The 57671-nt window shown below is 71.9% G+C and carries 29 protein-coding genes (1 of these 29 cut by a window edge); 26 read left to right on the top strand and 3 right to left on the bottom strand.

Annotated features, from left to right (window positions below; all coding sequences use genetic code 11):
• The 16 genes from ABTY61_RS07315 to ABTY61_RS07240 form a co-directional block, all read left to right on the top strand.
• Nucleotides 1-316: the end of a sensor histidine kinase gene (locus tag ABTY61_RS07315; protein ID WP_350503946.1), read on the top strand. The gene continues 797 nt to the left of window position 1, outside the view; 316 of the gene's 1113 nt are visible here — the last part of the coding sequence; its start codon lies beyond the left edge, outside the window; its stop codon occupies nt 314-316.
• A gap of 394 nt (nt 317-710) precedes the next feature.
• Nucleotides 711-2525 carry an ABC transporter ATP-binding protein gene (locus ABTY61_RS07310; protein WP_350503945.1) on the top strand — a complete coding sequence of 605 codons (1815 nt, stop codon included), beginning with the start codon at nt 711-713 and terminating at the stop codon, nt 2523-2525.
• Nucleotides 2522-8761 (top strand): non-ribosomal peptide synthetase, encoded by a 6240-nt coding sequence (locus ABTY61_RS07305; protein ID WP_350503944.1) that lies wholly within the window; start codon nt 2522-2524, stop codon nt 8759-8761. Before ABTY61_RS07310 ends, ABTY61_RS07305 begins: the two co-directional genes overlap by 4 nt.
• Nucleotides 8758-13236: a non-ribosomal peptide synthetase gene (locus ABTY61_RS07300; protein ID WP_350503943.1), complete on the top strand. Its 4479-nt coding sequence runs from the start codon at nt 8758-8760 to the stop codon at nt 13234-13236. The genes ABTY61_RS07305 and ABTY61_RS07300 overlap by 4 nt, the downstream gene beginning before the upstream one ends.
• Nucleotides 13237-13264: 28 nt before the next feature.
• Nucleotides 13265-25483, top strand: a complete 12219-nt coding sequence (locus ABTY61_RS07295; RefSeq protein ID WP_350503942.1) for a non-ribosomal peptide synthetase — start codon at nt 13265-13267, stop codon at nt 25481-25483.
• Nucleotides 25484-25502: 19 nt separating this feature from the next.
• Nucleotides 25503-31067 carry a non-ribosomal peptide synthetase gene (locus ABTY61_RS07290; protein WP_350503941.1) on the top strand — a complete coding sequence of 1855 codons (5565 nt, stop codon included), beginning with the start codon at nt 25503-25505 and terminating at the stop codon, nt 31065-31067.
• Nucleotides 31068-31099: 32 nt separating this feature from the next.
• Entirely contained in the window at nt 31100-31309 is a 210-nt protein-coding gene (locus ABTY61_RS07285; RefSeq protein ID WP_350503940.1) for an MbtH family protein, read from the top strand.
• A gap of 111 nt (nt 31310-31420) precedes the next feature.
• Complete coding sequence (locus ABTY61_RS07280; RefSeq protein WP_350503939.1) at nt 31421-32596, top strand: cytochrome P450; 1176 nt, start codon at nt 31421-31423, stop codon at nt 32594-32596.
• A gap of 28 nt (nt 32597-32624) precedes the next feature.
• Entirely contained in the window at nt 32625-33779 is a 1155-nt protein-coding gene (locus ABTY61_RS07275) for a cytochrome P450 (protein ID WP_350503938.1), read from the top strand.
• Nucleotides 33769-34965, top strand: coding sequence for a cytochrome P450 (locus ABTY61_RS07270; protein ID WP_350503937.1), 1197 nt, complete (start codon nt 33769-33771; stop codon nt 34963-34965). Before ABTY61_RS07275 ends, ABTY61_RS07270 begins: the two co-directional genes overlap by 11 nt.
• 73 nt (nt 34966-35038) lie before the next feature.
• The gene (locus tag ABTY61_RS07265; RefSeq protein ID WP_350503936.1) at nt 35039-36505 is read left to right on the top strand and encodes a tryptophan halogenase family protein; all 1467 of its coding nucleotides are present in this window, start codon (nt 35039-35041) and stop codon (nt 36503-36505) included.
• Nucleotides 36498-37718 (top strand): cytochrome P450, encoded by a 1221-nt coding sequence (locus ABTY61_RS07260; RefSeq protein ID WP_350503935.1) that lies wholly within the window; start codon nt 36498-36500, stop codon nt 37716-37718. The genes ABTY61_RS07265 and ABTY61_RS07260 overlap by 8 nt, the downstream gene beginning before the upstream one ends.
• A 44-nt stretch (nt 37719-37762) precedes the next feature.
• Nucleotides 37763-39040, top strand: coding sequence for an FAD-dependent oxidoreductase (locus ABTY61_RS07255; protein WP_350503934.1), 1278 nt, complete (start codon nt 37763-37765; stop codon nt 39038-39040).
• A 9-nt stretch (nt 39041-39049) separates the two neighbouring features.
• Nucleotides 39050-40636 carry an MBL fold metallo-hydrolase gene (locus tag ABTY61_RS07250; RefSeq protein ID WP_350503933.1) on the top strand — a complete coding sequence of 529 codons (1587 nt, stop codon included), beginning with the start codon at nt 39050-39052 and terminating at the stop codon, nt 40634-40636.
• Between the two features lie 199 nt (nt 40637-40835).
• Nucleotides 40836-41867, top strand: coding sequence for an endonuclease/exonuclease/phosphatase family protein (locus ABTY61_RS07245; protein WP_350503932.1), 1032 nt, complete (start codon nt 40836-40838; stop codon nt 41865-41867).
• 89 nt (nt 41868-41956) lie between these two features.
• Nucleotides 41957-43138 (top strand): lipid II:glycine glycyltransferase FemX, encoded by a 1182-nt coding sequence (locus ABTY61_RS07240; protein ID WP_350503931.1) that lies wholly within the window; start codon nt 41957-41959, stop codon nt 43136-43138.
• A gap of 13 nt (nt 43139-43151) precedes the next feature.
• On the opposite strand, the gene ABTY61_RS07235 is transcribed toward ABTY61_RS07240, so the two are convergent.
• Complete coding sequence (locus ABTY61_RS07235) at nt 43152-44495, bottom strand: UDP-N-acetylmuramoyl-tripeptide--D-alanyl-D-alanine ligase (RefSeq protein WP_350503930.1); 1344 nt, start codon at nt 44493-44495, stop codon at nt 43152-43154.
• Between the two features lie 127 nt (nt 44496-44622).
• Between ABTY61_RS07235 and ABTY61_RS07230 the strand changes: the two genes are divergently transcribed.
• The 4 genes from ABTY61_RS07230 (at nt 44623) to ABTY61_RS07215 (ending at nt 48721) form a co-directional block, all read left to right on the top strand.
• A complete protein-coding gene (locus ABTY61_RS07230; RefSeq protein WP_350503929.1) occupies nt 44623-45612 on the top strand; it encodes a D-isomer specific 2-hydroxyacid dehydrogenase family protein in 990 nt (329 codons plus the stop codon).
• Complete coding sequence (gene vanA-Sc / locus ABTY61_RS07225) at nt 45605-46645, top strand: D-alanine--(R)-lactate ligase VanA-Sc (protein ID WP_350503928.1); 1041 nt, start codon at nt 45605-45607, stop codon at nt 46643-46645. Before ABTY61_RS07230 ends, vanA-Sc begins: the two co-directional genes overlap by 8 nt.
• A 5-nt stretch (nt 46646-46650) precedes the next feature.
• Complete coding sequence (vanX, locus tag ABTY61_RS07220; RefSeq protein ID WP_350503993.1) at nt 46651-47259, top strand: D-Ala-D-Ala dipeptidase VanX; 609 nt, start codon at nt 46651-46653, stop codon at nt 47257-47259.
• Nucleotides 47260-47722: 463 nt separating this feature from the next.
• Nucleotides 47723-48721, top strand: a complete 999-nt coding sequence (locus ABTY61_RS07215; protein ID WP_350503927.1) for a streptomycin biosynthesis protein — start codon at nt 47723-47725, stop codon at nt 48719-48721.
• A gap of 117 nt (nt 48722-48838) precedes the next feature.
• Here the strand turns inward: ABTY61_RS07215 and ABTY61_RS07210 are convergent, their stop codons facing one another.
• Nucleotides 48839-49939 carry an alpha-hydroxy acid oxidase gene (locus tag ABTY61_RS07210; RefSeq protein ID WP_350503926.1) on the bottom strand — a complete coding sequence of 367 codons (1101 nt, stop codon included), beginning with the start codon at nt 49937-49939 and terminating at the stop codon, nt 48839-48841.
• Nucleotides 49923-51023, bottom strand: coding sequence for a 4-hydroxyphenylpyruvate dioxygenase (hppD, locus tag ABTY61_RS07205; protein WP_350503925.1), 1101 nt, complete (start codon nt 51021-51023; stop codon nt 49923-49925). The genes ABTY61_RS07210 and hppD overlap by 17 nt, the downstream gene beginning before the upstream one ends.
• Before the next feature lie 265 nt (nt 51024-51288).
• On the opposite strand from hppD, the gene ABTY61_RS07200 reads away from it, so the two are divergent.
• The 6 genes from ABTY61_RS07200 to ABTY61_RS07175 all read left to right on the top strand — a co-directional run.
• Entirely contained in the window at nt 51289-52575 is a 1287-nt protein-coding gene (locus tag ABTY61_RS07200; RefSeq protein ID WP_350503924.1) for a cation:proton antiporter, read from the top strand.
• Between the two features lie 61 nt (nt 52576-52636).
• Complete coding sequence (locus tag ABTY61_RS07195) at nt 52637-53935, top strand: aminotransferase-like domain-containing protein (protein WP_350503923.1); 1299 nt, start codon at nt 52637-52639, stop codon at nt 53933-53935.
• 86 nt (nt 53936-54021) lie between these two features.
• A complete protein-coding gene (dpgA, locus tag ABTY61_RS07190) occupies nt 54022-55191 on the top strand; it encodes a 3,5-dihydroxyphenylacetyl-CoA synthase DpgA (protein WP_350503922.1) in 1170 nt (389 codons plus the stop codon).
• An 11-nt stretch (nt 55192-55202) separates the two neighbouring features.
• A complete protein-coding gene (gene dpgB / locus ABTY61_RS07185) occupies nt 55203-55931 on the top strand; it encodes an enoyl-CoA-hydratase DpgB (RefSeq protein WP_350503921.1) in 729 nt (242 codons plus the stop codon).
• Between the two features lie 26 nt (nt 55932-55957).
• A complete protein-coding gene (gene dpgC / locus ABTY61_RS07180; protein WP_502895235.1) occupies nt 55958-57280 on the top strand; it encodes a (3,5-dihydroxyphenyl)acetyl-CoA 1,2-dioxygenase DpgC in 1323 nt (440 codons plus the stop codon).
• A 53-nt stretch (nt 57281-57333) separates the two neighbouring features.
• Nucleotides 57334-57671 (top strand): enoyl-CoA hydratase-related protein (locus tag ABTY61_RS07175; RefSeq protein ID WP_350503919.1); only part of this gene is annotated, 338 nt, incomplete at its 3' end.

The raw sequence follows: 57671 nt of genomic DNA, 5'->3' as shown, positions 1-57671 counted from the left end.
CAACCTGCCCGGTCGGGGCACCGTGTGGGTGACGACCGGCAACCATCCCGGAAGCGTGACGCTCACCGTCGAGAACACCGGTGCGGTCCTCTCGTCACAGCTGGTCTCGACTCTCACCGAGCCCTTCCAGCGCGGCACCGAACGCATCCGCCACGACCACGCGGGCGTCGGCCTGGGCCTGGCCATCGTCAAGAGCATCGTCGAAGCGCATGACGGAACCCTCACCATCGCCCCGCGCCCCGGAGGCGGCCTCCACCTCACGGTGCGGCTGCCGCCCGCTCCTTCGCCGGCCCGGCCCGCGAAACCGGTCACGTAGCACCGACTCAAGGGCTCAAGGACTAAAGGACTCACCGGCATTCGGCCGGTGAGTCCTTCCGTTTTCCGCTCCCCGCATTTCCCCGCCGGTTCATTTCGCGATACCGGGCGATTTCCGGGATCGGAATCAGGTGCCGCATCCAAAGCGTCCAAGTGTCGGAACGGCCGCTTGGACACCGGGCCGTGGACGGCGACTCGTGGACAGCGAGTCCGATCAGCACCATTGGACCCGCGGACTACGGTGTCGTCGGAGAGGGGATGTCCGGATGGTCATGATGCCGTCCAGCAGGGGGGCGCAAAGGGCCGGCGGAGGCGACGATCCCGAGCCGGCCAAGCTCCGCCCTGAAACGCCACGCAGGGTGCTGGCCTATTTTCGCCCGTACACCGGCAAAATCGTGCTCTTCGGAATCGGCGCCGTCCTGGAGGCGCTCATCGTGGTGGCGACTCCACTGCTGCTGAAGCAGATCGTCGACGACGGGATCCTCAAGGGCGACTCCGGAACCGTCACCATGCTGGCCTGCCTCACCGCGGGGCTCGCCGTCCTCGACGCGCTGCTGCAGCTGGTGCTCGCCTACCTCGCCGGGTCGATCGGGCAGGGGGTCAGCTACGACGTCCGGATCCAGTCGATCGAGCACGTCCAGCGGCTGCCGGTCGCGTTCTTCACCCGCACCCAGACCGGTGTGCTGGTCGGACGGCTCCACACGGACCTGATCATGACGCAGCAGGCGTTCAGCCAGCTGCTGATGGCGCTCCCCAGCGTGATCGGGGTCGTCCTGGTGACGGCCGAGTTGTTCTACCTGTCGTGGCTCGTCGCCGTCATCACGCTGGTGATGATCCCGCTGTTCGTCGTTCCCTGGGTGTACGTGGGGCGGCTGACGCAGCGGTACACCCGGCAGTCGATGGAGGTGAACGCCGGCCTGGCCGGCCTCCTCCAGGAGCGGTTCAACGCCCAGGGGGCGATGCTCTCCAAGCTCTTCGGCCGTCCGGACGAGGAGATGGCCGAGTACGAGGACCGGTCGGCGAGGCTGCGCGCGATCGGTGTGAGCGTCGTGGTCTACGGCCGGATGGCCTTCGTCGTCATGTTGCTGATCGCCGCGCTCGCCACGGCGCTCACCTACGGGGTCGGCGGCGGCCTCGTGCTCGACGGGACCTTCCAGCTCGGCACGCTGATCGCTCTCGCCGCCCTGCTCGGGCGGCTGTTCGGGCCGATCACCCAGTTGTCCGGGATGCAGGCGAACGCGCTGGTCGTCCTGGTGTGCTTCGACCGGATCTTCGAGCTCTTCGACCTGAAGCCGCTGATCGAGGAACGGCCCGACGCCGTCACGCTCATGCGGAACACGGCCCCGGAGATCGAGTTCGAGGACGTGTCGTTCCGCTACCCGGGTGCCGACGAGGTCTCGCTGCCGTCGCTGGAGCAGAACGTGCGCGGTGGAGGGGACCGAGGGGAGACGTCGCCGGAGGTCCTGCGCCACGTGAACCTGCGGGCGCCGGCCGGAACCCTCACCGCACTCGTCGGCCCGTCCGGCGGGGGGAAGAGCACGCTCACCCACCTGGTGTCCCGGCTGTACGACCCGACCGCCGGCACCGTCCGGGTCGGCGGACACGACCTTCGGGACCTCTCCACCGACTCGCTGCGCGAGGCGGTTGGCGTGGTCAGCCAGGACACCTACCTCTTCCACGACACGATCCGGGAGAACCTTCGCTACGCCCGTCCGACCGCCACCGAGGAGGAGTTGGTCGAGGCGTGCAAGGGAGCCCAGATCTGGGACTTGATCGAGTCCCTCCCGAGAGGGCTCGACACCGTCGCGGGGGACCGCGGCTACCGGCTGTCGGGCGGCGAGAAGCAGCGGCTGGCCATCGCGCGGCTGCTCCTGAAGGCGCCCTCGGTCGTCGTGCTCGACGAGGCGACCGCTCACCTGGACCCCGAGTCGGAGGCCGCCGTCCAGCGGGCGCTCAGGACCGCGCTGCGCGACCGCACCTCCCTGGTGATCGCCCACCGGTTGTCCACGATCCGTGAGGCCGATCAGATCGTCGTGATCGACGACGGAGGCGTCCGGGAGCGCGGGACGCACGAGGAACTGCTCGCCGAGGCCGGGCTCTACGCAGAGCTCTATCACACGCAGTTCGCCAAGTCGGGCGGCGCCGAAGCCGCGCCCGAAGCCGACGGGGCCGGGCCGGCCCACCAGATGGTCGCGGAAGGGGGACGATGAACTCCGCAGCGCTGGCCGCGCCGACGGTGCCGGAGCTGTTCGCCCGCCAGGCGGAGCGGACGCCCGACGCGGTGGCCGTGGTCGATGGGGACCGGACGCTGACCTACCGGCGGCTGGACGAGCTCTCGGGCCGGCTGGCCGGGCGGCTGACCGGTCGGGGCGTCCGCCGCGGCGACCGGGTGGCGGTCCTGATGGAACGCTCCGCAGACCTGGTGGTGACGCTGCTCGCCGTGTGGAAGGCGGGAGCGGCGTACGTGCCGGTGGATGTCGCCTATCCCGCGCGGCGGGTGGCGTTCATGGTCGCGGACTCGGGGGCGTCCCTGGTGGCGTGTTCGGCCGTGGCGGGCGACGGCGTTCCGCAGGGGGTCGAGTCGATCGTCGTCACGGACGAGGGTCCGGGCGAGGCGCCGACTCTCCCGGTGCGTCCGGGGGACCTGGCGTACGTGATGTACACCTCCGGGTCGACGGGGGTCCCCAAGGGCGTGGCCGTCCCGCACCGGAGCGTCGCGGAGCTGGTGGGCGACCCCGGCTGGACGGTGGACCCCGGTGACGCGATCCTCGTGCACGCGCCGCACGCCTTCGACGCGTCCCTCTTCGAGATCTGGGTACCGCTCGCCTCGGGCGCCCGCGTGGTGATCGCCGAGCCGGGCGCGGTGGACGCCCGGCGTCTGCGGGAGGCGGTCGCCGCCGGCGTGACGAAGGTGCACCTGACCGCGGGGAGCTTCCGCGCGCTGGCGGAGGAGTCTCCGGAGTCCTTCGCCGGCCTCCACGAGGTGCTCACGGGCGGCGACGTGGTGCCCGCACCCGCGGTGGAGAAGGTGCGAAGGGCGATCCCCCGAGCGCGGATCCGGCACCTGTACGGTCCTACCGAGACGACGCTGTGCGCGACCTGGCACCTGCTCCGGCCGGGCGATGCGCTGGGTGCCCGGCTGCCGATCGGCCGTCCGCTGCCGGGCCGCACGGCTCAGGTGCTCGATGCCTCGCTGCTGCCCGTGCCACCGGGTACGGTCGGCGACCTCTACCTCTCCGGCGCCGGCCTCGCGGACGGCTACCTGAACCGGGCTGCGCTGACCGCGGAGCGGTTCGTGGCGGATCCGTCCGTACCCGGCGGCCGGATGTACCGGACAGGGGATCTCGCCCGGTGGAACGCCGACGGCGAACTGCTGTTCGCGGGTCGGGCCGACGACCAGGTGAAGATCCGCGGGTTCCGGATCGAGCCGGGTGAGATCGAGGCCGCGCTGACCGCCCAGCCGGAGGTCCACGAGGCCGTCGTGGTGGCGGTCGACGGCCGCCTGATCGGCTACGCGGTGACGGACGCGGATCCCGTCGTCCTGCGTGAGCGCCTCGGGGCGGTGGTTCCGGAGTACATGGTCCCGGCTGCCGTGATCACGCTGGAGCGGCTTCCGCTCACCGGCAACGGCAAGGTGGACCGGGCGGCGCTGCCCGCGCCCGTCTTCGCGGGGAACGCCGGGGGCCGCGAACCCGCCACCGAGGCGGAGCGCGTCCTGAGCGGACTGTTCGGCGAGCTGTTCGGCCTGGACCGGGTCGGTGTGGACGAGGACTTCTTCGCCCTGGGCGGCGACTCGATCTCCGCGATGCGGCTGGCCGCCCGCGCGTCCACGGCCGGTCTGCTGGTGACGCCCTCCCAGATCTTCGAGGAGAGGACCCCCGCACGGTTGGCGGCCGGGGCGCGTCCCGTACCCACCGACGCCCCGGACGCCCGTCCGCTGACCGCTCTCACCGCGGAGGAGGAGAGCGAGCTGGCGCTCGCCGCACCGGGTGCCGAGGAGGCCTGGCCGCTCGCCCCGCTCCAGGAGGGGCTGCTCTTCCAATCGACCCTCGATGAAGAGGGCCCTGACATCTACCAGGCGCAGTGGACCCTGGAGTTGAACGGGCCGCTGGACGTGGCCCTGCTGCGGGCCGCGTGGGAGGCGGTCTTCGCCCGGCACGCCGAGCTGCGGGTGGGCTTCGTACGGCTCGCGTCGGGCAGGACGGTCCAGGCCGTCGCCGGACACGTCGTCCTGCCCTGGCGGGAGGTCGACCTCACGGGCGTGGCCGACGCCGAGGCGGCCGTCGAGGCCCTCGCCCGGCGGGAACAGGAAGAGCGCTTCGACCTGGCCGCGGGCCCGCTGTTCCGGCTGCTGCTGGTCCGGATCGGCGAGGACCGGCACCGTCTGCTGGTCGTCCACCACCACATCCTGACCGACGGCTGGTCGGTGTCGGTCATCCTCAACGAGGTGGCCGAGGCGTACGCGGCCGGCGGCCGGCTCCCGGAGCGGATCGGCGCGGCGTCGTACCGGGACTACCTGGCCTGGCTGGACCGGCAGGACAAGGACGCGGCGCGCGCGGCTTGGCGGGCGGAGTTGGCCGGTCTCGACGCGGACGCGTCGATCGCGAGGACGGCCACCGGGACGGGGTACGAGTACCGCGTCGCCCACGTCACGCCGGAGCTCTCCACCGGGCTGACGCAGCTGGCCCGTGACCACGGGTTGACGCTGAACACAGTGGTGCAGGGCGCCTGGGCGATGGTGTTGGCCCGGCTCGCGCGGCGCACCGAGGTGGTGTTCGGCACCACGGTCGCCTGCCGTCCTGCGGAACTCCGGGGCGTGGAGTCGATGCCCGGACTCATGATGAACACCGTGCCGGTCCGGGTGTCGCTGGACGGCGGGCAGACGGTCGCCGACCTGCTCACCGGCCTGCAGCAGCGGCAGGCGGCCCTGATCCCGCATCAGCATCTGGGACTTCCCGAGATCCAGCGGGCGGGCGGGCCGGGCGCGAAGTTCGACACGCTGCTGGTGTTCGAGAACTATCCGCGGGACTTCTCCGACCGGTTCAGGTACCTGGGCACGGTCGAGGGCACCCACTACCCACTGACCCTCGGCATCATCCCGGGGGACCAGCTCAGGATCCAACTCGCCTACCGGCACGGGCAGATGGAGGAGACCGTCGTGGAATCCGTGCTGGGGTGGTTCGTCGGCGCCCTCGGCGCGATGGCCGCCGACCCTTCCGAACTGGTGGGGCGGGTCGGTAGGGCCGGGGGCCGGGTGAACGGCTCGGACGCGCCTTCGGCGGTCGGGGAGTTGGTGCCGCCGCTGGCGGCGGGGGAGTCCCTGCCGGCACTGGTGGCGCGGATCGTGGCGCAGCGGCCGCACGAGGTGGCGGTCGTGGACGGCGACGGCGAGCTGACCTTCGAGCGGCTCTGGGAACGGGCATCGGCGATCGCCGCCGTGCTGAGGGCCCGTGGGGCCGGACGGGAGTCCCGGGTCGGCCTCGTCGTGGGGCGGTCGGCGTGGTGGCTGGTCGGGATGCTGGGGGTGTCGCTGGCCGGAGGGGCGTTCGTCCCGGTGGATCCCGCGTACCCGGCCGAGCGCGTGCGACTGCTGCTGGGAGACGCGGATCCCGTGCTGGTGCTGTGCGAAGGGAAGACGCGGGACGCGGTGCCCGAGGAGTTCGCCGACCGGTCCGTGGTGATCGACGAGGTGGATCTCGCGGCGGGCCCCGATGCGGTTCCGCCGCAGGTGGGGGCGCAGGACGCGGCGTACGTGATCTACACGTCGGGGTCGACCGGAACACCGAAGGGGGTCGTCGTCACCCACGCGGGCCTGGGGAACCTGGCGGCGGCACAGATCGACCGGTTCGCGGTGTCGCCGTCGTCACGGGTCCTGCAGTTCGCGGCGCTGGGCTTCGACGCCACGGTCTCGGAGGCGCTGATGGCGTTGCTCTCGGGGGCGACGCTGGTGATGGCGCCGGAGCGGGACATGCCGCCGAGGGTGTCGCTGGCCGAGGCACTGGAGCGGTGGGACGCCACGCACGTGACGGTTCCGCCGTCGGTGCTCGCCACGGCCGACGTGCTGCCGGCGCGCCTGGAGACGGTGGTGGTGGCGGGGGAGGCCTGCCCGCCGGGCCTCGCGGACCGCTGGTCGCAGGGACGCCGGCTGATCAACGCCTACGGGCCGACCGAGGTCACGGTGTGCGCCGCGATGAGCAGGCCGTTGACGGCGGGCCGGGACCTGGTCCCGATCGGGGCACCGATCGCGGGAAGCCGCTGCCACGTACTGGACGCGTTCCTCCAGCCCCTGCCGCCGGGGATCACCGGCGAGCTGTACGTGGCGGGCATCGGGGTGGCCCGTGGCTACCTGGGCCGTGCGGGGCTGACTGCGGAGCGGTTCGTCGCCGATCCGTTCGCCCCCGGTGAGCGGATGTACCGGACGGGAGACCTGGCCTATCGGACGAGCCGCGGTGAGCTGGTGTTCGCCGGGCGGGCCGATGAGCAGGTCAAGCTGCGCGGGTTCCGGATCGAGCTCGGCGAGATCGAGTCCGTCCTGTCCGGCCACCCTCGGGTCGTCCAGGCGGTGGCGGCCGTCCGGGACGACCGTCTGCTGGCCTATGTGTCGCCGGCCGGGGTCGATCCGCACGAGGTGAAGGAGTACCTCGCCTCCCGGCTGCCCCAGCACATGGTGCCCGCCGTGGTGGTGCTGGAGGCGTTGCCCACCACCCCGAACGGGAAGATCGACCGCAGCGCGCTGCCCGACCCCGGGCTCACGGCCGCGACCGTCGGTCGGGAGCCGGCCACGGAGCACGAGCGGGTGCTGTGCCGGCTGTTCGCCGAGGTGCTCGGCCGGGAGCGGGTCGGTGCGGACGACAGCTTCTTCGCCCTGGGCGGGGACTCGATCACCGCCATGCAGCTGGTGGCGCGGGCACGGCGGGCAGGACTGGCCCTCGCCGCGCAGGACGTCTTCGGACTGAAGACGCCGGAGGGGCTGGCACAACTGGTGCCGGAATCGCCGCTGCCGGAACGCGCCCGGCCCGCGACGCCCGACGGTACGGGCGAGGTGCCGTGGACCCCGGTGATGAGGATGCTGGGCGGCGGGATCACCGGTGCCGGGTTCGCGCAGTGGCTGGTCGTGGGCGCGCCCGTGGACCTGGGCGAGGGGGTCCTGGCCGCCGCGCTGGCCGCCGTGGTGGACACGCACGACATGTTGCGGGCGCGCGTGGAGCAGGGACGCCTGATCGTCGGTGACCGGGGCTCGGTGGACGCGGCCGGTCGGGTCCGGCGCGTGCTGCTCGGCGCAGGCTCGTTGGACGAGGCCGCGGCCGGCGCGGTGCGGGACGCCGTGGGCCGGCTGGACCCGGAGACCGGTGTGATGGTGCAGGCGGTGTGGGTGGACGCCGGGCCGGGTCGGGTGGGTCGGTTGGTGCTGGTGGTGCACCATCTGGCCGTCGACGGGATGTCGTGGCGGATCCTGGTACCGGATCTGCGGGAGGCCTGCGAGGCGATTGCGGCGGGACGCACTCCCGCGCTGGAGCCGGTGGCGGTGCCGTTCCGGCAGTGGGCGGGCCTGCTGGAGGAATGGGCCACCGGGGCGGAACGCGTCGCCGAACTGCCGCTGTGGCAGGCGATCCTGGGCCAGGAGGACCGGCCGATCGGCCGGCCGCAGGCGGGCAGGGGGAGCGTGCGCACCCGGTCGTGGGCGAGGTCGGGAGCCGAGGTGTCGGCGCTGCTGGGACGGGTTCCGGGGCTGTTCTTCTGCGGGGTCCACGAGGTGCTGCTCGCGGGTTTCGCGGGCGCGGTGGCGCGCTGGTCCGGCGATCCTGCGGTGCTGGTGGATGTGGAGAGCCACGGCCGGCAGGCGGTCGGCGGGCTGGATCTGTCCCGGACGGTCGGCTGGTTCACCAGCGTGCATCCGGTGCGACTGGACACCTCGGGCATCGACCTGGCGTCCGGGGACCTGCTGAAGGCGGTGAAGGAGCAGTCGCGGGCCGTGCCCGGTGACGGGCTCGGGCACGGGCTGTTGCGTCATCTGAACGCCGAGACGGGACCGGTGCTGGAGTCCCTGGCGGCACCCCGGATCGGGTTCAACTACATGGGCCGGTTCGCCGTGGGCCGCCAGGGCGACGTGGCGCCGTGGCAGCAGGCCGGAGACATCGGCGGCTCCTTGGACCCGGCCATGGCACCGCCGCATGCGCTGCAGGCCGATGCGGTCGTCCGGGAGGCGCCGGAGGGCCCGGAGTTGACGCTCACGGTGAGCTGGCCGGCCGGCCTCTTCGACGAGGCCGGGATCGAACGGTTCGGCCGGGTGTGGTGGGACGTGCTGTCCGGCCTGGCCCGCCTGGCGGACGACTCGTCCGCCGGGGGGCACACCGCGTCCGACTTCGACCTTCTCGACCTCGACCAGGACGAGATCGAGGGCTTCGAGGCAATAGCGGCGCACTTCGGAGGAGGCCAGGAATCGTGACCGAGTCGACCACGTCCCCCGGAACGGCGCTCGCGGAGCTCTGGCCGCTCTCACCGATGCAGGAGGGAATGCTCTACCACTCCACCTTCGGCGAGGACGCCCCCGACATCTACGTCATCCAGCAGTCCCAGATCATCGACGGGCCGCTGGACACGCAGCGGCTCCGGATGTCCTGGCAGGCCCTCCTCGACCGGCACGCGACGCTCCGGGCGTCCTTCCACCGGCGCAAGTCCGGCGAGACGGTCCAGCTCATTCCCCGGGAGGCCGAACTCCCGTGGAGCGAATGCGACGTGTCCGCTCTGGCCGAGGAGGACGCGCTCGCCGAGGCGGCCGTGATCGCGGAGAAGGAGCGCGCCAGGGGGTTCGATCTGACGCGGCCCCCGCTGCTGCGGTTGACGCTGATCCGGATCGCTCCGCAGCGGCACTGTCTCGTGACGACCTGCCACCACCTGCTCATGGACGGGTGGTCGCGGGCGATCCTCGAGTCGGAACTCCTCGACGTCTACGCGGCCGGCGGCGTCGCGTCGGGTCTGCGGCCGACGGCCTCCTACCGCAACCACCTGGCGTGGCTGGGGCGACAGGACAAGGGCGCCGCCCGGGCGGCCTGGCGCGCGGAGCTGTCCGGCGCCGACGGGTCGGCGCTCAACATCCCCGAAAGGCCCGGCCGGGCGCCGGAACTGCCGGTCCGGAAGGTGATCCGCCATTCACCGGCCTTCACCTCCTCCTTGGCGGAGTTCGCCCGCGGCCACGGGCTGACGGTGAACACGGTGGTACAGGGCGCGTGGGCGCTGGTGCTGGCCCGACTGGCGCGCCGCCGGGACGTCGTCTTCGGCGCGACGGTCTCCGGGCGTCCGGCAGAACTGCCGGGTGCGGAGGGCATGGTGGGGTTGTTCATCAACACCGTGCCGGTGCGCGTGCGGTTGGACGGCGGCAAGACCGTCCTGGAGACGCTGACGGAGCTGCAGGAGCGGCAGTCCGCGCTGATCGAGCACCAGCATCTCGGGCTCCCGGAGATACAGAAGCTCGGAGGGGCGGGCCTGGACACGATCGTGGTGTTCGAGAACTACGTCGATCCCGCCGTGGGCTCGACCTCCCCGCGCGAGCTGAGCCTGACCCTGCGGGAGTTCCACCAGGCGTCCCCCTACGCGATCACCCTGGGCGTCATGCCGGGCGAAAGCATCGAGACCGAGATGCAGTACCAGCCGGGGATGGTCGACGCCTCGCTCGCCGAGGCCGCTCTCCAGCGGTTCGTTCGCGCCCTGGAACGGATCGTCGCGGAGCCGGGCACGCTGGTGGGCCGCCTGGACCTGGTGAGCGACGCCGAACGCGAGCTGGTCGTCGATCGGTGGAACACCACGGGCGAGCCGATCGCCGCGCCGACGGCGGTGGACCTCTTCCTCCGGCAGGTGGAGAAGGCCCCGGACGCGACGGCGATGACGGCCGGGGGCCGGGACTGGTCGTACGCGGAGCTCGACGCGTGGTCGGGCCGGCTGGCACGGGTGCTGAAGGACCGGGGCGTACGGCGTGGCGACCGCGTCGGTGTCCTGCTGGAGCGTTCGCCTGAGGTGCCGGCGGCATGGCTGGGGGTGTGGAAGGCGGGAGCGGCGTTCGTACCCGTCGATCCGGACTACCCGGCGGACCGGGTCGCGTTCATGCTGTCCGACGCCGCGGTGGCGTTGGTGGTGTGCGGTGCGGGGACGGCGGCCGCCGTCCCCCCGGGCCATGAGCGCATCCTGATGGACGACGCCGCCGGCGGTGAGACCTCGCTCGTCCCGATCGGGGCGGACGACCTGGCGTACGTGATGTACACCTCGGGATCGACCGGCGCGCCGAAGGGCGTCGCCGTCGCACACGGCGGCGTCGCGGCCCTGGCGGGAGACCCGGTGTGGGGCGTCGGAGCGGGTGACTCCGTGCTGATGCACGCGCCGCACACCTTCGACGCCTCCTTGTACGACCTCTGGGTGCCGCTCGTCTCGGGTGCGCGGGTGATGATCGCCGAGCCGGGCGTGGTCGACGCGGAGCGCCTCGCCGCCCAAGTCGCCCAGGGCCTCGACTCGGTGAACATCACGGCGGGCCAGTTCCGGGCGCTGGCGCAGGAGTCGCCGGAGTCGTTCTCGGGACTGCGGGACGTGCTCGCGGGCGGCGACGTGGTGCCGCTCGGCGAGGTGGAGCGGGTCCGGCGGGCCTGCCCCGAGCTGGTCGTCTGGCACACCTACGGTCCGACGGAGACCACCCTGTGCGCGACCTGGAAGGCGATCACGCCCGGCGACCGGCTGGGGCCGGTCCTGCCGATCGGCCGCCCCCTGCCGGGCCGACGGCTGTACGTGCTGGACGTCTTCCTGCGTCCGCTGCCCCCGGGCGTCCCGGGCGATCTCCACATCGCGGGCGCAGGGTTGGCGCGCGGCTACCTGGACCGTCCGGGGCTGACGGCGGAGCGGTTCGTCGCGGACCCGTTCGCCCCCGGCCGGCGCATGTACCGGACGGGCGACGTCGCGTACTGGACGGACGAGGGCGAGCTGGTCTACGCCGGGCGCTCCGACAACCAGGTGAAGATCCGCGGCTACCGGGTCGAGCCGGGTGAGGTCGAGGCGGTGCTGGCCGAGCGGCCCGGCATCGACCAGGCCGTGGTGGTGGCACGCGAAGGGCGCCTGATCGGCTATGTCGTCTCCGGCGGCGACATCGATCCGGAACGGCTGCGCGAGGACATCGCCAGGGCACTGCCGAGCTACATGGTGCCGGCGGCGGTGATGGTCCTGGACGCACTGCCGGTGACGACCAACGGCAAGGTGGACCGGGCGGCGCTGCCGGACCCCGACTTCGGCGGACGCGTCACCGGCCGGGAACCGGCGACCGACACCGAGCGGGCGCTGTGCGCGCTGTTCGCCGAGGTCCTCGGCCTGGAACGGGTCGGCGCGGACGACGGCTTCTTCGAGCTGGGCGGAGACTCCATCACCTCGATGCAGCTGGCAGCGCGGGCCCGTCGGTCCGGAATGGCCTTCGGTGCGCGCGAGGTGTTCGAGCACCGGACCCCGGCGGGAATCGCCTCGATCCTCGACCTGGACGGCGATCCGGCCGAACCGACCGATCCGGCCGAGGGCACGGGAGAGGTCGCCTGGACGCCGATGATGCAGGTGTCGTGGACGGGACCGGCGCAGTGGGTGACCGTCGGCGCGCCCGGCGATCTGTCGGTGGACGCGCTGGCGGCCGGGCTGAGCGCGGTGATCGACGCCCATGACATGCTCCGCAGCCGGATCGTCGAGGCGGACCGGACGCCCCGGGTGGTCGTGTCCGGCAGGGGCGCGGTGGACGCCGCGCCCCTGGTCGAGCGAGTGGAGGCGAACCCCGGGGACCTCGACGACGTCGCGCAGCGGTGTGCCCGGGAGGCGGCCGCGCGGCTGGATCCCGCCGCGGGTGTGATGGTCCGTGCGGTGTGGGTGGACGCGGGACCGGGCCGGACCGGACGGCTCGTACTGGCGGCGCATCCGCTGGCGGTCGACGCGTGGTCGTGGCAGATCCTGCTGCCGGACCTGAAGGCCGCCTACGAGGCCGTCGCCGCGGGCAGGGAGCCGGTTCTCGACCCGGTGGACGTCCCGTACCGGTGTTGGGCGGCCGCACTGGCGGAGCAGGCGACCACCACGGCACGCGTCGCCGAGCTGACCGCCTGGACGGCGCTCCTCGACGCGGCGGAGCCACCGCTGGGCGAGCCCGGTGTCGGCCATGAGGCGGGCTGCCGGTCGTGGACCCTGCCGAAGGACCGCGCGGCCGCGCTCGTGGAGCAGGTCACCTCGGCCTTCCACTGCGATGTCCACGAGGTGCTGCTGGCAGGCATGGCCGGCGCGGTGGCACGCTGGCGCGGAGGCCACGTGGTGCTGGTGGACGTGGAGAGCCACGGCCGCCACCCGGCCGGCGGGATGGATCCGTCCCGGACGGTGGGCCGGTTCACGAGCGGGCATCCGGTGCGGCTGGACGTGGGCGGGACCGATCCGGCCGCCGGGTCGCTGCTGAAGGCGGTGAAGGAGCAGGCGAGGGCGGTGCCCGGCGACGGACTCGGCTACGGGCTGCTGCGCCATCTGAACGGCGAGACGGGACCGGTGCTGGAAGCCTCACCGTCGCCCCGGATCGGGTTCGCCTACCTGGGCCGGTCCGCCACGGGCGAGGCGCGGGAGTGGCAGCGCTGCGGAGGCAGGTCGGGGGACCCCGAGGTGAGGCCGTCGCACGCGCTGGAAGCCGAGGCGGCCGTCCGCGAACTGCCGGACGGCCCGGAACTGGCGCTCACGGTGAGCTGGCCGGCCGGCCTCTTCGACGAGGCCGGGATCGAACGGTTCGGCCGGCTGTGGCTGGACGAGTTGTCCGCCCTGGCCCGCCTGGCGGGTGATCCGTCCGCCGGGGGGCACACCGCCTCCGACTTCGGCCTCCTCGACCTGAACCAGGACGAGATCGAGGAACTCGAAGCCGAGTTTGACGACGACCTTTAAGCCGCTTGCTGGATCGAGGGAGATATCGATGGCTCAGTCGCGGATCGAGGACATCTGGCCGCTGTCGCCGCTGCAGAAAGGGTTGCTGTTCCACACGGTCTACGACGGCGAAGGGCCCCAGATCTACCTGGGCCACTGGATCCTGGAGCTGCAAGGTCCGGTCGACGCGGGGAGGTTGCGTGCGGCCTGGGAGGACCTGCTCGCCCGGCACGCCGCGCTCAGGGCCTGCTTCCGCCAGCGTGCGTCGGGCGAGACGGTGCAGGTCATCGCGAGCCGGGTGGAGCTGCCGTGGCGCACGGTCGACCTCTCCCACCTCGCCGATCCCGAGGAGGCCGTGCGGGAGCTGGCCGAGGAGGACCGGCTGCGGCCGTTCGACCTCGCGAAGGCCCCGCTGCTGCGCCTCACCTCGATCCGTCTCGACGACACCAGGCACCGCCTGGTGGTGACCTGCCATCACGCGGTCATGGACGGCTGGTCGCTGCCCATCGTCTTCAACGAACTGCTCGCGCTGTACGCGGCCGACGGCCGGCCGGAGCTGCCGGAGGCGGCGTCCTACCGGGACTACCTCGCCTGGTTGGGCCGCCAGGACCAGGAGCGGGCGCTGGCGGCGTGGACGGCGGAGTTGCGCGGCGCGCAGGAGCCGACCCTGGTGGCGCCCGCGGACCCGGGCCGGGCGCCCGGCATGCCGGAGAGCGTCAGCGCCGAGCTCCCCGAGCAGCTCACCCGATCGCTGGAAGACCTGGCCCGCGGCCACGGGCTGACGCTGAACACGGTGGTGCAGGGCGCGTGGGCGCTGGTGCTGGCGCAGCTGTCGGGCCGGACGGACGTGGTGTTCGGGGCGGCCGTGTCGGCACGCCCCGCGGACCTGCCCGGCGTGGAGGCAACGGTGGGGCTGTTCCTCAACACCGTGCCCGTGCGCGTACGGCTGGAGGGCGCCACACCGGTCGCCGCGCTGCTGACGGAGCTGCAGCGGCGGCAGTCGGCGCTCATCCCCGAGCAGTACGTGGGGTTGACGGACATCCAGAAGGCGGCCGGCCCCGGCGCGATCTTCGACACCCTGCTCGTCTTCGAGAACACCCCCCGCGACCTCGGTGAACCGGACTCCGCCGAGGCCTTCACCGTGCGGGTGAACCAGGGCCGGGAGGCCGCCCATTACCCGCTGACGCTGGTCGCCGTCCCCGGCGACACGATGCTCCTCAAGCTCGACCATCTGACCGACCTCTTCGACACGGACGCGGCGCTCGCCGTCCTGGAGCGGTTCCAGGGGGTTCTGCGCCGGCTGACGGCCGACAGCGCGATCGCCGTGGCCGACCTCGCCGTGACGACCGCCGCCGAGCGCGACCTGGTGAACGCCTGGGGCACGGCACCCGACGCCGAGCAGGGCGGCCTGGCGCCGGCCCTGTTCGACCGCCAGGTGGAGCGCCGCGCAGACGAGACGGCGATCACCGACGGAGACCTGACGACGTCCTACCGCGACCTGGCCGGTCAGGCGGACAGGCTCGCGGGCTACCTGACCGGGCGCGGTATCCGGCGCGGGGACCGGGTCGCCGTGGTGATGGACCGGTCGACCGACCTGATCGCGACGCTGCTCGCGGTGTGGAAGGCGGGGGCGGCGTTCGTGCCGGTGGACCCCGCCTACCCGCTGGAACGCGTGAAGTTCATGCTGGCGGACGCGGATCCGGCCGCGGTGGTCTGCCGGGCCGCGAGCCGGGCGGCGGTGCTGGACAGCGGGCTCGACCCGATCGTCCTGGACGATCCCGGGACGCGGCGGGCCGTGGCGCGGTGCGCCCGCCCCGAGGTGGAGGTCGGAGCCGAGGACCTCGCCTACGTGATGTACACCTCGGGGTCGACGGGCACGCCCAAGGGCGTCGCGGTGTCGCACGGCAACGTGGCGGCCCTGGCCGGGGAACCGGGGTGGGGGATCGGGCCCGGCGACGCCGTGCTGACGCACGCCTCGCACTCCTTCGACATCTCCCTGTTCGAGATCTGGGTGCCGCTCGTGTCGGGCGCCCGACTGGTGATCGCCGAACCGGGCGCGGTGGACGGGCAGGCCCTGGCCCGGTACGTGGCGGGCGGCGTCACGGCCGCCCACCTGTCCGCCGGAACCTTCCGGGTGCTGGCCGAGGAGGAACCGGAGTCGATCGCCGGGCTCCGGGAGGTGCTGACCGGCGGCGACGAGGTGCCGCCGGCGGCGGTGGAGCGCGTACGGCGGGCGTGCCCGGACGTCCGGGTGCGGCACCTCTACGGCCCCACGGAGGCGACGCTGTGCGCGACCTGGTGGCTGATCGGACCCGGCGACGAGACCGGTCCGGTGCTGCCGATCGGACGCCCCCTCGCGGGCCGGCGCGGCTACGTCCTCGACGCGTTCCTGCGCCCCGTGCCTCCGGGCGTGAAGGGCGAGCTGTACGTCGCGGGGGCCGGTGTCGCGCGCGGCTACCTGGGCCGTGCGGCCCTGACGGCCGAGCGGTTCACCGCCGACCCCTTCGTCCCCGGCGGGCGGATGTACCGGACCGGTGACCTGGCCCACTGGACGGACCAGGGCACGCTCGTGTTCGGCGGACGGGCCGACGACCAGGTGAAGATCCGCGGCTACCGCGTGGAGCCGGGAGAGGTCGAGGCGGTCCTCGCCGGGCTTCCCGGCGTCGGCCAGGCCGTGGTGGCAGCCCGGGACGAGCGGCTGACCGGTTATGTGGTCGCCGAAGCGGGACACGACCTCGACCCGGTCCTGCTGCGGGAGCGACTCGCCGAGACGATGCCCGACTTCATGGTCCCGGCGGCGGTGATCGTGCTGGACGCGCTGCCGCTGACGGTCCACGGGAAGGTGGACCGGCAGGGCCTGCCCGAGCCGGATTTCGCGTCGAAGTCGGTGGGCCGGGAGCCGGCCACCGAGGCCGAGCGGATCCTGTGCCGGGTGTTCGCCGAGGTCCTCGGCCTGGAACGGGTCGGGGTCGAGGACGGCTTCTTCGAGCTGGGCGGGGACTCGATCTCGTCGATGCAGGTGGCCGCCCGTGCCCGGCGCGAGGGGATAGCCCTCACCCCCCGGCAGGTGTTCGAGCAGCGGACCCCCGGACGGCTGGCCGCGCTGGCGGGGGTCGCCGGAACGACGCGGCGGGGCCGCACCGAGACGGACGCGGGCATCGGGGAGATCGCCTGGACGCCGGTGATGCGCGCCCTCGGAGCCGACGCGCTGCGCCCCGGCTTCGCCCAGGCGCGCGTCGTCGTCGCCCCGCCCGGCCTCGACCGGGACGCGCTGGTGACCGCCCTGGCAGCGGTGCTGGACGTCCACGACCAGTTGCGCGGCCGGGCGGAGTCCGACGGACGGCTGATCGTCCCCGCGCGAGGCACGGTGGATGCGGCCGCACTGGTGACCCGGGTGGACGCCGGGACCGGGAACCTCGACGAGACCGCCGAACGCGAGGCCGCGACGGCCGCAGGCGGCCTGGACCCGTCGACGGGGACCATGGTGCGGGCCGTGTGGATCGACGCGGGAAGCGCCGAGCCGGGCCGGTTGGCGCTGGTGGCGCACCACCTGGTGGTCGACGCGGTCTCCTGGGGCATCCTGCTGCCGGATCTGCGCACGGCCTACGAGGAGGTTCTCTCCGGGGGGACCCCGTCCCTCGAACCGGCGGCCACGTCGTACCGGCAGTGGTCGCAGCGGCTGACCGAGCAGGCGTTCAGCGAGCACACCCTCGCCGAGATGGATCACTGGGTCGGGGTCCTGGACGGCGCGGACCCGTTCCCCGGGCAGGACGACGGCCGGCACGAGGGGCGGCCGCACTCATGGTCGGGGACCCTGTCCGGGCCCACGGCGCGCAGCCTGGTGGACCGGGCCCCGAGAACCTTCCACTGCGGGATCCGGGAAGTCCTGCTCGCGGGCCTGGCGGGCGCGGTGGCGCACCGGCGGGCCGGTGACGCCGGGGTGCTCCTGGACCTGGAGGGCCACGGCCGCCACCCGGCCGAGGGCGAGGATCTGCTGCGCACCGTCGGCTGGTTCACCAGCGTCCACCCGGTCCGCCTCGACGTCTCCGGCGTCGACCTGGCAGCGGCGGCGGCCGGGAACGCGGCGGCCGGCGAGCTGCTGAAGGCCGTGAAGGAGCAGGTCCGCGCAGTGCCGGGCGACGGGCTCGGCTATGGGCTGCTGCGCCACCTCAACCCCGACACCGGGGCCAGGCTGGCCCAACTGCCCTCCCCGACCATCGGATTCAACTACCTCGGCCGGTCGGCCCCCACCTACCCGCAGACTCCGTGGCAGGTCGGCGAAGGGCCGCTCGGCGCGGGGGCCGCCGGTCCTGAGCCGGTGCTCGCCCACGCCCTGGAGGTCGGCGCGGACGTTCAGGACACGCCGGCCGGTCCCGTTCTGAGGCTCACCATGGACGGCCGGGATCTCGATCCCGCCACGGTGGAGCGGCTGGGGGAGGCCTGGCTGCAGCTGCTCACCGGTCTCGCCGCCCACGCCGTCGCCCCCGGCGCCGGAGGCCACACGCCGTCCGACTTCGACTTCGTCGAGGTGTCGCGGCGGGACGTGGTCGAGCTGGAGGCCGCCGCGCCCGGGCTGATCGACATCTGGCCCCTGTCGCCCCTCCAGGCGGGCATGCTCTTCGAACGGGCCCTCGACGACCAGGGAGTGGACGTCTACCAGACCCAGCGGATCCTGGACCTCGACGGGCCGCTCGACCCGGAACGGCTGCGCGCGGCGTGGCAGCCGCTGGCCGCCCGGCACCAGTCGCTCCGCACGAGCTTCCACCAGCTCGGCTCGGGCGAGACGGTGCAGGTCGTCGTGGGTGACGCCGACATCCCCTGGCGCACGGCGGACGTATCGCACCTCGGCGAGGCGGAGGCGGCCGTCGAGGTCGAACGCCTCCTCGCGCAGGACCAGGCGCAGCGGTTCGACGTGTCCCGCCCGCCGCTGCTGCGGCTGCTGCTGATCCGTCTCGGCGAGAACAGGCACCGGCTCGTCCTGACGGCGCACCATGTCCTCCTGGACGGCTGGTCGACGCCGATCGTGCTGGGCGAGATGTCCTCCGGCTACGCGGGCCGGCCGAGCCCGTCGACGCCACCCTCCTACCGCGACTACGTGGCGTGGCTGAGCGGCCAGGACCAGGAGGCGACGCGATCGGCGTGGCGCTCGGAGTTCGCCGGGGCGGACGAGCCGACCGTGGTGGACGCCGAGGCGGGCAAGGCGATGGTGATGCCGGAGGAGCACTGCGCCCGGCTGTCCGCCGAGACGACGCGCAGGCTCACCGACTTCACCCGCAGCCACGGGCTGACGCTGAGCACGATCGTGCAGGGCGCGTGGGCCCTGGTGCTGGCCCGGCTGGCGGGCCGGACGGACGTGGTCTTCGGGTCCGTGGTGTCGGGCCGCCCGGCGGACGTACCGGACGTGGAGCGGATGGTGGGGATGTTCATCAACACCGTTCCGGTCCGGGTGCGGCTCGACGGCGGCCTGCCGGTGCTGGAGCTGCTCCAGGACCTGCAGCGACGCCAGTCGGCGCTGACGGAGCACCAGTACATGGGTCTGTCGGAGATCCAGAGGGCGGTGGGGCCGGGCGCGGCCTTCGACACCCTCGTGATGGTCGAGAACTACCCGCATGACGCGGCCGGTCTCGGCGACGACGGCGGAGTCACGATCAGCTCGGCCCTCACCCGGACGGGCACCGGCTACCCGCTGACCATGAGCGCCAGTCCCGGCCGGCGCCTGCAGATCCGCGTGTCCTTCCGGCCCGACCGGATCGAGGAGAAGACCGCCGTCGAGGTCGCCGGGCAGGTCGTGCGGGTCATCGAACGACTGCTCGCCGAGCCCTCGCTCCCCGTGGGCCGCCTGGGCGTGACGAGTGACGTGACGCGCACGTCCGTGGTGGAGCGCTGGAACGAGACCGGCGAGGCCGCGGGCGGATCGTCGGTGGTGGAACTGTTCCGGCGGCGCTCGGCGGGCGCGCCGGACGCGGTGGCCGTCGTCGACGGGGACCGCAGCCTGTCCTACGCCGACCTCGACCGGGAATCGGACCGGCTGGCAGGGCGTCTGGCCGGGACGGGCGTGCGGCGCGGCGACCGCGTCGGCGTGGTGATGGAGCGCGGCGCGGACCTGTTCGTCGCCTTCCTCGCTGTCTGGAAGGCCGGGGCCGCGTACGTCCCGGTGAACGTGGACCACCCGCCGGTGCGGATCGAGCGGATGCTCGCCGACGCCGGCGTGGCGGTGGCCGTCTGCGCCGAGGAGACCCGCAGCGCGGTGCCGGACGCCGTCGAGCCCGTGCTCGTGGACGCGCCGTGGACCGGGGGAACGCGGCAGGAGACGCCGCTCACGGCCTACGACGTCGCCTACGTGATGTACACCTCGGGATCGACCGGTGAGCCCAAGGGCGTCGCGGTGCCGCACGGAAGCGTCGCGGCCCTGGCCGGCGACCCCGGCTGGGCACTCGGTGCCGACGACTGCGTCCTGATGCACGCCTCGCACGCGTTCGACGCGTCGCTGCTCGAAATCTGGGCGCCGCTGGTCAGCGGGGCCCGCGTCCTGGTCGCCGAACCGGGCACCGTCGACACGCAGCGACTGCGAGAGGCGGTCGCCCGCGGCGTGACGACCGTCCACCTGACGGCCGGGAGCTTCCGGGTGCTGGCCGAGGAGTCGCCGGACTCCTTCAGCGGGTTGCGCGAGGTCCTCACCGGCGGGGACGTGGTGCCCCTCGCCTCCGTCGCACGGCTGCGCCGGGCCTGCCCGGACCTGCGGGTCCGGCACCTGTACGGCCCGACCGAGACCACCCTGTGCGCCACCTGGCAGCTGTTGGAGCCGGGTGACGAGACCGGCGAGGTCCTACCGATCGGGCGCCCGTTGACCGGGCGGCGGGCGTACGTGCTCGACGCCTTCCTCCAGCCGGTCGCTCCGAACGTGAACGGCGAGCTCTACCTCGCGGGCGCCGGTCTGGCGCTCGGCTATCCCGAGGCCCGCGGCGCGACCTCGGAGCGGTTCACCGCCGACCCGTTCGCCCCCGGCGAGAGGATGTACCGCACCGGCGACCTGGCGCGCTGGACCGACCGGGGCGAGTTGCTGTTCGCCGGACGGGCCGACTCCCAGGTGAAGATCCGGGGCTACCGGGTCGAGCCGGCGGAGATCGAGGCGGTACTCGCCGAGGTCCCCCGGGTCGCGCAGGCGGTCGTCGTCGCGAGGGAGGACCGCCCGGGTGAGAAGCGGCTGGTCGCCTACGCGATCGCGGAACCGGAGCAGGCCCCGGACCCCGAGGCGCTGCGCGAGCACCTCGCGGCGCGGCTGCCGGAGTTCATGGTCCCGGCCGCGGTGGTGGTCCTGGATGCCTTCCCGCTGACGATCAACGGGAAGGTCGATCGCGAGGCCCTGCCCGTACCCGAGTTCTCCGGGAAGCCCGCCGGCCGCGAGCCGCGTACCGAGGCGGAGCGGGTGCTGTGCGCCCTGTTCGCCGAGATCCTCGGGGTGGAGCGGGTCGGAGCGGACGACGGTTTCTTCGAGCTGGGCGGCGACTCGATCCTCTCCATGCAGCTGGCCGCCCGGGCCCGCCGCGCCGACATCGTCTTCGGCGCGAAGGACGTCTTCGCGCAGGAGACACCGGCGGGGATCGCGGCGGTCGCCGGGCGCGGCGGCGCGATGCGGACGGACCTCGACGACGGTGTCGGCGAGGTCGCGTGGACGCCGGTGATGCGGGCGCTCATCGAACACGACCCCGGCGCGCTGACCGGCGGGGCCCTGACCCAGTGGGTGACCTCGGGTGCTCCCGGCGACCTGTCGCTGGACGCGCTGGCGGCCGGGCTGGGCGCGGTGATCGACGCCCACGACCTGCTGCGCAGCCGGGTCGTCACGGACGGCGGCGAAGGGCCGAGCCTGGTCGTGTCCGGCCGGGGGACGGTGGACGCGGCGGGTCTGGTCGAGCAGGTCGAGGCCGGCACCGGCGACATCGACGAGGTCGCGGACCGGTGCGCCCACGAGGCGGCGGCGCGGTTGGATCCCGCCGCCGGTGTGATGATCCGGGCGGTGTGGATCGATGCCGGACCCGGTCGCGTGGGACGGCTCGTGCTGGTGGCGCACCACCTGGTGGTCGACGCCGTGTCCTGGCGGATCCTGCTGCTGGACCTGCGTACGGCCTGCGAGGCCGTGGCCGCGGGCGACGAGCCCGCTCTCGACCCGGTGGAGGTCCCGTTCCGGCGATGGGCGCGGACCCTGGCCGACCAGGCCGCGATCCGGGCCGGGGAACTCGAGACCTGGACGGAGATCCTCGACCACGCGCAACCCGGGCTGGCCCCCCTCGACCCCGCACGCGACACCATCGCCACTGCGGGACGCAGGTCATGGACCCTGCCGCGCGACCGCGCGGGCCTGCTCGTGGAGAGGGCCGCCTCGGCCTTCCACTGCGGTGTCCACGAGGTGCTCCTGGCCACCTTGGCGGGCGCGGTCGCCCACTGGCGCGGCGGCGACTCCGTCGTGGTGGATGTCGAAGGCCACGGCCGCGGGCCCCTCGGCGAGCTGGATCTCACCCGGACGGTCGGCTGGTTCACCGACATCCACCCGCTCCGGCTGGACGTGACCGGGATCGACACCGACGAGGCGATCGCCGGCGGCGAGGCCGCCGGCCGCCTGCTGAAGCAGGTCAAGGAGAACGTGCGGGCGGTGCCCGACGGCGGCCTCGGCTACGGCATGCTGCGCCACCTCAACGCCGAGACGGCACCGGTCCTGGCGGCCTCGCCGAAGGCGGAGGTCGGGTTCAACTACCTCGGCCGGTTCTCCTCCCGCCCCGACAGTGATCCGCAGCCCTGGCAGATGACGGGGACGGTCGGCGGCGCGGCGGAGCAGGACGCGCCGTTGCGCCACGCCGTGGAGGTCGACGCCGTCCTCCTCGACTCCCCGGACGGACCCGAGCTCCGACTGACCGTGACCTGGGCCGGACGGCTCCTCGGCGAGGCCGAGGCGCAGTCGCTCGCCCAGGTCTGGCTGGACCTGCTGTCCGGCCTCGCCGCGCACGCCGCCGTCCCCGGAGCCGGTGGGCACACCCCCGGCGACTTCTCCCTCGTCGAGCTGACGCAGCCGGAGGTGGAGGAGGTCGAGGCCGCCGTTCCGGGCCTCGTGGACATCTGGCCGCTCTCCCCGCTCCAGGAGGGGCTGCTGTTCCACGCCATGGACCAGCGGGGTCCGGATGTCTACGCGGGCATCCGCACCCTCGCCGTCGAGGGTCCGCTGGACCTCGCCCGCTTCCGGGCGTCCTGGCAGTCCCTCCTCGACCGGCACGCCGGCCTGCGGGCGGGCTTCCACCAGCTCGGGTCCGGCCGGGCGGTCCAGGCGATCGTCCGTGACGTGGCCCTGCCCTGGACCTACACCGACCTGTCCCACCTGTCCGAGGACGAGGCGCTGGCACGGTTCGAGCGACTCGCGGAGGAGCTGCACGCCGACCGGTTCGACCTGGGCCGGGCGCCCCTGCTGCGCCTGCACCTGGTGCGCATCGGCGAACGCAGCCACCGGCTGGCCCTCGCCACCCACCACATCTCCTGCGACGGATGGTCGCTTCCGGTCCTCTCCGGCGATGCGATGGCGCTCTACGAATCGGGCGGTGAAGGACTGTCCCTGTCCGCCCCGACGTCCTACCGCGACTATCTCGCCTGGCTCTCCCGTCAGGACAAGGAAGCCGCCTGGCAGGCGTGGCGGACGGAGCTGGCCGGGCTCGACGAGGCGACCTACGTCGTGCCGCCGGAGACCCACACCGCGCCCGTCGAGCCCGAACGCGTCCGGTTCGAACTCGACGAGGACCTGAGCCGTCGGCTGGTGGAGCTCACGCGCCGGCACGGCGTCACGATGAACACCCTCTTCCAGGGGGTCTGGGCGCTGCTCCTGGCAAGGCTGACGGGCCGGGACGACGTGGTCTTCGGTACCGCGGTGGCCGGGCGCCCGCCCGAGATCCCCGGAGTCGAGTCCGCGGTCGGCCTGTTCATGAACACGCTGCCGGTCCGGGCCCGCCTCGCGGGCGGTGAGCCCTTCCTCGACATGCTGACGCACCTCCAGGAGCGCCAGGTCGGAATGATGGCGCACCAGCACGTCGGACAGTCGGAGATCATCCAGGTCGCCGGGCAGGGCGCCGGGTTCGACACGATCGTGGTCTTCGAGAACTACCCCCACCCGCCGCTCCCGTCCGAGGACCCCGATGCGCTCGTCATGCGCCCCACGGGGATCCCGAACGACAGCGGGCACTATCCGGTGTCCATGCGCGTCTCCCACGACGGCGGCGTCCACGGCGAGTTCATCTTCCGTCCGGACGTCTTCGACCTGGCCCGGGCGCAGGAGATGCCGGCGTCGGTCGTCCGGGCGCTGGAGCAGGTGGCGGCCGATCCGCGCACTCCGGTGGGCCGGGTCGGCCTGATCGGCCCGGCGGAACGCGCCCTGGTGGTCGAGCGGTGGAACGCCACCGACGCGCCGTTCGTGCCGGAGCCGCTGCCGGTGCTGTTGCGCCGACGGGCGGAGCTGTCGCGGGACGCGGTCGCGGTGGAGGACGCGGCGCGGAGCCTGTCGTACGAAGGGCTGCTGGCAGGGGCGGAGGACCTGGCGCGGCTGCTGGCGGGGCTGGGCGTCCGACGCGAGACGCGGGTGGGCGTGCTGGTCGGACGGTCGGCGGAGTTGGTGGTGGCCCTGGTCGGGGTGTCGCTGTCGGGCGGGGTGTTCGTCCCGGTCGACCCGGACTATCCCGCCGGTCGGATCGAGCTGATGCTGGCGGACTCCGCGCCCGAGGTGCTGCTGTGCACCAAGGCGACCCGGACGGCCGTACCGGACGGGTTCGCGGGCACGGTCGTCGCCCTGGACGAGCGGCCCGCCGCCGACCCGGGAGTGGCGTTGCCGGCCGTGGCGGCGGGCGACGGGGCGTACGTGATCTACACCTCCGGGTCGACGGGGACGCCCAAGGGCGTCCAGGTCACCCACGCCGGGATCGGCAACCTGGCCGGCGCGCAGATCGAGCGTTTCGGTGTGACGCCGTCCGCACGGATCCTGCAGTTCGCCTCCCTCGGGTTCGACGCCGCGATCTCCGAGCTGTGCATGGCCCTGCTGTCGGGCGGGACGGTGGTGCTGGCCGACGCCGGCAGCATGCCGCCGCGCGTGTCGCTGGGCGACGCCCTGCGCCGGTGGCGCATCACCCACGTCACCGTGCCGCCGAGCGTGCTGGCCGTCGAGGACGACCTGCCGGACTGCCTGGAGACGCTGATCGTCGCCGGTGAGGCGTGCCCACTGCCCCTGGTCGACCGCTGGTCGGGGGACCGGCGGATGATCAACGCCTTCGGGCCCACCGAGACGACCGTGTGCGCGACGATGAGCTCGCCGCTGTCTCCGGGACGCGACGTGGTCCCCATCGGCCGTCCGATCACCAACGTGCGGGCGTACGTGCTCGACGCCTTCCTGCAGCCGGTGCCGCCCGGCGTGGCCGGTGAGCTCTACGTCACCGGGGCAGGGCTCGCGCGGGGATACCTCGGACGCCCGGGCCTGACGGCGGACCGGTTCGTCGCCGACCCGTACTCCTGCGGGGGCCGCATGTACCGCACCGGCGACCGGGCCCGCTGGACCGGCGAGGGAGAGCTGGTCTTCGCCGGCCGGGCCGACGCGCAGGTCAAGGTGCGCGGCTACCGGATCGAGCCGGGCGAGATCGAGGCCGTGCTGGCGGACCACCCGGGGGCCGCCCAGGTGGTGGTGGCCGCCCGTGAGGACGGGCCCGGAGAGAAGCGGCTGGTGGCGTACGTCGTCCCGGCGGCCGGGCAGTCGGCCGAGGAGCTGATCGCCGCCCTGCGCGGGACGGCGGCCGAACGCCTGCCGGAGCACATGAGGCCGGTGGCGTTCGTACCGCTGGAAACGATGCCCCTGACCCCGAACGGAAAGGTCGACCACCGGGCGCTCCAGGCCCCCGACTACGCCGGGAACTCCTCCGGACGTGATCCGCGCACGGCCGTCGAAGAGCTGCTGTGCGCGATGTTCGCCGAGGTCCTCGGGGTGGAGCCGGTCGGGGTCGACGACAGCTTCTTCGAGCTCGGCGGCGACTCGATCAGCTCGATGCAGCTGTCGGCCCGGCTGCGCGGCGAAGGACTGGAACTGTCGCCGTGGCAAGTGTTCGAGGAGAAGACGCCCGAACGGCTGGCGGTGCTCGCCAAGGAGCTCCCGGCCCAGGGCGAGGAGAGCGCGCAGCCGGAGTCCCAGGACGGCATGCTCCTGGTCCTCTCGCCTGACCAGATGGACCGACTCCAGACCGGGCCGGCCGATGAATGACTTCCACAAGGAGCAGATCATGACCGTTGACGACACTCGTGCGAAGCCGCGCTCCGCCGTGGAAGACGTCTGGCCCCTGTCGCCGCTGCAGGAGGGCATGCTCTACCACACCGCTCTCGACAAGGACGGCCCGGACACCTACACCGTGCAGTCCGTCTACGGCATCGAGGGCCCGCTGGACCCCGAGCGCCTGAAGGCGTCCTGGCAGGCGCTCCTGGACCGGCACGCCGCGCTGCGGGTCTGCTTCCGGTACGTCAGCGGCGCGCAGATGGTGCAGGTGGTCCTCCGGGACGTCAAGGTCCCGTGGCGTGAGACGGACCTCTCCGGACTCCCGGACGACCAGGCCGACGACGAAGTGGGGCGACTGGCGGAGGAGGAGCTGGCCGAGCGCTTCCGACTGGAGACGGCCCCGTTGACGAAGCTGCACCTGATCCGGCTCGGCCCGCAGAGCCACCGGCTCGTGCACACCCTTCACCACGTCCTGGCCGACGGCTGGTCGATGCCGATCATCCACCGCGAGCTGTCCGCGATCTACGCGGCGGGCGGGGACGCGTCCGGGCTGCCGGCCACGACCTCCTACCGCGACTACCTCGCCTGGCTGGGACGCCAGGACAAGGAGGCGGCCCGGACCGCCTGGCGCAAGGAACTCGCCGGTCTGGACACCCCCACCACGGTCGCCCCGGCCGATCCGAGCCGAGTGCCGGACATCGACACGGTGATGACCGAGCTCTCCCCGGAGCTGACGAAGGACCTGGCGCAGCTGGCCCGCGCCCACGGCCTCACGCTGAACACGGTCGTCCAGGGCGTATGGGCGGTCGTGCTGTCCCAGCTGGCGGGCCGCACCGACGTGGTGTTCGGCACGACCGTCTCGGGCCGGCCGGCCGAGCTGGCCGGCGTGGAGACGATGGTGGGCATGCTGCTCGGCACCCTGCCGGTGCGCGTGCGGCTCGACGGCGGGCGGCGGTTCGTCGAAGCGCTCACCGAGCTGCAGCGCAACCAGTCGGCGCTCATGCCCCACCAGCACCTCGGCCTCCAGGAGGCGCGGGCCGCCGCCGGAGCCGGAGCCGTCTTCGACACCCTCGTCATCTACGAGAACTTCCCCCGCACCGGACTCGACCGGCCGGAGGGCAGCGGCCTGCACCTGCGCCCCGTGCGGAAGGGCCGCGACTCCTCGCACTACCCGTTCACGCTGGTCACCGGGCCGGGCGAGCGGATGCCGGTCATCCTCAACTACGACCGGGGCCTGTTCGACCGGGAGGTCGCGGAATCCGTCCAGGGCGCGTTCGTGCGGGTGGTGGAACAGCTGGTCGCCGAGCCCGCCGTCCTGGTCGGCCGGCTGACCCTGCTGAGCGCCGCCGAGCGTGCCGTGGTGGTGGACGGCTGGAACGCGACCGCGGGCCCGGTGCCCGGGGCGTCCATGGTCGAGCTGTTCGGGCGTCGGGTCGCCACCGCACCCCACGCGGTGGCGATCACCGACGCGAGCGGCACGGACCTGACCTACGCCGAGCTCGACCGGGCGTCCAACCGGCTGGCCGGATACCTCGCCGACCGCGGCGTGCGGCGCGGTGCCCTGGTCGGGGTGGCCATGGAGAGGTCCGCCGACCTGCTGGTCACGTTCCTGGCGATCTGGAAGGCGGGTGCCGCGTTCGTCCCGGTCGACGCGGGGAACCCGGCCGAGCGGGTCGCGCTCGTCCTCGCCGACCCCCGGGTCTCGACCGTCGTGTGCACCACCGCCACCAGCGCGGTCGCGCCCGAGGACGCCATCGTCCTCGATGCGCCGCAGACCCGCGCGGCCGTCGACGGCCGGGCCGCCACCGCTACGGGGATCCGGGTCGGCGCCGACGATCTGGCGTACGTGATGTACACCTCCGGATCCACCGGCGTCCCGAAGGGCGTGGCCGTCACCCACGGGGGAGTGGCCGGTCTGGCGGGCGACGCGGGCTGGCGGATCGGTCCCGAGGACGGCGTGCTGATGCACGCGACGCACGTCTTCGACGCCTCGCTCTACGAGATGTGGGTGCCGCTCGCCACGGGCGGCCGGATCCTGCTCGCCGAGCCGGGAGTGGTGGACGCCGGCGGTGTGCGCCGGGCCGTCGAACGCGGCGCGACCTCCATCCACCTCACCGCCGGGACCTTCCGCGCCCTGGCGGAGTCGTCACCGGAGTGCTTCACGGGCCTGGTCGAGGTCGGCACCGGCGGGGACGTCGTCCCCGCCTACGCGGTGGAGAACCTGCGGCGGGCCCAGCCCGCTCTGCGGGTGCGCAACACCTACGGGCCGACCGAGACCACCCTGTGCGCGACCTGGAAGCCGATCGAGCCCGGTGAGGTGCTCGGGGGTGAGCTGCCGATCGGCCGCCCCATGGCGAACCGCGGGATATACGTCCTCGACGCCTTCCTGCGACCGGTCGCGCCGGGCATCACCGGCGAGCTGTACATCGCCGGCACCGGCCTGGCCCGCGGATACCTCGGCCGGCCGGACCTGACGGTCGAACGGTTCGTCGCCTGCCCGTTCCGCGCCGGCGAGCGCATGTACCGCACCGGCGACCTGGCGCGCTGGAACCGCGACGGGGAGGCGGTGTTCGTCGGGCGGGCCGACGACCAGGTGAAGATCCGGGGCTTCCGGGTGGAGCCGGCCGAGGTGGAGACCGTGCTGGCGGCCCAGCCGGGCGTGACCGAGGCGGTCGTCGTGGCGCGCGAGGACACGCCCGGCGAGCGGCGGCTGGTGGGCTACGCCGTCACCGACGGAAACGAGGCCGACGTGGAGGAGATGCGGCGGCAGATGAGCCTCGTCCTGCCCTCCTACATGGTCCCCGCGGCGATCATCCTCCGTCCGGGCCTGCCCGTCACTCCCAACGGCAAGGTGGACCGCCGGGCCCTGCCCGCCCCCGACTTCGCGGAACGCGCTTCGGACAAGGCCCCCGAGAGCGAGACCGAGAAGGTCCTGTGCGCGCTGTTCGCCGAGATCCTCGGCGTCGAGCGGGTGGGCGTCGACGACGCCTTCCACGACCTGGGCGGCAGCTCGGCGCTGGCCATGCGGCTCATCGCGCGGATCCGCGAGGAGATCGGCGCGGACCTGCCCATCCGTCAGCTGTTCTCCTCGCCGACGCCCGCGGGCATCGCCCGGGCGCTGGCGGCGAAGTCACGCCCCGCGCTGGAGGCCGCCCCCCGGCCGGAGCAGGTGCCCCTCACCGCCCGGCAGCTCCGCGCCTGGCTGCTGGCCCGTCCCGGAGAGACGACCGCCGGCCTGCAAGCCTCGGTCGCGCTGCGCGTGCGCGGCCGACTGGACGTGCCCGCGCTGGAGGCGGCGCTCGGTGACGTCGCGTCCCGGCACGAGATCCTCCGGACGACCTTCCCGGGCCAGGCCACGACCGTCCACCAGCACGTCCACGACTCCGCGGCCGTCCGGCTGACACCGGTTCCGGCCGCCGAGGAGGAGCTTCCCGGGCTGCTCGCCGAGCTGGCCGAGCGGCCCTTCGACCTCACCCGCGACCTGCCGTGGCGCTGCGACCTCTTCGCGGTCGCGGAGCGCGAGCACGTACTGGCGCTGACGGTGCACCGGATCGCCGCCGACGAGGACTCACTGGACGTGTACTTCCGCGACCTGGCGGCCGCGTACGGCGCGCGGCGCGCGGGCCGGGTCCCGGAGCGCGCGCCGCTGACCCTGCAGTTCGCCGACTACGCGATCTGGGAGCGGCTGCTGCTGGAGGGCGAGCGCGAGCCGGAGAGCCTGATCGGCGAGCAGGCGTCCTTCTGGCGGGACCACCTCGCCGGCATCGACGGGGACACGGTCCTGCCCTTCGACCGTCCGCGCCCGGCCGTCCCGTCGCGACAGGCCGACACGGTCGCGCTGCGGTTGGACGGCCCCGCGCACGCCCGGCTGCTGGCGGCCGTGGACTCGGCCGGCGCGGACGCCCACCAGCTGGTGCACGCCGCGCTCGCCATGCTGCTGACCCGGTTCGGCGCGGGCGAGGAGCTCGTGATCGGCACGACGCTGCCGCGCGACGAGGACCTCATCGACCTCGAACCGATGATCGGCCCGTTCGCCCGGCCGTTCCCCCTGCGCACCGACGTCGCGGGCGACCCGACCTTCCTGGAGGTCCTCACCCGGGTGCAGGAGACCGTCCGGGACGCCCGCCAGCACCTGGACGTCCCCTTCGAGCGGATCGTCGACCTGTTGGACCTGCCCGCTTCGCTTTCCCGCCACCCGGTGTTCCAGGTCGGCCTGGAGGTGGCCGAGGAGGACGCCGGCGCGTGGGCCGCGACGGAACTGCCGGCCCTGCGCACCAGCGTCGAACCCGGCCGGCCCGAGGCCATCGAGCTGGACCTCGTGTTCAAGCTCACCGAGCACCGCGACGAGGACGACCAGGGCGCCGGCATCGACGGCGACCTCCGCTACGCCACCGACCTGTTCGACAGGGCCACGGCCCAGTCGCTGGCGCGACGGCTGGTCCGCGTCCTGGAACAGGTGGCACAGGACCCCCACCGGCGCGTCAGCGACCTCGACCTCCTGCTGGACGACGCCGAACGCGAGCGCCCGGCCGAGGCCCCGGCCGTATGGAGCGGATCCGTGCCCCCGGTGGTCGCCGACCTGGCCCAGGCGGGCCCGCTCGGCGCGCTCGTGCTCGACGACCGGCTGCTCCCCGTCGCGCCCGGAGCCGTCGGCGACCTCTACGTCACCGGCCCTGCGGCCGACGCGAGCCTCGCCGACCGGACCCTGGCCTGCCCCTTCGGGCCCGAGGGGCGGCGCATGCTGCGCACCGGCTCGCTCGCCCGCTGGTCCGCCGCCGGAACCCTGACCCTCCTGGGCGAGCGGCGACGCTCCAGCGCCACGCCGAAGACCGCCACGGGCGACTTCGAGGTCCTGCTGCCGCTGCGCCCCGGCGGCGACCGCCCGCCGCTGTTCTGCGTCCACGCGAGCGGCGGCCTGAGCTGGAACTACGGACCGCTGCTGCGGGAGCTCCCGGCGAACCAGCCGGTCTACGGAATCCAGGCGCGCGGCCTGGCCCGCACCGAGGCCCTGCCCGGCGGCGTCGAGGAGATGGCGGCCGACTACGTCGCGCAGATCCGCACCGTGCAGCCGACCGGGCCGTACCACCTCCTCGGCTGGTCCCTCGGCGGGCGGATCGCGCAGGCGATGGCCGCGCAGCTGGAGGCCGAGGGCGAGCGGGTCGGCGTGCTCGCGCTGCTCGACGCCTACCCCACCTACATGGGGAAGAGGGCGCGCGGCGACGGACGCGTCCAGGAGGCCGTCGACAAGCTGAAGGAACAGCAGATGGAGCTCGCCGCCGCCCTGGTCAGCGGGGACGGCGCCCGGGCCCGCCTGGAAGAGGTGATGCGCAACCTCGCCGAGGTCGGGCCGAGGCACGACGCCTCGTACTTCGCGAGCGACGTCCTGCTGTTCATCGCCACGCGCAACCGCCCCGCGCACATGCCCGTCGACTGGGCGGCCGTCATCTGGCAGCCCCTGACCAGCGGGACCGTGGAGCCCCACGAGATCCCCGCCGACCACAACGAGATGATGCAGCCCGCGTCGCTGGCCCGGATCGGGGCCGTCGTCGCCGAGAAGCTCCGGCCGCGGCCGTAGCTAACCCACCTCCGGAAAGGCAGGACACCACCATGAGCAACCCCTTCGACAACGAGGACGGCTCTTTCTTCGTGCTCGTCAACGACGAGGGCCAGCACTCCCTCTGGCCCGCCTTCGCCGAGGTGCCGGCCGGCTGGACCGCCGTCCACGGCGAGGCCGCCCGCCAGGACTGCCTCGCCTATGTCGAGCAGAACTGGACCGACCTCCGGCCGAAGAGCCTGGTAGCGGAAATCGACGGCTGAGCGATGTCCAGCCGCTCAAACCGGGCAGTTGGACGGGCTCGACGCCCGTCCGACTGCCCCCAGACCTCCGTTCCGTGCACACCGGCCGGATGAGACGAAAGGACCCGCGGCATGTTCGAGGAGATCAACGTCGTCCGGGCGTCGCAGTTGCACCGCAGGAACCGGTTCGATCCGGTGCCCGAGCTCCACTGCCTGATGGGCGAGGGCGACATGACCGTCCTGGGAACCGAGGACTCCGCCGACGGGCGGACCGCGTGGCTGGCCACCGGGACCAAGGAGGTCCGGCAGGTCCTCGGCTCGGACAAGTTCAGCGCGCGCCTGCTCTACGGCGGGACGGCGGCCGGCATCACCTGGCCCGGCTTCCTCACCCAGTACGACCCGCCGGAGCACACGCGGCTGCGGCGGATGATGACCCCCGCGTTCGCAGTCCGCCGGATGCAGGCGTTCCGGCCGCAGGTCGAGGAGACCGTCCGGAACAGCCTGGACGTCATCGAGGCACTCGGCGGCCCGGTGGACTTCGTCCCGCACTTCGGATGGGCCGTCGCGACGCCGGCGACCTGCGACTTCCTCGGCATTCCCCGGGACGACCAGGCCGATCTGGCACGGATCCTGCTCGCCAGCCGGGCCGACCGGTCGGACAAGAGGCGCACCGCGGCGGGGAACAAGTTCATGACCTACATGAGGCAGCACGTCACCCAGTCGCGCCGCGATCCCGGCGACGACATGTTCGGCGTCGTGGTGCGCGAACACGGTGACGCCATCACGGACGCCGAACTGACGGGAGTGGCCGCGTTCGTCATGGGCGCGGGCGCCGACCAGGTGGCCCGCCTGCTCGCGGCGGGCGCCTGGCTGATGGTCGAAGCGCCCGAGCAGTTCGCGGTGCTGCGGGAGAAGCCCGACACCGTGCCGGACTGGCTGGACGAGATGATGCGGTACCTCACGACCGACGAGAAGACCCATCCGCGCGTCGCGACGCAGGACGTGCGGATCGGGGACCACCTCGTCAAGGCCGGCGACACCGTCACGTGCTCGCTGCTGGCCGCCAACCGCCGGAACTACCCGGACGCGGACGACGAGTTCGACATCACCCGTGCGCGGCCGGACCACCTGGCGTTCGGGTGGGGCATTCACCACTGCCTCGGCAGGGCTCTGGCCGAGCTGATGTTCCGGGTCGCGATCCCGGCGCTGGCGCAACGCTTCCCCGCCCTGCGGCTGGCCGAACCGGACCGCGAGATCACCTTGGGGCCGCCGCCGTTCGACGTGGAAGCCCTGCTGCTCGACTGGTAGCACCGGAAACCTAGGGAGGGAGGAACCGATGGCACTTCCCCTGCCGCACCAGCGGCACCGGCTCGATCCCGTGCCGGAGTTCCACGGCCTGCTGGACGAGGGGCCGTTGCACGAGTACGACACCCAGCCCGGGATGGACGGCCGCAAGCAATGGCTGGTCACCGGGTACGACGAGGTCCGGGAGGTCCTCGCCGATCCCGGGCGGTTCAGCTCCATGCGGCCGGTCGACGACGAGGCCGACCGGGCCCAACTGCCGGGAATCCTCCAGGCGTACGACCCGCCCGACCACACCCGGTTGCGCAGGACCGTGGCCCCGGCCTACTCGGTCCGGCGGATGGAACGGCTGCGGCCGCGCGTCGAGGAGATCGTCGAGGAGTGCCTGGACGACCTGGAGAACCTGGGGTCGCCCGTCGACTTCGTCAGGTACGCGGCCTGGCCCATCCCGGCACTCATCGCCTGCGAGTTCCTCGACGTCCCCCGCGACGACCAGGCCGAACTGTCGCGGATGATCCGGGAGAGCAGGGAGAGCAGGCTTCCCCGGCAGCGGACCTCCTCGGGTCTGGGTGTCGTCAACTACACCAGGAAGCTGGTGGACCGCGAGCGCCGGGATCCCGGCGAAGGACTGATCGGTGTCATCGTGCGCGAGCACGGGGCGGAGGTCGGCGACGAGGAACTGGCGGGGCTCGCCGAGGGGAACCTGATCATGGCCGCCGAGCAGATGGCCGCCCAACTGGCCGTCGCTGCACTCCTGTTCGTGACCCATCCCGACCAGGCAGCGCTGCTCCGCGAGCGTCCCGAACTCGTGGACGGCGCGACCGAGGAACTGCTGCGGCACGCCTCGATCGTCGAGGCCCCGGCCCCTCGGGTCGCTCTCGCGGACGTGCGCGTCGCCGGACGCGACATCCGGGCCGGGGACGTCCTGACCTGCTCCATGCTGGCGATCAACCGTCCGCGGGGCGACCGCTTCGACATCACCCGTGAGAAGCCGAAGCACCTGGCGTTCGGATACGGAATCCACCACTGCCTCGGGGCCCCGCTGGCCAGGCTCCAGATGCGGATCGCGCTGCCCGCGGTGTTCCGCCGGTTCCCGTCGCTGCGGCTCGCCGTGCCCGAGGAGGAGCTGCGGTTCAAGCCGGGCCGGCCCGAGCCCTTCGCCGTGGAGGAGCTTCCCCTTGAGTGGTGACGACAGGCCTCCGATCCACACGCGCCGGCAGGGCTTCGACCCGGCCGACGAGCTGCGCGCCGCCGGAGAACTCACGAGGATCACGATCGGATCCGGAGCGGACGCGGAATGCACCTGGCTGGCCACCGGGCACGCGGTCGTCCGGCAAGTCCTCGGCGATCACACCCGGTTCAGTACGCGCCGCCGTTTCGACCGCAACGACGAGATCGGCGGGACGGGCGTCTTCCGGCCGCGTGAGCTGGTCGGCAACCTGATGGACTACGACCCGCCGGAGCACACCCGGCTCCGGCGTCTGCTGGCCCCGGGGTTCACCCACCGCCGGATCCGGCGGATGGCCCCGTACATCGAACAGATCGTGACGGAACGCCTCGACGCGATGGAGCGGGAGGGGTCGCCGGCGGACCTGATCGAGGTGTTCGCCGACGAGGTGCCCGGCCCCGTGCTCTGTGAGTTGCTCGGGGTGCCGCGGGACGACCGCGCCAGGTTCCTCGAACTGTGCCACCGGCATCTCGACGCCTCGCTCGGCGACCGGAGGCGGGCGGCCGCCGGCGAGGCGTTCTCCCGCTACCTCGTGACCATGGTCGCCAGGGAACGGAAGGACCCCGGCGAGGGGCTCATCGGTGCGGTCGTCGCCGAACACGGCGACTCGGTGACCGACGAGGAACTCAGGGGCGTCTGTGTGCAGATGATGCTGGCCGGGGACGACAACATCTCCGGCATGATCGGCCTGGGCGTGCTGGCGCTGCTGCGCAACCCCGAGCAGATCGCCGCGCTGCAGGGTGACGTGCAGTCGGCGGAGCGGGCGGTCGACGAGCTGATCCGGTACCTGACGGTCCCCTACGCTCCGACGCCCCGAACCGCCGTCGAGGACACCGCAGTCGGCGGCCAGGTGATCAAGGCGGGGGAGACGGTCCTCTGTTCCCTCCCGGCGGCCAACCGCGACCCCGCCCTGCTGCCGGACGCGGATCGCCTGGACGTCACCCGGGAACCCGTCCCCCATGTCGCGTTCGGGCACGGCGTGCACCACTGCATGGGAGCCGCGCTCGCCCGTCTCGAACTGCGCATCGCCTACACCTCGCTGTGGCGACGCTTTCCCGGGCTGCGGCCGGCGGATCCCGCCGGCGCGACCGCGTTCCGGCTGAGCACCCCCGCCTATGGACTCGGCAGTCTCATGGTCGCGTGGTGACCAATTGGACGGCTTGAGCGGCGATCCATCGCACTGGACAATCGCAAAGAACTCAATTGAGGGACGGTGGGAGATGTCGGTGGAAACGTTCGACATGGTGGTGGCGGGGGGTGGGCCGGCGGGTTCGACCGTGGCCACCCTGGTGGCCATGCAGGGGCACCGGGTACTGCTGCTGGAGAAAGAGGTATTCCCGCGGTACCAGATCGGTGAGTCGCTGCTTCCGTCCACCGTTCACGGGGTGTGCCGGATGCTCGGGGTCACCGAGGAACTCGCGGCGGCGAATTTCCCGATAAAGCGCGGCGGCACTTTCCGGTGGGGCACCCGGCCGGAACCCTGGACGTTCTCGTTCGCCGTTTCCCCGCAGCTGAGCGGGCCCACCTCGTTCGCCTATCAGGTGGAGCGGGCGCGGTTCGACGAGATCCTGCTGAACAACGCCAAGCGCAAGGGCGTGACGGTCCGCGAGGGATGCTCGGTCACCGGAGTCGTCGAGGAGGGCGAGCGGGTCACCGGCCTGCGCTACCTCGACCCCGACGGCGGTGAGCACGAGGTCAGCGCGCGTTTCGTGATCGACGCGTCGGGCAACAAGAGCCGGCTGTTCTCCAGCGTCGGCGGCACGCGCGACTATTCGGAGTTCTTCCGGAGCCTGGCCCTGTTCGGCTACTTCGAGAACGGTAAAAGGCTCCCGGCGCCCCGTTCCGGAAACATCCTGAGCGTCGCCTTCGACAGCGGCTGGTTCTGGTACATTCCGCTGAGCGACACGCTCACCAGTGTGGGCGCGGTGGTGCGCAGGGAAATGGCGGAAAAGGTTCAGGGGGACCGGGAAGCGGCCTACAAGGCCCTGATCGCCGAATGCCCGCTGATCTCGGAATACCTGGCGGACGCGCGTCGGGTGACGACCGGGAACTACGGGGAACTGAGGATCCGCAAGGACTACTCCTACCTCCAGACGACGTTCTGGCGCCCCGGAATGATCCTCGTCGGCGACGCCGCGTGCTTTGTCGACCCGGTATTCTCCTCCGGCGTTCACCTGGCGACCTACAGCGCTCTGCTCGCCGCCCGTTCGATCAACAGCATTCTCGCGGGCGACCTGGACGAGAAGACCGCCCTGAACGAGTTCGAGGCCCGCTACCGCCGTGAGTACGGGGTGTTCTACGAGTTCCTCGTGTCGTTCTACGAGATGAACGTGAACGAGGAGTCGTACTTCTGGGCCGCCAAGAAGGTCACGAACAACAAGCACACGGAGTTGGAATCGTTCGTGGACCTGGTCGGCGGGGTGTCGTCCGGCGAGGCGGCGCTTGCGTCCAGGATCGCCAAGCACAGCGCCGAGTTCGCCGCGGCCGTCGACGACATGGCCGGCGGCGGTGACGGGGACATGGTGCCGATGTTCAGGTCGCAGGTGGTCAAGCAGGTGATGCAGGAGGGCGGCCAGGTCCAGATGCGGGCGGTGCTCGGCGAGGACGCGGCGCCCGAGGAGCCGGTGTTCCCGGGCGGGCTGGTGGCCTCGCCCGACGGGATGAAGTGGATGTCCTACCGTGGATGAGGCCGCGCCGATCGTGCGGCCGACGGCGAACTACATGCGGAGGACGCTCTACGATCCGCATGAGGACATGTTCGCCCTCAGGGCGCACGGCCCGCTGATCCGGATCGCGGGGAACGCGGCCGATCAGATGAGCACGGACTACGTCTGGCAGGCCATGGGCTACGACGTGGTGCGCGAGATACTCGGTGATCACGAGAACTTCACGACGCGGCTGCGGCTGACCGAGGCGCAACCGATCGGCGGCGAAGGGGTGCCGGTCCCGCCGGAGCTGGCCGGACAGCTCGCGATCTACGATCCGCCCGAACACACGCGGCTGCGGCGCATGCTGACGCCCGAGTTCACGGTCCGACGGATCCGCAGGCTGGAGCCCGCGTTCGAGGGCATCGTCGAGGAACGACTCGATGCGATGGAAGCGGCCGGACCGCCTGCGGACCTCCAGGTGCTGTTCGCCGACCAGGTCGGCAGTGAGGCCCTGTGCGAGCTGCTCGGGGTCCCGCGCGACGATCGGAACGAGTTCATCCGCCGCGTGAGGCAGAACGTCGACCTGAGCCGCGGGTTCAAGGCCCGGGCGGCGGACAGCGCGGCGTTCAACCGGTACCTGAACGCGCTCATCACCCGGCAGCGGAAGGAGCCCGACGAGGGGTTCCTCGGCATGCTGGTGCGTGAGCACGGCGAACGGATCACCGACGACGAGTTGAGGGGCGTCTGCACGGCGCTGATCCTCGGCGGCGTCGAGACCACCGCCGGCATGATCGGCTTCGGGGCCCTCGCGCTGCTCGACCACCCCGACCAGCGGCGGCTGCTCCTCGCCTCCCGCGAGGAGGCCGACCGCGTGGTGAATGAACTGCTGCGCTTCCTCTCGGCCGTGCAGCAGCCGACCCCGCGCCTGGCCGTCCGAGACGTCGTCGTCGGCGGGCAGCTGATCAAGGCGGGGGAGTACGTCCTCTGCTCGATCCTCATGGCCAACCGCGATGAGGGGTTGACGCCGGATCCCCATCTCCTCGACGCGAGCCGCGAACCGCTGCCGCATGTCGGATTCGGGCACGGCATCCATCACTGCGTGGGCGCCGCAGTGGCGAGGTCGGTGCTCCGCATCGCCTATCAGGCCCTGTGGCGACGGTTCCCCGGGCTGAGCCTGGCCGTGCCCGCGGGGGAAGTGAAGTTCCGCAACGCGTTCATAGACAGCCCGGACCGGTTGCCGGTCACCTGGTAGCGGACGCCGCGACGGATGAGCGATCGATCGAGGGACGGTGGGAGATGTCGGCGGAAGCGTTCGACGTAGTGGTGGCGGGCGGTGGACCGGCGGGTTCGACCGCGGCCACCCTGGTGGCCATGCGGGGCCACCGGGTGCTCCTGGTGGAGAAGGAGGTCTTTCCGCGTTTCCAGGTCGGTGAGTCGTTGCTCCCGTCCACCGTGCACGGAGTGTGCCGACTGCTCGGCGTCACCGACGAACTGGCGGAGACGGACTTCCCGGTGAAGCGGGGCGCGACGTTCCAGTGGGGCGCTCGGCCGGAGCCGTGGGACGTCTCCTTCGAGGCGTCCTCGCGACTGACCGCCTCGACGGCGTTCGCCTACCAGGCGGACCGGAGGCGGTTCGACGAGATCCTGCTGAACAACGCCAAGCGCAAGGGCGTGACGGTCCGTGAAGGGTGCTCGGTCACCGGAGTCGTCGAGGAGGGCGAGCGGGTCGCCGGCCTGCGCTACCTCGACCCCGACGGCGGCGAGCACGAGGTCCGCGCGCGGTTCGTGATCGACGCGTCAGGCCATCGGAGCCCGCTGTTCTCCGGTGTCGGCGGCACCCGCGACCACGCGGAGGCCTTCCGCGGCCTGATGCTTTCCGGCTACTTCGGCAACGGCTGCAAGCGGCTGCCGGAACCGCGTTCGGGCGACGGTCTGAGTGTGACCTTCGACAAGGGCTGGTTCTGGTACGTCCCGCTGTTCGGCGGGCTCACCAGTGTGGGCGCGGTGGTGCGCGGGGAGCTGGTCGAGAAGCTCCCGGATGACCGGGAGGAGGCGTTCAAGGCCTTGATCGCCGAATGCCCGACCATCTCGGACCTGCTCTCGGAAGGGATGCGGGTGACGGCCGGCAGGTACGGGCAGTTGCGCGTCCGCGAGGACTACGCCTACCAGCAGACGACGTTCCGGCGCGCGGGGATGGTCCTGGTGGGCGACGCCGCGTGTTCCGTCGACCCGCTGTTCTCCGGCGGCGTCCATCTCGCGACCTACGGCGCCCTGTTGGCCGCCCGTTCGGTCAACACCGTCCTCGCCGGCGACCTGGACGAGGAGACCGCCCTGACGGAGTTCGAGGCGCGGTACCGCCGCGAGTTCGGGGCGTTCTCCGAGCTCATCGAGGCGTTCCACGCGATGACCGGCGAGGAGCACCCGCAGCCGGAGTCGTTCGTGGACCTGGCCGCCGGAGTGTGGTCCGGCGACGAGGCGCTTGCATCGGGCGAGGGGGCGACCGCGCCCGGGGGACCGACGGTCCCGGGCGGGCTGGCGGTCTCGCCCGACGGAATGACGTGGATTCGTTCGTGAGGAGCAGAAGTGACTGAGGAACGGCTCTATCTCCGGTCCGACACCATCATCGAGCCATTGGTCGACCGGTTCTACGCCCAGCTGTACACGACGGCTCCCGTGACCGGCGCCATGTACCTCGCCTTCCGGCAGCTCCCGATGCTGGAGTCCTACCTGCAGACCCCGGACTGGCACTTCTCGGGCAGCCGCGATCCGAAGTTCCGCGGCGGGTTCTTCGTCGGCATCGAGGAGAAGCGCAAGGGCGAGGTCGAGGCGCTGCTGACGGCCGTCCGGCGCGACCGCGCGGACATCATCCGGTTCGCCCACGCGATCGCGGAGGCCGAGAAGATCGTTCGGGAGGAGGCGACCGGCTACGACCTCAGGCCGCTCTACCCGAAGCTCCCCGCCGAGCTGGCGGGCCTGGTGGAAGTGTCCTACGACACCGGCAACGCGGCCTCGCTGCACTTCCTGGAGCCGCTCGTCTACCGGAGCAAGGCGTATGCCGAGGACCGCCAGTCGGTTCAGCTCTCGTTGGAGACGGGCATCGAGCGGCCGTTCGTCATGAGCACCCCGCGGCTGCCCTCGCCCGACGTCCTGGAGCTGGACATCCCCTTCCGGCACCCCGGCATCGAGGAGCTGTTCCGCTCCAGGATCCGGCCCACCACCTTGAACGCGCTCCGCGAGGCGCTGGAACTCGGCGACGCGGAAGCCGCCCAGCTGTCCCGCCTGCTGGTCCCGGAGCCGGGGCTGGCCGCCGACCGCCACGTCACGGCCGGTGCCAGGATCCGTTACCTGGGGCATGCCTGCCTCCTCCTGCAGACGCCCGAAGTGTCGATCCTCACGGACCCGTTCCTCAGCGCCGACATCAACGCGACCGGCCGGTACACCTATGACGACCTGCCCGACCACATCGACTACGTCCTCATCACGCACGGGCATTCCGACCATCTCGTGTCCGAGACCCTGCTCCAACTGCGCGGCCGGGTCGGCACGTTCGTGGTGCCGAGGACCTCGCGCGGCAACCTGTGCGACCCGTCGCCCGCGCTCTTCCTGAAGTCCCTCGGGCTCCCCGTGACCGAGGTGGACGACTTCGACGAGGTTGCCTTCCCCGGTGGGAAGATCGTCGCGACTCCGTTCTTCGGGGAGCACGCCGATCTCGACATCCGCGCCAAGGCGACCTACTGGATCGGCCTCGGCGGGAAGTCCGTCTACGTGGGAGCGGACTCCTCCGGCATCGATCCGGTCCTCTACCGCTACGTCCGCCGGCACCTCGGACCGGTCGACATCGCGTTCCTCGGCATGGAGTGCGACGGTGCGCCGATGAACTGGAAGTACCAGCCGATGTTCACCCAGCCGATCCCGAAGAAGATGAGCGAGACCCGCAAGCTGTCCGGTTCCGACGCGGCGCAGGCGGGCGCGATCGTCACCGAGCTGGGGGCCCAGGAGGTGTACATCTACGCCATGGGCGAGGAGAGTTGGCTCGGCCACGTCATGGCCACCAGCTACCACGAGGACTCCTACCAGCTCCAGCAGATCGCCGAGTTCGAGGAGTGGTGCTCGCGCCGGGGAGTCAAATCCGGTCATCTCCTCGACCGGGCCGAATGGCACTGGTCGTAGCCGCGCCCGCAGCGAGGCTACGGGCCTGCACATATCGTCCGCGTGTCGAAAACCGCATACGTGCCGGCAACGTCCGGTCGTCTTCTCTGGTGGCATGTCTCGAACCCAGCCCTCAGCACGATCGACGCCGTCGCGGTGGCCACCCGTTGGATGGCCACCGCGACGGCGTCCCCCCACGAGTCGGGAGCGAGAGCGCACGATGACACCGGTGGACACGGCCGAGACCGGGCAGGGTGGTTCGGCGGCCCAGGACGAAGGAACCCGGCCCGCGGGCGACCCCCGGCCGGGCCGGTGGAGGCGCGGCTCGGTACTCACGACGTGTGCGCTGCTGCTCGGCCTGCTCCTGCTGCTGCACGGGCAGCTCCCGGACTGGGCCGGCCTGGGCAGTCTGCTGGAGACCTTCCTGCCGTGGTTCGGCCTGCTGGTCCCGGTGCTGCTCGCCGGGGCGCTGTGGCGCCGCTCCACCTCGGCGGTCGTCGCGCTGCTGCTGCCGGTCACCGTGTGGCTGAGCCACTTCGGCGGGCTGCTTGCCGACAAGTCCCACCAGGGCGGCGATCTCACGGTGGTGAGCCACAACGTGAACGCCGACAACCGTGATCCGGCCGGCACCGCCCGCGACCTGGCCGCCTCCGGCGCGGACGTGCTGGCGCTGGAAGAGCTGACCGACCGGGCCACGGGCGTGTACGAGACGGAGCTGGCGAAGGGCTACCCGTACCACACCGTGCAGGGCACGGTCGGGCTGTGGAGCAAGCTGCCGCTGTCCGACACCCGGCCGGTCGATGTCCTGTGGCAGCCGCGGCCCGCGGACAACCCGGTGGAACCGCCCCGGGCGCTGCGCACCACGGTGGCCACCCGCAAGGGGCCGCTGGCGGTGTACGTGGTGCATCTGGGTTCCGTGCGGGTGATGCCCAGGGGCGGGTTCTGGACGGACACGCGGAACGCCGGCGCGAAGAAGCTCGCCGGGGCGGTCGCCGCCGAGCGCAGCGAGCGGGTGGTGGTGGTCGGTGACTTCAACGGCACCATGGACGACCGTGCCTTCGACGGTCTCGCCTCGCAGCTGCGTTCGGCCCAGGACGTGGCCGGGGACGGGTTCGGCTTCAGCTGGCCGACGGACTTCCCGATGGTGCGGATCGACCAGATCCTGGTCCGCGGCGTGGCCCCGAGGAGTGCGTGGCTGTTGCCGGCCACGGGCAGTGACCACCGGCCGGTGGCGGCCGGAATCAGCTGGTGAACGCCGCGACCCGCCGGGGCGGTGACCTATCGTCAGCGTATTGAGAATCGCATATGTCCGGGCAACACCCCACCAGATTGACTGGCGACATGTCCTACACCTCCTCCAGCGAACCGGGTCGAACCGCAGCCGGGAAAGCAGCGGTTGGGAATCCGGTCGTCAGGCCGATCCGCGCCGCCGACCATCTGGCGTTCGTGCGGGCCCAGCGGTCGGTCAGCTTCCTGCAGACCCCGGCGTGGGCCCGCGTCAAGACCGAGTGGCGCAGCGAGTCCCTCGGCTGGTTCGACGGTCGGGGCCTGGTCGGTGCCGGGCTCGTCCTGCACCGCCCGGTGCCGCGGCTCGACCGCTTCACGCTGGCGTACCTGGCCGAGGGGCCGGTCATCGACTGGAGCGGTGAGATCGGTGTGTGGCTCGATCCGCTGGCGGCGTACCTCAAGGAGCACGGCGCGTTCGCGATCCGGCTCGGCCCGCCGGTGGACACGGACAGCTGGAGCGCCGCCCAGGTCAAGGAGGGCATCGCCGACCCGAACATCCGGCGGCTGACCGACATGCCGGGGCAGGCGGGCGACCCGGTCGGCGCCCGGGTGAGCAGCACGCTCAAGAACGCGGGCTGGCTGCCGCAGAACCCGGAGGACGGGTTCGGGGTCGGGCATCCGCAGTTCAAGTACGTGGTCCCGCTGGCGGGCAGGACCGAGGACGATGTGTTCAAGGGCATGAACCAGCAGTGGCGTCGCAACATCAAGAAGTCGGCCAAGGAGGGCGTTGAGGTCACGGTCGGCGACGGCGGGCCGGAAGAGCTGAAGGCGTTCCACGACCTCTACGTCCACACCGCCGAGCGCGACCACTTCACCCCCCGGCCGCTGCACTACTTCGAGACCATGTTCGCGGCGTTGAGCACGGAGGCCCCCGAGCGGATCAAGCTCTATCTGGCCCGCCACCAGGGCGACTTGGTCGCCGCCACCATCCTGATCCGGGTCGGGGCCCACGCCGTGTACGCCTACGGGGCCTCCGCCACCGCGAAGCGCGAGGTACGCGGATCCAACGCCTGCCAGTGGGCGATGATCCGCGACTCGCTCGCGGCCGGCTGCGACGTCTACGACCTGCGCGGCATCACCCCCACTCTCGACGCCGGCGATCCGCACGTCGGCCTCGTCCAGTTCAAGGTCGGCACCGGCGGCCGGGCGGTGCGGTACGTCGGCGAGTGGGACCTGCCGCTGCGACCGATGGTCTACCGGGTCTTCGACCTCTACATGAGGCGGCGCGGACGCTGAACCGTACGGCCGGCTACGCCAGCGCGGCGGCGACTTCGTCCAGGCGTGCCCCGCGGGAGGCCTTGACCAGCACCACATCGCCGGCGGCGAGGCGGTCGCGCAGCCAGTGGACGGCCGCGTCGTTGTCGGCGAGGACCACCGACCGTTCTCCCGCGCCGTCGGCGATCGGCCGGGCTCCCGCACCGACGACGGCCACCACGTCGGCCCGGGCTGCGGCGTACGCCCCGACGGCGTGGTGCTCCGCCTCGCTGTCGGGGCCGAGTTCGAGCATCGCGCCGAGTACCGCGATGCGGTGCACGCCCTCGACGGCGGCCAGCGCGTCCAGGGCGGCGCGGGTCGAGTCGGGGTTGGCGTTGTAGGAGTCGTTGATCAGCGTCGCCCCGCAGGTGAGGCCGCGCGACTCCATCCGCCACGGCGACAGCGAGGCGGTGGCCAGCGCGGCCGCGGCCAGGTCGAGGGGAACCCCGGCCGCCAGTGCCGCCGCCGTGGCGGCCGAAGCGTTGAGGGCCTGGTGGGCGCCGACCAGCGGCAGCGCGACGTGGGCCGAGGCGGCGGCGGTCCGCAGGGTGAAGGACGGCCGGCCGAGCCGGTCGAGGGCCAGGTCGAGGGCCCGTACGTCGGCGTGGGCCGCCCGGCCGAAGGTCAGAACCGGACCGTCGGTGAGCGCGCGCATCGCGGCCACTCGGGGATCGTCGGCGTTGAGGATCGCGGTGCCGCCGGGCGCGAGCCCCTGCACCAGTTCGCCTTTGGTCCGGGCGATGGCCGCGCGCGACCCGAACTCGCCGAGGTGGGCCTGGCCGACGTTGAGGACGACGGCGATGTCGGGCGCGACCAGGCCGGTGAGCTTGGCGATGTCGCCGATGTGGCGGGCTCCCATCTCCAGGACGAGGAGCCGGGTGGCCGCCTGGGCGCGCAGCATGGTGAGCGGCACACCGAGCTCGTTGTTGAGCGAGCCGGCCGTGGCGACCGTCGGCCCGGCGCCCGAGAGCACGGCCGTCAGCAGGTCCTTGGTACCGGTCTTGCCCTGCGAGCCGGTCACCCCGACGACGGTCAGTCTGTCGCGCAGCCGCGCCACCACATGGGCGGCGAGCGTCTGCAGCGCGGTCTGGACGTCCTCGACGACGACGGTGGGCAGCGGCGTGGGCCGGGAGCCGAGCACGGCCACCGCACCGGCCCGCCCGGCCTGCTCCGCGTAGTCGTGGCCGTCGGCGTGCTTGCCGGCGAAGGCGACGAAGAGGCCGCCCGGCTCGGCCTGTCGGCTGTCGATCACGGCCGGCGCGGTCACGGTCGCGGAGCTGTCGCCCTCGGCCGTTCCGCCGACGATCCCGGCGATCTCGCCGAGGCTTAGAGGGATCACACCGGCCCCCTGGAGGCCGTGCATGGTGTTGGTTCAGTCATGCTGCCAGTCAAGGGAGTTGGACGTTTCACGGGCATATCGAAAACGACATACGCTCCGGATACCCCGTGCCGCCTTCACTGGGGGCATGACCCACAGCACAAAGACCCGTATCACCGTGTACGGGTGCGGTCCGGACGAAGCCGTCCTGTTTCGCGAGCTGGCGCCCGGCTTCGGTGTGCGGCCGGCCCTCACCGACGCACCGGTGTCCGAGGCCAACAGTGAACTGGCCTCCGGCAGCCGGTGCATCAGCGTCGGCCACAAGACGCCCATCACCCGCGCCACGCTGCGTGCCCTCGGTGGAGTCGGCGTCGGCTACATCTCCACGCGGAGCATCGGGTACAACCACGTCGACGTGGAGTACGCCGGCAGCATCGGCATCGTCGTCGGGAACGTCTCCTACTCGCCGGACAGCGTGGCCGACTACACGCTGATGCTGATGTTGATGGCGGTACGGGACGCGAAGGGCATCGTCCGTCGCACCGACGCGCACGACTACCGGCTGAGCGACGTGCGCGGGAGGGAACTGCGGGATCTGACGGTCGGTGTGGTCGGGACGGGCCGGATCGGTGCGGCGGTCCTGGAACGACTGCGGGGTTTCGGGTGCCGCATCCTGGCCCATGACCGTCGTCCGGTGGACCACCCCGGTGCCACCGTCGAGCGCGTTCCGCTCGATGAACTGCTGCGGCGGAGCGACCTGGTCACGCTGCACGTGCCGCTCACCGCGGCCACGCACCGTCTGCTGGACCGGAAACGCCTGGCGCAGATGAAGGACGGCGCGGTGATCGTCAACACCGGGCGCGGTGGGCTCATCGACACCGAGGCCCTGGTGCAGGAACTGGAGATCGGCAGGCTGGGCGGCGCTGCGCTGGACGTCGTCGAAGGCGAGGACGGCGTCTTCTACGCCGACTGCCGGGACAAGCCCATCGAAAGCAAGGCGCTGTTGCGGCTGCAGGAGTTGCCGAACGCGCTCATCAGTCCGCACACCGCCTACTACACGGATCACGCCCTGCGCGACACCGTGGAGAACTCTCTCACCAACTGCCTGGCATTCGAAAGCAGGAATCAGCATGGTTAGGTTGAAGGTCGGCATCCTCTTCGGGGGCCGTTCCGAGGAGCACTTCGTCTCCGTCAAGTCCGCGCGAGAGGTGGCCCGGAACCTGGATCCCGACAAGTACGAACCCTTCTGGATCGGGATCACGAAGAGCGGTGCCTGGAAGCTCTGCGACGGGCCCGACGGGGAGTGGGAGAACGGCGACTGCCGCCCCGTCGTGCTGTCGCCGGACAGCGACGTGCACGGACTGCTCACCCTGGAGCAGGGGAGCTACGAAACGATCCGCCTGGACGTCGTGCTGCCCGTGCTGCACGGCCGGTTCGGCGAGGACGGCGCGATGCAGGGTCTGCTGGAGCTCTCCGGCATCCCCTACATCGGCTGCGACGTCCAGAGTTCTGCCCTGAGCATGGACAAGTCCCTCGCCTATGTCGTCGCCAGGAGCGCCGGAATCGCCACGCCGAACTTCTGGACCGTCACGGTGGACGAGACCGTCGACCCCGCCCGGCTCACCTATCCGGTCTTCGTGAAGCCGGCCCGATCGGGATCGTCCTTCGGTGTCACCAAGGTGTCCCGGGAGGAGGAACTTCCGGGTGCGGTGGAGACGGCACGGCAATACGACACGAAGGTGCTGATCGAAGAAGCTGTCGTCGCAAGCGAGATCGGCTGCGCCATCCTCGGCAACGGGTCGGACCTGGTCGCGGGCGAGGTGGACCGGATCGCGCTCTCGCACGGGTTCTTCAGGATCCATCAGGAAGACTCCCCCGAGACCGGTTCCGAGAACTCCGTGGCAGTCGTCCCCGCCGACATCCCCGAGGAGTCACGGCTGCTCGTCCAGGAGGCGGCCAAGGCCGTGTACCGGGCCTTGGGGTGCAGCGGCCTCGCGCGGGTGGACATGTTCCTCAAGGAGGACGGGCAGGTGGTCCTCAACGAGGTCAACACCTTCCCCGGCATGACCTCGTACAGCCGTTATCCGAGGATGATGGCGGCCGCGGGCATTCCGCTCTCCGAGGTGATCGACCGGGCCGTCTCCCTCGCCTTGACGGGGAAGATCCGATGACGTCGATGATGGACGGCTTCGCTTTCGTGGACGACGTGGTGCCCGGAATACGCTGGGATGCCAAGTACGCCACGTGGGACAACTTCACCGGGAAGCCGGTGGACGGATATCTGGCCAATCGGGTCGTCGGGACGAGGGCTTTGTGCACGGCCCTGGAGCGGGCGCAGGAGTTGGCCGCATCACTGGGTTTCGGCCTGCTGCTCTGGGACGGCTATCGCCCGCAGCGCGCCGTCGACTGCTTTCTGAACTGGTCACGGCAGCCGGAGGACGGCCGGACGAAGTCGCGGCACTATCCCAACATCTGCAGGGCCGAGATGTTCGAGCAGGGCTATGTGGCCGCGAAGTCCGGCCACAGCCGGGGCAGCACGGTGGACCTCACGCTCTACGACCTGGCCACGTGTGAACTCGTTTCCATGGGCGGCAGCCATGACCTCATGGATCCCGTCTCGCACCACGGCGCACAAGGGGTCACGCCCGTCGAAGCGCGGAACCGTCAGCATCTGCGGTCCGTCATGGAGGCCTGTGGTTTCAGTGCGTACGAATGCGAGTGGTGGCATTACACGCTCGACGACGAGCCCTATCCGGATACCTATTTCGATTTCCCCATCGGGTAGTACCCCAGCCGTGGATCGTGATCTTCAGGGAAGGGGTGTCCCCCCGCGGAGCGACGCCGGCGCCCAGCCGCCGCCCGGCAGCGGTCCGGGCCGCCCCGTCCAGGCGTGGGGGCGTACAACTCCCGCTCCGCTGCCGGGGTTTCCCCGCTCGGCGGTGGGGGCGAGGTAGACCGCGACTTGAGAGTGCGGCCACTGTCTCATCGTTGCTCCACACCAGTCACGATGATCAACGGTGGCCACACCCGTTTCCGTGCCGGCCCCGAGCGACAAGATCGCGGTCCATGACCGGAGTACCGGCGATTCGCCGATAGGCGAGTGCCTCGATTCGTGCCGGGTGTTACGATCACGTAGCCGTTCCATCTGATGATTAGTGCTAGCAGAACGGAATGCAGGCCAGATCCAACGGGGGATCTTCTGAGTGCCTTTCACAGAGCCGTGTACAGGAAATCAGATCATGAGGGAGATGGCGTTGGACCGCGAGCAGAAACACCTCGATCAGCAGACGGTTGTCGAAGTGGAGATCAGCTTACTGTCAACAGCCGGTTCACCGCGGACCTCGGGGGAGGACCCGGACCACGTGGAGGCGCTCTCCGTGGTGCAGTCCCCGCTTCCGCCCATTCTCGTGCACCGCCCGACGATGCGGGTCATCGACGGCCTCCATCGTGTTCGAGCGGCCGAACTGCGCGGACAGGACAGGGTCGCCGTCAGCTTCTTCGAGGGCAACGAGGCCGACGCGTTCGTGCTGGCGGTCGAGTCCAACACCAAGCACGGCCTCCCCCTGTCGAAGGCCGACCGTAAGCGGGCGGCCGCGCGGATCATCGCCTCGCACCCGCAGTGGTCGGACCGGATGATCGCATCGGTCACCGGTATCGCCCCCGGCACGGTGGCCGACATGCGCAAAGGGCTTCCGGGTGCGTCCGCCGCCGAGGAGAGCAGGGTCGGCCAGGACGGCCGGGTCCGCCCGATCAACGCCGCCGCGGGGCGCAGGGTCGCCGGAGAACTCATCACCGAGAACCCGAGCCTGTCGTTACGTCAGATCGCCCGCATGGCGGGCATATCCCCCGAGACGGCCCGCGATGTGAGAAGCCGGATCCGCAGAGGAGAGGACCCGCTGCCCAGTCGGCAGGTCAGGGAACCGGAACCCGGGAACGTCGTGGTGGGAGCCTCGGCGCCACCGCGCGGCATCGGCGTCGCGGCGGTGCCCGGCAGGCCGTCGACGCAGGATCCCAGCGTCGTCGTGGAACGGCTCAGGGCGGATCCGGCGCTGCGGCTGAGCGAGACCGGACGCACCCTGCTGCGGCTGCTCAACCTCCACACGATCAACCCGAAGGAGTGGCAGCGGATCATCGACAACGTGCCGCCCCACTGCAGCGGCATCGTGGCCTATCTGGCCGACGAGTACGCGGGGATGTGGTCGGAGCTGGCCCTTCGGCTGGGGCGCAGGGAAGCCGAGACCGTGTAAGTCGGCCGGCGCCGCGTCCAAGCGTCGAAAACGGGCAGTTGGTCGGGAACACGAGGGCTGTGACGTCGCCGAAGTCCCTCCACCACGCGGTGCAGGGACTTCGGCGACTTTCGCATGTCAGGCGGAGGCGAAGGCGCGAAGCCGCCTGGCCGCGGCGACACCGTCGCAGCCCGACAGGCCGAGGGCGTCGCGGAGTTCCTCGGCCAGCAGGTCGAGCACCCGACGTGCGCCGGCCTCTCCGGCCGCGGCCAGGCCCCAGATCAGCGGACGGCCCACCAGGACACCGGACGCCCCGAGAGCGAGCGCCCTGAGCACGTCGGTGCCGCTGCGGATGCCGCTGTCCAGCAGCACCTCGCATCCGTCCCCCGCGGCCGCCACCACCTCCGGCAACGCGTCGATGCTGGGTACGGCGCCGTCGAGCTGGCGGCCACCGTGGTTGGAGACCACGACCGCGTCCGCCCCCGACTCGGCCGCCCGCAGCGCGTCCTCGGCTGCCAGGACGCCCTTGAGCAGCAGGGGAAGCCGGGTCTGCTTCCGCAGGGCCTCCAACGACGACCACGTCAGCGCTGCGGAGAAGGCCTGACCGGTGTGGACGGCCACCGCGGAGCTGTCGGCCTGCCGCCGGTGCGCGGTCGAGCCGGTGCGGATGTTGGCCGCCCGTACCCGGCCGGGCAGGGCGAAGCGGTTGCGCATGTCGCGCAGCCGGCGCCCCATCCACGGCACGTCGACGGTGAGCATGATCGCCTGGCAGCCGGCGTCCTCGGCCCTGCGGACGAGTTCCAGGCACTGCGCGGCATCCCGGAGCCAGTAGAGCTGGAACCAGACCGCTCCGCCGATCGCCGTGATCTCCTCGATCGGGACACTGCTCAGCGTGCTCGCGGTGAACGGCACCCCGGCCGCCTTGGCCGCGCGGGCGGCGGCCAACTCGCCTTCGGGGTGGACCAGTTGCTGGTAGGCGACGGGCGCGATGGCAACCGGCATGGGAACGGGCCGACCGAGCAGGGTGGAATCCGCCGTGCACTGCGACACGTCCCTGAGCACGCGGGGGACCAGGAAGACGCGGTCCAGCGCGGCGCGGTTGGCATCGAGCGTGATCTCGGCGCCGCTTCCTCCGGCCACGAAGTCCCATACGTCGGCGGGCAGGGCCGAAGCGGCGGCGCGTTCGAAGTCGGCCAGGCAGTGGGCCGGACCGGCCGGAACCTCACCGCCGTAGCCCATGCTGCCCCGTCCTCTCCAGCTCCACGGCCTCGTAGAGCGCTTTGATGTTCGCGCTGCCGAAGGTCTCGGCGCCTTGGCGCTCGATGACCTCGAAGAACAGCGTGTGCCGGTGGTGGGTCGACGCCGTGAATATCTGGAAGAGCCGGCCGCCGTGGTCCTCGTCGGCGAGCACGTTGGTCGCCCGGAGGTCGTCCAGCCTGGACTCGCCCAGGTCGATCCGCCCGCCCAGGAGGTCGTAGTACGCCGGGGGAGTGGTGAGGAAGCCGACGCCCCGGTCGGCCAGGGCCCGTACCGAACGGACCGCGTCCGGCGAGGAGAAGGCCAGGTGCTGGACGCCGGAGCCCTGGTGGGCTTTGAGGAACTCGTCGATCTGTCCCGGGTCCGCCGAAGGGTCGGGCTGGATGAGCGTCAGGGTCACCGAGCCCGACGGGCTCTGCACCACCTTCGACTCCATGGCCTGCCGGCCGACGACGATGCGCTCCTCGAAGATGCACCGGAACCCGAGGGCCGCCAGGTAGTAGTCGACCGTGGGGTCGAGATCGCCGGTGTTCAGGCACACGGCGATGTGATCGACGTCGAGCAGGCCCACGGCGCCGGTCGGGTCACCGCCGGTCCGGGGCGTCGGGGTGACTCCGGCGGGCAGCCCCGGCCCCTCCCCGGGAGCGCGCTGGACGAGCGTGTGGGCGACGTCCCCGAAGCCGTGGAGGACGGCCGTCACGGTCGGCCCGTCGCCCGTGTGACGGGTCGGCGGGCGGTGGACGCGGGCGCCGTTGGCGACCGCCGCGTCGAAGGCCGCGGTCACGTCCGCGGTGCGCAGGGCGATGTCGGCGACACCGTCTCCGTGGGAGGCGACGTAGGCCGAGGCCGCATGGTCGTCCGACGTCCCCTCGGTGAGTACCAGGGTGATCCGTCCGTGGCGCAGCGCGACGCTTCGGTGATCGGTGAAGTCGCCGGAGCCGACCACCGCGAAGGCGTATTCGTCGACCCAGGTGCGTACAGCCGTTTCCAGCTGTTCCACGTACATCTCTACGTAGTCGACGGAAAGATCCGCCGGCGGATCGGTCACCTTTGCTGATTTGCTCATGACTGTCCCCATGCCAGAAGAAGAAGGGCGGGATTCGTCGAACTGTAATAGACGGCCCCGCGGGAAAAAAGCAGATGACTGCCCGACGGATGGCCGGTTGGACGGCGGTTGTCTGGACGCCTGCCCGTGTGTGAACCTGAGTCGGCGAATCCCGACGCTCATTGGCCTATTTCGTCGGGTGCGATGAACTTCCTCGATGAGATCGCGCTCCGCCATCCCGACGCGATTCACCGAACGCCAAGCTCCCATATTCCGAGGAGAGTTTGTGTCCGAACAGATATCCCGTCTGCTCCTGGCACTGCCGGTGGTGATCCTCGCCTGTCGTGTCGGCGCCGTACTGCTCCGCCGGCTGGGGCAGCCTCCCGTCGTGGGCGAGATCGTGACGGGCATCCTGCTCGGCCCCTCGCTGCTCGGCCGGCTGTGGCCCCATGCGCAGGAGTATCTCTTCCCGCCCAGGGTCACGGACCACATCGAGGTCCTGGGGCAGCTGGGGCTGCTCGCCTTCATGTTCCTGATCGGACTCGAACTCGACCTCGGCCACCTGAGGGGCAACGGCCGCGCTGCGGCGGTCGTCAGCCAGGTCGGCATCCTGCTGCCACTGCTGCTCGGTGGGCTGATCGCCCTGGGCATGTTCGACTCATTCGCTCCGCAGGGGACCGACCGATTCGCCTTCGTGCTGTTCGTCGCCGTCGCCGTGAGCATCACCGCGTTCCCGGTGCTGGCCCGGATCCTCACCGACCAGGGGCTCTACCACACACCCATCGGCAGCCTGGCCATGGCGTGCGCCGCCGCGAGCGACATCATCGCGTGGTGCCTGCTCGCGGTCGTGGTGGCCTTCGTCAAGGGGGGCTCTCCGTACGAATCGTTGATGACCGTGGCGATGGTGGCGGCGTACTTCGCGGTGATGACGCAGGTGGTGCGCCCGCTGCTCGTCCGGCTGAGCCGCTGGAGGCGGGCCGCGCCGGGAGGCGAGGGGCAGGACGCGACGGTGCTGGCGCTGCTGTTCTGCGGGACCTGCCTCTCCGCGCTGCTGACCGATGCCATCGGGGTGCACGCCCTCTTCGGGGCCTTCCTGTTCGGTGTGGTGACACCGAGGCGTTCCGCCGTCGTCGAGCGGGCTGCGGCCCGCCTGCGATCGGTGGCGGTACCACTGCTCCTGCCGCTGTTCTTCGTCACGACGGGGCTGCGTACCGACATCGGGATGCTGGCCGACGACCCGGTGCAATGGCTGTGGCTCGGCGCCGTCCTCGCGGTGGCGGTGGTCGGGAAATGGGGCGGCGGCAGCGTTTCGGCGAGGCTGACCGGACGGCCGTGGCACGAGGCGCTGTCGCTGGGCGCGCTGATGAACTGTCGAGGTCTGACCGAACTCATCGTCCTCAACATCGGATTGGACCTCAAGGTGATCAACGAGGCCCTGTTCACGATATTGGTCATGATGGCCCTGATCACCACAGCAGTGACATCGCCCGTCGTCAGGGCGCTCGGCCGGCGCGAAGAGTCGCGGGAGCGAATCGTGGAGCCCGCGCACAGGTCGGACGCGGTGCAGCCGTAGGGCTGGTGATCGCCGAACGTCCTTCCGTCCGTTGGTTTTTGAATACTCCTGGGAGTCGGTCTTGGCTGCTCTGTCCACTGCGAACCTGCACGCGAGTCTCGGCGACCCGGTGCTGGACACCATGAACTTCCTCAACGAGATCACCCACCGCTACCCGGAAGCGATCTCCTTCGCGCCCGGTCGACCCTACGACGGGTTCTTCGAGACGGAGCAGATCTTCGACCATCTCCGCCGCTACCTGGACCACCTGGAGGCCGACGGCGCCTCGCCGGCCCGGATCCGTTCCTCGCTGTTCCAGTACGGGCCGACCAGTGGACAGATCCGGGAACTGATCGCGGACTCGCTGCGCAAGGACGAGGGCATCGACGTCCCGGCGGAGTCCGTGGTGGTCACGGTGGGGTGCCAGGAGGCCATGTTCCTCGCCGTGCGGGCCCTGATCCGGGACCCGCAGGACGTCCTCCTGGTGTCCAGCCCGTGCTACGTCGGAATCGTCGGTGTCGCGGCCCTGCTGGGCGTCAGCCTCACCCCGGTCGAGGAGGGCGACAAGGGGTTCCGCTGTGAGGACCTGGAGGCGGCCGTCCTCGCGGAGCGGGTGGGCGGCCGCCGGCCCCGGGCCTTCTACCTGACCCCCGACCACTCGAACCCCTCGGGAACCACCATCCCGTTGGAGACCCGGCAGGAACTGCTCGACCTGGCGGCCCGGTACGACCTCCTGATCCTGGAGGACAGCCCGTACCGGCTGGTCAGCCCGGGGCGGCAACTGCCCACCCTGAAGTCCCTCGACCGGGAGCGGCGGGTGGTCCATCTGGGCTCCCTCTCCAAGACGCTGTTCCCCGGCGCCCGGGTGGGGTACGCCGTCGCGGACCAGCCGGTGGTGGACGAGGCCGGACGGTCGGGACTCCTGGCGGCCGAGCTCACCAAGATCAAGAGCATGGTGACGGTCAACACCCCGTCCCTCAGCCAGGCCGTCGTCGCGGGCATGCTGCTCTCCGCCGGCGGGCGGGCCGCCGACCTGAACACCGAGACCGCCGCGTACTACGGCGACGCGATGCGCACCACGTTGGCCCGGCTCGCCGAGACGTTCCCCGAGCAGGAACGGGACGCGCTGGGCGTGTGCTGGAACGAGCCGAGCGGCGGGTTCTTCCTGTCACTGACCGTCCCGTTCCGTGCCGACAACGCGGCGCTGGAGCACTCGGCGGAGAAGTACGGGGTGATCTGGACCCCGATGTCCTACTTCTACCCGCGCGGCGGCGGGGAGCGGGTCATCCGGCTCTCCGTCAGCTACCTGACCCACGCAGAGATCGCCGACGGTGTCGAGCGGCTGGCGTGCTTCATCAAGGACCGGGCGGCCAGGACCTGAGACCGCCGTACGGAAGGGGTTCAGCACGTGTTGGCAGTAGTACGACTCGTTCGCAGCAAGACCCGGATGTGGGGGTGGACCTTCCGATGACCACGAGCCTGAGCCTTCCGGCCGCCGGTACCAGCACCGGCACCGGCCTTCTGGACCAGGCCGGCCCCGATCCGAAGAACGGTGCGGGCGTCGCCCGCATCACAGGTGTCGGCACGGCGACCACCGGGACCCCGTACACGCAGCGTGAGCTGATCGACATCTTCGGGATCGCCGACCCCAAGGTCCGCTCGATCTTCCTCAACAGCGCCATCGAACGCCGCTTCCTCTCCATCCCGCCCCGCGACGCCCACGGCGCCATCCTCCCGGAGACACAGGGCCAACTGCTCGCCAAGCACAAGCGGCTCGCCCTGGACATGGGAGCCCGGGCCATCCGCTCCTGCCTCGACGACGCGGGCATCGAGCTGTCCGACATCGACTACCTCTGCTGCACGACCACCACGGGATTCCTCACCCCCGGCCTGAGCGCCCTGCTGATCCGCGACATGGGGATCCTTCCCGGGACCAGCCGGGTGGACGTGGTGGGAATGGGCTGCAACGCCGGTCTCAACGCCCTCAACGCAACTGCGAGTTGGGTCCACGCCAACCCGGGCAAGGTCGCCGTGCTGCTGTGCGTGGAAGCCTGCTCCGCCGCGTACGTGATCGACGGCACCATGCGCACCTCGGTCGTCAACAGCCTCTTCGGCGACGGCGCGGCCGCGGTAGCCCTGGTCGCCGACGGCCCGGACACGGCCTACGCGTCGGCCGACGTCCCGCCGGCACCCGGCAGCCCCCGCATCCTGGGCTTCGCGAGTCACCTGATCACCGAGGCGGTCGAGGCGATGCGCTACGACTGGGACGACGACCAGGGGAAGTTCAGCTTCTACCTGGACCCGTACGTTCCCTACGTGGTGGGCGCCAACGCGGAGCAGGTCGTCGACCGCCTGCTCGGCAACGGCGGGCTGCGCCGCAGCGACATCAGCCACTGGCTGGTGCACTCCGGTGGCAAGAAGGTGATCGACGCGGTCCGGGTGAACCTGGGGCTCACCCGCCACGACGTGCGGCACACGACCGGCGTTCTGCGCGACTTCGGAAACCTGTCGAGCGGTTCCTTCCTGTTCTCCTACGAGCGGTTGCTGCGCGAGGGGGTCGCACAGGTCGGCGAGTACGGCGTCGTGATGACCATGGGCCCTGGTTCGACGATCGAGACCGCACTGGTGCAATGGTGATGGGGAAGCAGATGAAGAACAGCGTCAGGGCCACCTCGTCGGCCACCTCCCCGCAGCAGGCCGACCGGACGGATCCGGATGTCCTGCTGCTCAGGATCGACGGTCGCCGGCCCATCTCGGCAGAGTCGGTCTCCGCGGTGAACGGCGTCTGCGACGCCGCCGAGGACGACACGGCGCGAACCCGGGTGGTCGTGGTCGAGGTGTCGGGCAGCCCCGAGGGGCAGCGGCCCGAGGGCCTGACGGTCGCGATGGTGAGCAAGTGGGAGCGCGCACTGCGCCGCCTCGAACGACTCCCCGCACCGACCGTCGCCGTGGTCGACGGCGACTGCGGCGGGACCGCCCTGGACGCCCTGCTGGCCACCGACTACCGCATCGCGGCCGGCGCGGTACGCCTCGTGGTGCCGGTCGACGGCGGAGCCACCTGGCCCGGGATGGCCCTCTACCGGCTGGCCCAGCGCGGCGCCGGCGCCTCCGCGATCCGCCGGGCGGTGCTCTTCGGCACACCGGTCGAGCTCGCCGAGGCGCTCGAACTCCAGCTGCTCGACGAGGTGGCGGCCGACCGGGCGGGCGCCCACACCCTGGCTGCCACGCGCGCCGGCGCCGTCTCCGGGAGCGAGCTGGCCATTCGCCGCCAGCTGCTGGACGACGCCGTCACGACCGGCTTCGACGAGGCGCTCGGCGTCCACCTCGCAGCCTGCGACAGGGCGCTGCGCAGGGCAGCCGTCGGGGTCGCTTCGTGATCGGCGACAGGGCCCGGGCAGGCGTGATGGATGCCGTCCGGGCGGCGGGTGGTGTCCTGCCCGCCGCCCGGACGGCCCTGGCCGCGACCGCCCGGCGCACCGACGAACTGCTGGCCGCCCTGCCCGATCCCGAACGGCGCTCCCAGGGGCAGCGGGCAGCCGCCCTGAAGGCGCTCGACGCCGCGCGCACCGTGCGCGCCGCTTTCCTCGACGCCCACACGGACGCGGTCTACGACGAGCTGACCGGTGGCCGCAGCCGCCACCTCAGGATCGAGGAACTCGTCCGGGTCGCCGCGGCGGCGTTCCCCGGGCTGGTGCCCACGCAGGCACGGCTGGCCGCCGAACGCGACCGGCCGCAGGCGGCCAAGGAGGGGCACGAGATCGACCAAGGCCTCCTCCTCGGCCGCATCCTGGCCTCGCCCAGGTCCGGCCCGCATCTGATCGACACGATGCTGCGCCCGACCCCGCGGGCCCTGGCCCTGCTGCCGGACTTCCGGGCGGACGGGAAGGCGGATCTCGGCTCCGTGCGCCTCGAGCGCGCGGACGGCGTGGCCCGGCTGACGATGTGCCGGGAGGACTGCCTGAACGCGGAGGACGACCGGCAGATCGACGACATGGAGACCGCCGTCGACCTCGCGCTGCTCGACCCCGGCGTCGAAGTGGGGCTCCTGCGCGGCGGCGTCATGACCCATCCGCGCTACCGCGGCCGACGGGTCTTCAGCGCCGGCATCAACCTGAAGTCCCTGCACGGTGGCGGCATCTCCCTCGTCGGCTTCCTGCTGCGCAGGGAGCTCGGCTACATCCACAAGATCTGGCGGGGCCTGGTGGACGACTCCGGCGCGCACTGGTCGTCCCGAACCGTCGAGAAGCCCTGGGCGGCCGCCGTGGACACCTTCGCCATCGGAGGCGGCACCCAGCTCCTGCTGGTCTTCGACCGGGTGCTGGCCGCCTCGGACGCGTTCCTGAGCCTCCCCGCGGCCAAGGAGGGGATCGTCCCCGGCGCCGCCAACTTCCGGTTGGCCCGTCGGGCCGGCAGTCGGCTGGCCCGGCAGGTGATCCTGGACGGCCGTCGGATCCGGGCACACGAGCCGGACGCCCGGCTCCTGGTCGACGAGGTCCACGAGCCGGAGGACCTCGACGAGGCGATCGAGCGGACACTCGACCGTCTGCGCGGACCGGCAGTGCTGGCGAACCGGCGGATGCTGAACCTGGTGGAGGAGAACGTCGACGAATTCCGCCGCTACATGGCCGAGTTCGCCGTCCAGCAGGCCCTGCGGCTGTACGGCTCCGACGTGCTGGACAAGGTCGGCCGCTTCACGCTCGCGGCCCCGGCCCGAGGCGCGGAGTGAGCGGGGAGGAGAGCCCTCGTGTCCGGTACGAGAAGAAGGACCACGTCGCGCGGGTGACACTCGACCGCCCCGCCGTCCTCAACGCGATGGACCTGCGGATGCACGAGGAACTCGCGGCAGTGTGGGACGACATCGAGGCCGACGACGGGATAAGGGTCGCGGTGCTGACCGGTGCCGGTCACCGCGCCTTCTCGGTCGGCCAGGACCTGCGCGAGCGGTCCCGGCTGGACGAGCAGGGCGTGCCGCGGACCAGTTTCGGCAGTCGTGGGGGGCGCCGCGGGGGCCCCCGGCGCCCAGGGGGGGGGGGGGCGCACAGACCCACCGCACACGGCCCGACCCCGCCCCCCCCGGGCCCCTCACACCGGGAGCTGGGGTACACAAACCGCCCGCA

This window comes from Kitasatospora sp. NPDC096128 (assembly GCF_040303105.1).
In the GTDB taxonomy this organism is placed as follows: domain Bacteria; phylum Actinomycetota; class Actinomycetes; order Streptomycetales; family Streptomycetaceae; genus Kitasatospora.
The sequence above is the reverse complement of the archived record's forward strand: the minus strand, read 5'-3'. Positions and strand labels throughout refer to the sequence as shown.

Coding starts and splice junctions, on each gene's coding strand:
- ABTY61_RS07305 (WP_350503944.1), top strand. CDS start 2,522: ATGAACTCCGCAGCGCTGGCCGCGCCGACGGTGCCGGAGCTGTTCGCC.
- ABTY61_RS07295 (WP_350503942.1), top strand. CDS start 13,265: ATGGCTCAGTCGCGGATCGAGGACATCTGGCCGCTGTCGCCGCTGCAG.
- ABTY61_RS07290 (WP_350503941.1), top strand. CDS start 25,503: ATGACCGTTGACGACACTCGTGCGAAGCCGCGCTCCGCCGTGGAAGAC.
- ABTY61_RS07285 (WP_350503940.1), top strand. CDS start 31,100: ATGAGCAACCCCTTCGACAACGAGGACGGCTCTTTCTTCGTGCTCGTC.
- ABTY61_RS07280 (WP_350503939.1), top strand. CDS start 31,421: ATGTTCGAGGAGATCAACGTCGTCCGGGCGTCGCAGTTGCACCGCAGG.
- ABTY61_RS07275 (WP_350503938.1), top strand. CDS start 32,625: ATGGCACTTCCCCTGCCGCACCAGCGGCACCGGCTCGATCCCGTGCCG.
- ABTY61_RS07265 (WP_350503936.1), top strand. CDS start 35,039: ATGTCGGTGGAAACGTTCGACATGGTGGTGGCGGGGGGTGGGCCGGCG.
- ABTY61_RS07255 (WP_350503934.1), top strand. CDS start 37,763: ATGTCGGCGGAAGCGTTCGACGTAGTGGTGGCGGGCGGTGGACCGGCG.
- ABTY61_RS07245 (WP_350503932.1), top strand. CDS start 40,836: ATGACACCGGTGGACACGGCCGAGACCGGGCAGGGTGGTTCGGCGGCC.
- ABTY61_RS07240 (WP_350503931.1), top strand. CDS start 41,957: ATGTCCTACACCTCCTCCAGCGAACCGGGTCGAACCGCAGCCGGGAAA.
- ABTY61_RS07230 (WP_350503929.1), top strand. CDS start 44,623: ATGACCCACAGCACAAAGACCCGTATCACCGTGTACGGGTGCGGTCCG.
- vanA-Sc (WP_350503928.1), top strand. CDS start 45,605: ATGGTTAGGTTGAAGGTCGGCATCCTCTTCGGGGGCCGTTCCGAGGAG.
- vanX (WP_350503993.1), top strand. CDS start 46,651: ATGATGGACGGCTTCGCTTTCGTGGACGACGTGGTGCCCGGAATACGC.
- ABTY61_RS07215 (WP_350503927.1), top strand. CDS start 47,723: ATGGCGTTGGACCGCGAGCAGAAACACCTCGATCAGCAGACGGTTGTC.
- ABTY61_RS07210 (WP_350503926.1), bottom strand. CDS start 49,939: ATGGGCTACGGCGGTGAGGTTCCGGCCGGTCCGGCCCACTGCCTGGCC.
- hppD (WP_350503925.1), bottom strand. CDS start 51,023: ATGAGCAAATCAGCAAAGGTGACCGATCCGCCGGCGGATCTTTCCGTC.
- dpgA (WP_350503922.1), top strand. CDS start 54,022: ATGACCACGAGCCTGAGCCTTCCGGCCGCCGGTACCAGCACCGGCACC.
- dpgB (WP_350503921.1), top strand. CDS start 55,203: ATGAAGAACAGCGTCAGGGCCACCTCGTCGGCCACCTCCCCGCAGCAG.
- dpgC (WP_502895235.1), top strand. CDS start 55,958: ATGGATGCCGTCCGGGCGGCGGGTGGTGTCCTGCCCGCCGCCCGGACG.